A 53,931-nucleotide genomic window follows, 5' to 3' on the forward strand; every position below is an offset into this window, starting at 1 on the left:
CTTCGTGTAATGCCTGATGACCGACATCATGCCGGAACCACACGCGAATCGGGTGAGACCATTTAGCCAGACGCGGTGCTGTGGTCGATGTAAATTCGTATTCGAGTGCGACATGGAAGAAAGCATTCTCAATAAATGCCGGGCGTTCCCATGTCGGCAAGGCTGCGACCACTGTGTGGCTGAAGAACATTATTGTCATCATCAACCCGTACAGTAATCGCCATCGCATATTACTCTTCCGTCCCAAACTCTGGGATGCGACTGAAATGACTTTCGATCATCCGTTGTGTGACGATATGTTGCGGATTCGAAAGGACATTTTCGGTATAGCCGGATTCAACCACTTTCCCCTCATGCATGACGATGACTTTATCGGTGATATGTTTAATCACACCAAGGTGCTGGGAAACATAGACAAAAGAAACCCCCATTTCGTCCTGCAGTTCCATCAGGAGGTTAATGATCTGCGACCGCATCGCCATATCGAGACCATTTAATGCTTCATCGGCCACAATAATAGATGGCTGCAAAATGAGTGCTCTGGCGAGACACACCCGTTGTTTTTGCCCTGTAGCCAGCATCTGAGGATAGAAATAGGCATGTTCGGGGAGCAAGCCAACCCGTAACAAGGTATCTTTCACCCGCTTCTGGCGAGCGTCGGCTAACATTTCGGTATTCCGCTTCAGTGGCCCTTCCAAAATGCGTCCGATCTGAATTTTAGGATTCAGTGATGTATTCGGATCCTGAAAAATCATGCGGATGAGCTTACATCGGGTCGCGTAATCTTTATGCGCCAGACGTTCGCCATTGACTCTGATTTCTCCCGTTGTCGGTTCGACCATTCCCGATAACATGCGGGCAAGCGTTGACTTGCCCGAACCGTTTTGTCCGATAAATCCAATGGTTTGACCGGCTTCCAGTGTGAAATCAACCGACTCGACAGCATGATGAATCTTTTTCTTAAACAAGCTGGGACGAGTGATAAAAGTCTTGGATAAATCAGAAACTTCTAACAGCGGAATCGTCATTGTGTCTCCTCCATATTCAGCGGGTAGTGGCAGGAGTATTTATGATTCTTAATCCAGCGACTTTTCGGCATCTCAACACACTGGCGTTGCGCATAAGGGCATCTTGGACCCAGTCGGCAACCAATTGGCAGATGTTGCAGTGGTGGAATTGATCCCGGCAGTGAGTTCAATTTCTGCTTATGCGGGATGGATGAACTGAAATCCGGCATGGCCGTCAGTAGGGCGACCGTATATGGGTGTTTCGGCGTTGCCAGAATATTATTCGTCATTGCAGACTCGATTGACTGACCACAGTACATTACGGTAATCCGATGCGCCCATTGTGTAATGGTGGTCAGGTCGTGTCCGATTAACAAAATTGTTGTGTTATTGACCTGATTCATCCGACTTAACAAGCGCAAAATCTGCGACTGTGTGATTGGATCGAGGTCGTTGGTCGGTTCATCTGCTATCAACAATTTGGGTTGGGTCGCAATCGCCATTGCGATCATAACTTTCTGACATTCACCGTCAGTAATTTCATAAGGATAGCTTTTTAAAATACGATGGTGATCTTTAATCCCGACTTTATGCAGTAAAGCAATGGCTTGCTTTTTACGCCATGAAAACCGTTGCCACCATGAGCCTTTAAATGTGTGAGACGGGATGGATTCGATCAACTGTTTGCCGACTTCATCTGAAGGGTCAAGACATGTTGAAGGTTCCTGAAAGATCATGGCAATATCCCGGGCGATCACTCGTCGTCGTTCCCGCGGCGTCAGTTGCAGCAAATCGATATTGCCCAGCCTCATCCGGTCAGCGGTAATTCGCCAGTTTTCTTTACATACACCGACAATAGCTTTGGCTACAAGGCTTTTACCTGAACCTGATTCACCGACCAAACCACGAATTTCACCTTCACTCATGGTCAGACTGATGCGATCAACCGCTTTGACAAGCCCCTGCGGTGTATCGATTTCAATCGTCAGATGACGAATATCCAGTATTGGCATTATTCGACCCCCTCATTGAGTGATTGACGAGCACCTTCACCCACAAGATTGACAATAATCACCGTAAACATGATTGTCAAACCGGGGAGTACCACCGTCCAAGGTGCGAGATAAAGCAGTTCTACGGAGTCCCCGAGAATCGCGCCCCACTCAGAAGTGGACGATTGTGCCCCTAATCCCAGAAAGCCCAGAGAGGTGATATCCAAGATAGCAACCGTCATGGCGAAGTTAATCTCTAACACCAGGGTTGATAAGATATTGGGTAAAATAGAATACCAAAGCAGGTAAATATCTTTTGCCCCATCCAGTCTGGCGGCCATAATGTAATCTTTTCCGACTTCATTATGGACAGCGGTATAAGCTGAACGAATAAACCGGGGAATCAGCGCCAGCCCGATTGCCAGCAGAATATTGGATTCACCTACGCCAAGAATCGCGACAAAAATAATCGCGAGCAGCAGTGATGGAATTGACATGATGGTGTCCATCAGGTGATTCAAAATACTCGAAAGCAATCCGGAGGTCATCCCTGCCGAGATACCGATAATCGAACCGACACAGGTAGCGAACAGAGTCAGCAGTACCGCATTACCAAAAGAGTGCCGGGCTCCTTCAATTAAACGAGACAAAATATCCCGGCCGAGATCATCGGTACCAAAGAAATATTCGACTGAGCCAGCCGGATCCCAAGAAGGAGGAACGAGCAAATGACTGGTATGTGCTTGAGGATCATGTGGGGTAATCCAAGGCGCGAAAACAGTAATAATGATCAAAGCAAGCAGGCACCATAGCCCGAACATTGCCAGATTGTTGTTACGAAAACTTCGCCAGAACCGCTCGAACTGGGTTGGGATATGCTCTTCCTGATAGATATTATTTGTTAGCATACCAAGCTTTCCTTACGAACGGATTAATCAGGGCACCGAGCAAATCAGATAAAATGTTGGCGGTAAGCACAAGGGTTGAAACTGAAATTACACCGGCTTGAATCGAAACTAAGTCTTCATTGGCTAAAGCATCCAGCAGCCATCTGCCAATCCCCGGCCAGTTAAAGATAGATTCGGTGATAATCGCAAATGTCAGCATAGTTGAAAGCTGGACACCAAACTTAGGAATAATCGGCGGAATTGCATTACGTAGTACATGTTCTCTGATTATTTGATATTGCGAGAGGCCGCGGATTCTTGCGACCCGGATATAGTTCTGATTCATGACCTCTGCGACAGATGTCCGCATTAAGCGGATGACCTGAGTCGTCGGTGCCAACGCCAGTACGGTACAGGGGAGTATCAGGTGAGAAATGACACTTTGCAGAATCTGAGGGCGGTAGACACTTTCGGACATAAAAGCATCAATTAATGCAAATCCTGTTACATGCTTAATATTATACAGCAGGTCATAACGGCCGGAGACCGGAAAAATTTCGTAATTCAGCGAGAACACCAGCAGCAACATCAGTGCAATCCAATAGATCGGTGCAGAGTAGCCACACATGGATACAAAAGAAATGACAGTGTCGATCCATTTTCCCTGTTTCATACCGGCAATTGTCCCGATTGGGATGCCGATCATTAATGAAATCATAAAGGCAAACAGACAAAGTTCCAGCGTGGCCGGAAAGACAATAGCTAATTCATCAATGACGGGTATTCCTGAGCGGTTGACGCCAAAGTTGAGTTGGCTGATTTCAGACACATAAGTGAACCAACCTTGCCAGAAACTCTCTAGTGCCCAGTGAGAATAAGGGTCGAATCTAAGAATACTGTATCCGACCAGCGTCAGAATCAACAGCGTAATGACAAAGAGGTTAAATTTACGGATTGAGTAGAGAAGCATTATTTTATCCTCTCAACCATATTAAAAGGCTGTACATTGAATGGACTGAGCTGAAAACCAGTCAATGAGTCATTATATGCCTTAAATTGCATTCCGTGGGCGATCGGAATGACCGGGAACTCTTGGTTAATAATATTTTGGGCCTGTTTGTAAAGGTTGAGGCGGTAACGATGACGGTCAACCTCTAAGGCAAGATTCAGGAGAAAATCAAAGTCTTCATTGCACCATTTAGAGAGATTGATACCTTCTTGTCTCGCATCACAAGAGAGAATTGGACGCAGAAAACTATCCGGATCTCCGGTTCGTCCTGACCAGCCGGTCAGATATAAATCCACATCAGCGTAATCGGAGCGATTTTGTCGGTCAATCCGCTCTTCGGGGACAAGGTGAAGCGTTATGCCAATATCTTTCAGGTTTGCCTGAATGAGCTCCGCCGTTTTACGTGGGCTCGGATTGTAAGCGGTCGGTTCGAGTGGCACCAACATGGAAAGTTCCAATCCGTTACTGAACCCGGCATCACGAAGCAATCCTACAGAATAACTACGATCATAACGCACCTGAACCGCATCTTTTTGATAGGCCCAAGATGTCGGGGGAAGAATGTTATAGGCAATTCTGCCGGTGCCATAATAAACCGAGTCCAAAATGTTCTGTCGGTTAATGGCAAAACTCAGCGCTTTACGAACGCGGGGATCACTGATCGCCGGGTGAGTGGTATTTACCGCAATAAACGAGACATTCATGGCGGGGGTAGAGCTGAGCGAAATATGCTTTTGCTGTTCGATGATCGGAATTTGGCTTGAGATCGGTGTGCTGAGGACATCGCACTCATTACGCAGTAATTTTGCCAGTGTTCCTGTACCACGCTGGGCAATATCAAACACAACCTGTTGCATTTTTGGCAGCCCTTTCCAGTAGAGTGGATGTCTTTTTAGCCTGATGAAGTCGCTTACCTGCATCTCATCAAGATAGAAAGGACCGGTACCGACAGGATGGGTGTCGATCATCGCTTTCTCATCTGCGTAAACCAGTTGATCGGCATACTCTTTCGAGAGAATAACAGCATGAGTCGTGGCGATATTTGCCAGAAAACTATTGTCAGGTCGTCGTAAGGTGAATTGCACGGTATAGGGATCCAGTGCATCAACACTTTTAACCAGATGTTTGAAATTAATACCGGCAAACCACGGATAACTACTGTTTCCGACATTATGAAATGGATTGTATGAACTCAGGATGCGATCAAAGCTAAATACAACATCTTCAGCATTCAGATTACGGGATGGGCTAAACCACTTCGTCTGTTGAAAAGACACATGATGACGGAGGTAGAATGTATACACTGTGCCTTGTTCATTCACCGTCCAACGTTCAGCCAGATTGGGTGAAGGACGTTGCGTTTGGGGATCAAGAACGAGCAGCGTGTCATAAATTTGGGGGCCGAGGGATTCAGCAGTAATGCCACTATCAACCAATTGAGGGTTAAGTGTATCCGGCGTACCTTGCCCACAATAGACGAAGCCTGTCTGTCTGATTTCGCTATGATCGGTATTCTGGTCATTACAGCCTGTTAAGAGTCCCAGACCGCAGAAACTCAAGGTGAGTTTTATCAGTATTTTCATTTTAAAAGCGAATATATAAAGCGGGGCTTATTAAGCCACGGTAATCTGCCTCAAACAAGCGGCTAATTTACCACTTTTATATAGGGGAACCAATGAAAAACACAGTGAATTGATTCATAACTTACTCATTTTTGGTTGTGAGTTGATGTTTTCGGATGAGACCTCTTAGTTGATGATAGCTTAATCCTAGCAGCTGAGCGGCATTTTTTTGATTATATTTAGCTTCTATCAGTGCCTGTGTAATTACGTGACACTCTTGTGTGTCTACCCATGATCTGAAATTAAGGGGAAATACGATATCATTTGTGTGCTGGGTATCTTGACGGGTTGGCGGAGTCTGCACCGTGTGAATATCCGTTTCCTCAGTGGCTCTGACAGCGCTGTTGTTGTCGCAAGATGCCGGCCACTGGTGTTGAAATGGATTCAGTACCAACTCGTCAATAGGATGCTCGACTGAACGATGTTGGTAGACTGCGCGTTCAACCACATTTTTTAACTCCCGGATATTGCCGGGCCAGCGATAGCTGAGTAATTTGTCACAGGCTTGCTGACTAAATCCCGGAAAGTAGGGGAGTTCGATTTCATGACACATCCGTATGGCATAGTGTTCGGCAAGCAGGAGAATATCTTCGGGTCTTTCCCGGAGTGGTGGCAGATGAATAATATCAAAAGCTAACCGATCCAATAAATCGGCGCGGAATTCGTTGCGTTCAGCCATGGAGAGTAAGTCACCATTGGTTGCACAAATCAGGCGCACATCGGTTTTGAGCGTTTTTGAACCGCCGACCCGCTCATACTCCCCGTATTCAATCACCCGCAACAGTTTCTCTTGAACATTCAGGGGGGCGGCTGCGAGTTCGTCAAGAAAGAGGCTACCATGTTCTGCCCGTTCAAAGCGGCCTTGGTGACGTCCTTTTGAGCCGGTAAAAGAGCCTGCTTCATGGCCGAACAGTTCAGAGTCAATGACACCTTCGGCGAGTGCGGCACAGTTGAGCGAAATCATCGGATGTTCCCATCGCCGGGATAAATAATGGATACGCTGAGCAATGAGTTCTTTACCGGTGCCCCGTTCTCCTAAAATCAAAACCGGTCGGTTGATTTGCGCCAGATGAGATGCTTTTTCCAGCACAGCCAGAAAATGAGGGGATTCACCAATCAGATTAATTTCCATGAGTTGTTCCAATATGCAAACAGTGGTCAGATTAACCAAAAAGTGGTCATAAATACAAATATCATTGAAGATGATGACGGGGGTTGTTATCAATTGTTTGATTTTTATGGATTTTTAAATATGGCACAGGTTTTGAATAGTCTGAACAGGTATATCACATAAACCAATTCACATGAACCAATATAGCGTGTAAGCAAAAGGAGCATCATATGGGCATTTTTTCCCGATTCGCAGATATTGTAAATTCGAATATCAGTGCATTACTTGATAAAGCCGAAGACCCTGAAAAAATGATTCGTCTGATTATTCAGGAGATGGAAGACACCTTAGTGGAAGTCCGTAGCCATTCGGCAAAAGTGCTGGCCGACAAAAAAGAGCTGCTGAGAAAAATAGAGTCACTTGAAAGCCAGATTGAAGAGTGGACGCAAAAAGCTTCTCTGGCGTTGACCAAAGAGAGAGAAGATCTCGCTCGCGCTGCATTAATTGAAAAACAGAAGTTGCAGGAGATGGTCAAAGGGTTAAAAACCGAGTTTACATTGGTTGAAGAAACACTTGATAAACTGGCGGATGAGATCACGAAGCTAGAAACTAAAATTACCGAAACCAGAGCCAAGCAGAAGGCGATGATGATTCGTGCGCAAACTGCGGGAAAGCGGCGTGATGTCCAAAAGCATCTGCAACAGAACCGAACCGATGAAACGATGGCAAAGTTTGATCAGTTTTCAAGACGGGTCGATGAACTTGAAGCTGAAGCCGATCTTTACGCGCAAACCGGGCAGGGAAAGAATTTGGATCAAGAGTTTGCCGAACTTCAGGCACAAGATGAAATTGACAGTGAGCTGGCGAAGTTGAAACAGGCGCTGAAAAAAAATGAATCAGAATAATAAGGAATAACCATGTTAGTGATGCTTGTTTCTGTGCCACTGATCGTCTTTATGGTGGTGGTGGCACCTCTGTGGCTTATCCTTCACTATCGGAGTAAAAAACGCTCGGAAGGTGGTTTGAGTCAGGAAGACTACGAACAGTTGGCGGCTTTGTCGGCAAAAGCTGACTCGCTGCAACAGCGTGTTCATACGTTAGAAAAAATTCTCGATGATGAGACGCCAAACTGGAGGTCACATTATGAAGAAACATAAATCTCTGTACCGGGATCCACGCCATGGCAAAATTTCAGGGGTTTGTGCCGGTCTCGCCAATTACTTTGAGCTGGAAGCATGGCTAGTCAGAATCATCGTATTGTCAGCCACGTTATTGGGCGGTGGATTCTTGGTGATTCTGGCTTATATTGCGCTCAGCTTAATGTTAGAAAAACAGCCGGAAGATTATGAGCAGACGGTTCAGATGCAACGTGATCACAAGCTGAAAAGTCGGCCATGGAAGCAGGGGGCTTCCGCACATCAGCTGATCAATAATTTAACGCAGGAACTTGATAAAGTTGAAATGAAAGTCTGTCGGATTGAGGCTTACGTAACATCAGATGCGTTCAAAGTTAATAAGGCATTTCGGGATTTATAAGCTATCGTCAGGGGCGGGTTACCAACCGGTTTCAGAGCCTCCGGTGTTGTATTCAACACCGGAGAACGCCTGGTCAAAAAATCGTTTTACTCATCAGAAAGCGAGTCGAGCACGGCTTGATAGCGCTGGAAACCTGCTTCCAGATCGGCAATTAAATCATCAGTATCTTCGAGGCCGATGTGAATCCGAATCAGTGTTCCGGTGAAATGCGGGTGAGCGACCGTCCGTAATGCATCAAAACTTTTCGGTTCATTGGCAAGGATGAGACTTTCAAACCCACCCCATGAATACCCCATGCTAAAATGTTGCATATGATCGAGCAAAGCGGTTGTTGCCCGGGGATGACTGGTTTTCAATACAAATGAGAATAAGCCGTTTCCGCCGGTAAAATCCCGTTGAAAATAGGTATGTCCCGGGCAGGTTTCCAGTGCCGGGTGGCGCACGTGATCAACTTCCGGACGTTCAGCCAGCCAGCGGGCAATTTTTAAACTGCTCTGTGCATGTTGTCTGAGCCGCACATCGAGGGTACGGATACCGCGCAAACCTAAATAGGCGTCGTCAGGTGAGACACACTGTCCCATCAGATAACTTTGTTCACGCAGTTGATCCCAGCATTTTTCATTGGCGACGGCAGTACCCAGCATCACATCGGAATGACCGACAATATATTTCGTTGCAGCCTGCACAGAGATATCCACCCCATGCTCGAAGGGGGAGAAATTTACGCCAGCGGCCCAAGTATTATCGAGAATTACGATGATATCATGTGCGTGAGCAATCCGTGACAGCGTCGGAATGTCCTGAACTTCCATGGTGATCGAGCCCGGTGATTCAGTAAATAAAATCTTCGTATTAGGCTGAATCAGGGATTCAATCTCTTTACCGATCATTGGATCGTAATAGGTTGTTTCAACCCCCATTTTTTTCATGATTTTTTCGCAAAAATCCCGGGTCGGCTCATAACAAGTGTCTACCATCAGGATGTGATCACCGCTTGATACAAATGAGAGAATCGCATTGGTAATCGCGGCTGTACCACAAGGGTACAGTGCACATCCGGCTCCGCCTTCAATATCAGTCATGGCCTCTTGGAATGCAAAATGCGTATTGGTGCCGCGGCGACCATAGAACAGCGTTTTCCCGGCTCGGTTGATCGTCGCGTGATTTTTGGCTGAGACGGAATCGAAAATAATTGAGGAGGCACGTTGAACCGGTGGATTCACCGCACCTTGTGTCCATTCTTTATTGCGTCCAGTGGTCACAAATTTGGTTTTTTTTCCTTCTGACATGCAAAGTCCTTTGAGGCAGAATCAGTGATTGTTTATTTAAAACATGGGAGAGATGTGTATTTCAACCCCGAGACGAAAAAAATCATCATAATAATGGGTTGAAAAGGTAGTAAATCCGCTCCAAAAGTCGGTTGTAATGGGGGCGTTTTTGCCATTCCTCATCGGTGACGGGGTAGGATTGCTCAATATATTCATCCTGTAACCGGGATAGTTTTTGGGTAAATTCAATATCATCAACAGCCAGTGTGACTTCAAAATTTAACCAGAGGCTACGCATATCCATATTCACGGTGCCGACCAGACAAAATTGTTGGTCGATAACAACGGATTTAGTGTGGAGCAGGCCGCCATAAAACTCATAGATGGCGATCCCGATATCGAGTAATTCCCCGTAATAAGAGCGAGAAGCCCATTTGACCATCGTTGAATCATTCTTATGAGGAATAATCAGTTCAATGCGGATACCGCGCTGGGCTGCGGTTTTCAGTGCCGAAAGCAGTTCAGAACTGGGCACAAAATAAGGGGTGGTGATTCTGATGGATTGATTGGATTGGTGAATCGCGAGTATCAGTGCCTGAGAAATCAAGTATTCGGGCATTCCCGGCCCGGAGGGTACCACCTGAATCGGATGGCGTGGTAAACCGTCATCGATGCGGCACTGTGGAATTTGCGGAAATTCTCTGACACCGGTTTCAAACTCCCAGTCCCAGCAATGAATCGCTGCCAGCACATTCACGGTCGGCCCGGTGAGGCGTACCATAATATCAACCCACTGCCCGACACCGGAATCCTGTTTGAAAAATGCCGGATCAACCAGATTCATTGAACCTGTATAAGCCACCGTATCATCGATAACAATAATTTTTCGGTGCTGGCGGAGATCAAGGCGATGGAGAAAAATCCGCCACGGACGCACTTCCAGTGCCTGAACAATCTGGATGCCGGCATCTTTCATCATCTGATACCAGTGGCTTTTGATAAAGCGGTGACTCCCGGCTGAATCCAGCAGGACTTTGACATTGACCCCTCGTTTCACCGCCTGAATGAGACTTGAGGCGACGGCATCTGCTAATCCGCCGACATGCCAGATATAAAAGACCATCCGGATAGAACGCTGCGCCTGCTCAATATCAGTAATAATTGAATTCAGTATCACTTTTGGATCGCGCTGGAGGGCAAGGGTGTTTCCGCTCAGTGCCGGAATCCCCATCCGGTGATTACAGAGTTCATCGATTTTATAGATGTGCGCCCCCATATTCTCTGTAATATGAGCCTGACAGTGATTCAGTTGCGTAAACCACTCTCCGAAAGAAGGCGACATTGCTTTGGCGCGCTCAGCCCTTTTTCTGCCCAGATTCAGTTCCCCGAACAGGAAATAGCAGAATACGCCGAGAATCGGCAGAATATAGATCACCATCAGCCAAGCCAAAGAGACACTGACCGCTCTCTTTTTAAACACGATTCGAAATGTTACAAGTGCGACAAGTAACCAATAGATACCAATACTGACTAAAGTGAGGATGTGATAAATTTTATCCATATACCGTTGTATATCTGTCTTATTTCTTCAGGGATATTAAAGTGAAAGTCCCGTTTAGGGAAGCAAGATTCACAGGCTACCATCAATTGTTACAATTGATGGTAGCACTCTGTGTCGTATGAGGATTTTTATTTTCCCATTATGGGATTAGTTTCTGAGTTTAAACTGTTGAATTAAAGCATTGAGCTGTTCTGATTGCTCGGTGAGTTCTTGAGCGGAATGAGCACACTGTTCTGAATTGGTGGTGTTTTGGTGTGTCACTTCATCAATTTGGTGGATGCCTAAATTGATCTGTTCTGCTCCGGTTGCCTGTTCCGTTGCTGCCTGAGCTATCTCATTCACTAACATTGAGGCTTCACTGATACTCTGGACGATCTGATCTAAAGCAGTTGCGGTTTGTTCAGAGAGCTGAATTCCTCGTTTTGTTCTTTGCGCTGAGGTTTCAATAAGCGATGCCGTTTGTTGTACGGCTTTCGCACTGCGGGCTGCCAGTTGGCGCACTTCATCAGCGACCACAGCAAAACCACGTCCTTGCTCTCCGGCCCGGGCGGCTTCGATAGCTGCATTCAGTGCCAGTAAATTGGTCTGTTCTGCGATTTCCTCGATCGATTGAATGATATGGTTGATATCGTTGCCTGATGACTCGATTTCTTGCATTGCACTTCTGAGTTCACTCATCAGTTCATTGCCATTCTCTGCTGATTGCAGGGATTGCTGTGAAAGGTTGCTGGCTTGCTCGGCACGAGCTGAGCTGTCTTTGATTTGTGCGGCAATCTGGGCGATCGTGGCACTGATTTCTGTGATTGACGAGGATGAATTGGTGGCACCGTTGGCTAAATCCTGGCTCAGTCCGGCAATGGTATCGGCATTTTCCGTGATCACACCTGAACGGTGACTGATTTGACTGACTAATGTATTCAGATCATTGACCATCTGTGCCAGAGCATGGCCAAGTTGATCCTGTTCGGATGCAAGTTCAACGGTGAGGTTGAGATCTCCGCGGGAAATCTGCTCAGCGACTGAAACTTGTTTTTGTAAGCTATCCGCCATATTGTCCAGTGCATTGGATAACTGACCGACTTCATCAGCAGCGTGATAATTGAGGCGGCTGTGGAACTGTCCGCTGGAGATCGACTGCGCCATATTGACTGCGGCCAAAATCGGGCGTGCTAAAGATCTGGCCATCAGGAACAAGGCACCAATTGCAAGCACTGTAATTCCCAGACCGATGATAATTTGCCAGGTCATATCTTTTTGATTGTTTTCGGCAAGTTCTTGGGACAATTGATTCACATTTTCCAGCACCAGATCTTGATCGACACGAATCAGAATAAACCAGGTCACTTCGCTATTGCCCAATGAAATGGGCACATATATTTCGATGAGATTATCTTGATTATCGATATTGGTTAACGGCTGTTTTTTCTGGATCACGGACATAACGTTATCACTTTTATCTCCGAACAAGCCGTCGATTGATTTGCCAATGAACTCTGGTTTTTTACTGTCCGCGATGACCAATCCTGAACCTGTCAGAATCGAGATTTGAGAATGACCATCATAAAGTTTAGAAGAAATTTGCTTGCTGAGTTGTTGGACAAAATCAAGATTGTAGTCAGTACCGACAACACCTTTGAACTCTCCGTTGACAATCACAGGAGCCGATAATGTTGCCAGCCAGACATTCTTGCCTTGGACGATATAAGGCAGTGGTGCGGTGACGGCTTCACGCAATGTTTTTTCAGGAACCTGATACCAGGCGCCTTTAATGACGCCATTCGGATGAGCTTCAGTTGAGTCATATTCAACTAATGGCTGAACATCAATTTTACCGGACTGATCGCGCGTCCAGTATGGGGTATAACGTCCGGTTTCTCCATTATTACCGTTCAGGCCGTTTGCATTGAGATAGTCTTGATTGTCAAAAGCATTGGGAGCCCAGCAACTATATGAGCCATTAAGATCCGGGTTATTTTTCAGAATCCCCAACAACATATCATTGAATGATTGTCGATTGAGTAATGTGGTTCGGTGAGATTCTTCATAGCCTTTTGAAGCTGAAGCGGCCTCTGCTAATGTCCGAGCTGCGTTGAGACCTTTTTCAAGGCGGCGGCTAATCGATTGAGCATAGTCAGAAGCTGTGGCTTCGAGTTTATTAATGGTGATGGTTTTGACAATAGTCGATACTTGTTTAGAAACCAGTTGTTGTGTGGCTGAAGTTGAATAAATCCCATATCCGACAAGGATACCGGAAGTAATAAATAAACAGATCCCGGCAGCGAGCGCTATCTTGGTTTGAATCGATTTTAATGTCATAAACGGCTTCCCTGAATTATTATCCCAATTCTATTCGTGGCGCATCTACACTCCGTGTGAACTGGTAAATCAGGCTTTTACAGAACGAAATCTGCGATGAAAACTCATACTTATAGCCACAGTTCACTCAAATGGAGGCGAACCTTTCAAATTGAGTAAATATAGATAATTAAATATAGCCTGATGGATACTAAACTGATTGCATTTTTGTATGAATTGTAAATCGATCCGTGGCCTAGCCAGCAGCCTTGTTGGTTTAAGCATAGGTGAATGTCTTCATGATTCATAATATTTTGTTAGTTATTAAGTGTGAGTGATATCTATTTTTTATAATATTAAATTATAAGAGAGGGAGATGTTTCAGCTCGTTACCCTGTCACTGAAGACATATTCATACGGAAGAGGGCGTATTGTAGGTTGGCTATTTTGGGGTTCTACCAAGATAGATAGTCAGTAATTTGGTTAAAAAAACGGCATATAACTCGATAAAATAGGACACTATCAATAAATAAAACCGCTCAGCCTTCCAATTTTAAGGACAAACTGTTTTACTTGCCACGCTTTGTGAATCTGTAGAATTTTTACTGAGTGTACATTTTTTTTTACACTCGCCAGATTCCATTCAGTGTAAACACAACATTGGTATAAAAAAACATTGGTATAAAAATATGGCAAGTAATGCAAGAGGTCATTTTTCTTCGAAAATTGGCTTTATTATGGCCGCCGCGGGCTCTGCGGTCGGTCTGGGTAATGTCTGGGGATTCCCCACCAAAGCAGCAAGTAACGGGGGCGCTGCTTTTTTAGTGATCTATCTTGTGATGGTCTTTTTGCTGGCATTCCCCATGCTTGTGGCTGAATTGACTATCGGGCGGCATGGGCAGGCAAATCCGATTTCATCGTTAAAATCGATCTGGACCAAAAATCGTACGCTGGCCGGTGGATTCGGCCTGATTGCGATCGTAACTGCATCATTTATCCTGAGCTTCTATTCAATTCTGGCGGGTTGGCTGGTCAGCTATGCGATTGCTCCGACAATTGATTTGGCTGGTTTTCATCAAGCCTCAAACTGGTTAGTCGATTTCGGGGTTTCACGTAATCTAATCTTTACAGTTATTTTCTCTCTATTAACGATTTTGGTGGTGCTGAGAGGCGTTGCTGATGGGATAGAGCGCTGGTCGACGCGATTGATGCCGCTATTATTCGTCTTGTTTGTGGTGATGATTCTGTATATTTGCACTCAAGATGGTGCGATGGAAGGACTGAAAATGTATTTAGTTCCCGACCTGTCGCAACTCCATGGTGGATTATTTGTTGACGCGATGGGACAGGCATTTTTCTCCTTGTCACTGGGATGCGGCTCAATGATGGTTTACGGTTCATATCTGAAAAAAGATGTCAATCTTCCCAAGATTGCAGCGCAAGTTGCCTCGATTGATACCGGTGTTGCTTTTTCTGCCGGGCTGTTGATTCTGCCTGCCATGTATGTCGCGAAAAACAACGGTGTTGATATTTTCACTGAAAGTGGTGCGCTGAAAAGCTCCGGGGATTTAGTCTTTAAAGTGTTGCCCGCGATGTTTGAAACCATGGGGAATATCGGGGTGTTACTCGGGTTCGGTTTTTTTGTGTTAATGGTTATTGCGGCACTGACATCTTCAATTTCTATGCTTGAAGTGCCGGTATCTTGTGCTCAGGATGAGCTTGGATGGAACCGCGCGAAAGCAACTTGGCTGATTGGTGGTTTGATTCTGTTGATTAGTATCGTGATTTGCCTCAATTTTGGCCGGCTTTTTGGTCTGGTTGCTGATGTGACGACCGTTTATATGCAGCCATTGCTCGGTGTGGCCTGGGCGATTCTGGTCGGATGGATTTGGAACCGTAATAAACTGCTCAATGAAATTAAGCAAGGCTATCCGGAGATTGAACAAGGATTTTTCTGGAAGATCTGGCCGTGGTATGTCCGCTTTATTTGTCCGGTTGCGATCATTATGGTGTTTGCTTATCCGTTAATCTGATTTGAACGGTTGAGATTTTGCGCTAAAACACCTTCCTTCGGGAAGGTGTTTTTATGAGTGGCGGTTTTGTTTTTCGGGCTTTCCCTCTATACTCCACCGCCTGATGTGGAGGATACCGTGTTTCGTATATTATTTGTGCATTCAGACTTTGTGTTAATCGACAAGTATCCCGGTGTTTCGGTGCATAAAGATGATGGCGACACCATGCTGGTACATGAGGTAAGCCGTCAATTGGGAGGCGAGCCGCTTTATCTGGTACACCGACTGGACAAGATGACATCAGGGCTGCTGCTGTTGGCTCGTTCTGCTGATGCTGCCCGGGCATTATCGGCCTGCTTTGCCGAGCGGATGGTTGAGAAATACTATCTGGCGATTGGAAGTAAAAAGCCGAAAAAGAAGCAGGGGATGATTTGTGGTGATATGGTTCGTTCTCGCCGTTCCGGATGGATGCTGACGACTACGCAGACTAATCCGGCAATAACGCAGTTTTTTTCAACGGCTGCAGAGCAAGGGGAGCGCTTGTTTATTTGTCGCCCCTTGACAGGGAAAACCCACCAAATCCGAGTTGCATTGAAATCAATTGGTTCTGCGATTGTTGGTGATCCCATTTATCACAATAGCCATGATGCTGATCGGGGTTATTTACATGCTTATGCTTTAGCATTTCCGTATGCCGGTGAGTGGCATCGGTTTATCTGTGATCCGAGACATGATGTCATCGGTGAGAAATGGCATGAGTCTGCCATTGTCCACGGTATCGAAATGTGGTCTGAACCGTGGTCACTCGACTGGCCTAACATTAAAAGAAAGCCTTGAATTTATGATGGATAGCAATCAATTAACGGTCTTTTTTCAACACCTTGAGCAACAGCTTCAGCCTGGCTACTCTGAAATCAGACGGTTATTTCATGGCCGGGGGCGATGCTGGCCGGGGCTGGAGCAACTTACGGCAGACTGGCTGGCGCAGCAACTGGTAATCAGCCTTTTTAAAGCCCCGGATGAACATTTTATGCATCAGTTACGCCAAGGGCTACAGGATCTGACCCAACATCATTGTTGGCAACAGTGTGGCGGAAAAAGTATTGTGCTCCAGCATCGTTATGCGCAAGGTGCACCCGCTGAAGTGCTGTGGGGAACGCTGATATCGCATCCGGTTGCGAGCGAGGATGGCTTGAAATATCAACTGGACATCGGCCGCAATCAGAATTGTGGTCTGTTCCTCGATATGCGCTACGGGCGACGTTGGGTGAGAGAGCAGGCAGCCGGTAAGAAAGTTTTGAACCTGTTTGCTTATACTTGTGGGTTTTCTGTCGCTGCCGTTGCCGGTGGTGCCACTCAGGTTGTGAATCTTGATATGGCAAAATCTTCACTGGCAAAAGGACGGGATAATCATCTGCTCAATCAACATGATGTCAGTTCTGTCTATTTTCTGGCTCATGATTTATTGAAGTCATGGGGGAAAATTAAAAAGTATGGCCCGTATGATTTGATTGTGATTGATCCGCCGACTTTTCAGAAAGGCAGTTTCGCGCTAACCAAAGACTACCGCAAAATTTTAAGGCGTTTGAATGATTGGTTAGCAGAAGGGGGACAGGTACTCGCTTGCGTCAATGCACCGATGGTTCCCAGTGATTTTCTGATTCAGAGTATGCGAGAGGAAGCGCCGGCACTGACCTTAAGCCATCGTTTAGAGAATCCGCCTGAATTTGCTGATGTTGATCCCGAGTCAGGCTTGAAGGCTCTGGTATTCCATTAAGCAGAATATGCCCGGTGGACGGCCACCGGGCATGTGCTGTTATTGATTCTGAGCCTGAAAAACCAGAGTATGTTTTTCACCTTTTAAGGTCAGTTTGTTCTTGTCAATGTCAATGCGATTCCATTCGGAGAGCGCAGATATAATGGTGTTATTGAGAGCCATTTCATTTTTCAGACATAACTTCATGGTTGAGTTCACATGAGTGAGCCTGAATTCATGGTCATCCACATCGATTTCGACTTCACCCACATAATCATTACAACCAGCCAGACCGGTTGCTGTCAGTTTTTCATCTACATTTAGAGATGGCGTTTTTTTCCCTTTCTGTTCCAAAGCTTTGCCATCCAGTTCAATCAGGTGCCACTGAGGCGTTTGCAGTTCAGACAACTGAATTGGCTTATCTTTACTCGCGCATCCTGCCAAACCAGCCAAGAAAGCTGCGAATGTTACTGTTGTGGCAATAGCCTTTGAACTAAGCTTCATATAACCAACCTTTGATTGTTAAAATTGTGACGTTGTTATGCTTTTTGCATATCGATCTACACCCAATCTGGATACACAGAGAATATATCCGTTAACCTTTGTCTGAGTCGATGTGACTGATTGTGATGCAAATAGAGTGTGGCGAAGTAAACCAACTCCCAACAGGATTGTAAAGAAGGATTTTGATATTTCAATCATCGCAGAGCAATAACGGAACGAAAATACGTTCCAGACAAATGCTATATTGAATGAAACAATCGATATCACACCAGATTTTGGATTATAAGACATGGAACAACTCGAGTTTTTTGATATTCCCAGCCCTTGTATCCGTGTGTGTGAAGTGGATGAGAAAGGCTATTGTCGGGGCTGCATGAGAAATCGGGATGAGCGTTTCCGTTGGTTGGAAATGGCCCCGGCAGAGAAGCTCCATGTGATTCAATTGTGCAAAATGCGTTATCGGCGAAAAATGGCTAAAAAACAAACAGCTGGTGACAAAGATAAGCACAGCCCGGATACGCCGCAGCGAGATCTATTTTAACGCATGTCTTTAGATGGATATGGTGCATGATATGAGCAGCTTTTAATCACTTTTTGCTGTGCCAGCGATCACTGACCCAGCCACCGACCTGCTCATCAAAATGGTTGCCCGTAAAATGACGGTTACCATCTGCTTTTTTTTCATTGTGAGGTTGTTCATGGAGTAGATGATGGATGTAGTTTGCCATCGGATCACCAGATGGGCTGTGTTGCTGTTTTAGGGCGACCTCCTTAATCATGTTGAGTCGATAGGTTGAACTTGAGTGTTTCATGTGACCTCCTGTGAATGAATGTTGTACAAAAAATAGCCATTTTGGGTTGCTTCGTCAACATGCATTGATTCAGTTCTCTAGCATTTTTGATCTTGGGCAAGAAATACTTGCTGCGGGATTGAATATCCGCGCTCCCTGAGTGATGGAAGTAAAAAAAAGAGATAGTCGCAGGACTATCTCTCCGGGCAGTCGTGATGATTTGTCGTATCAGATCAAATTAGCGTGTTGCTGACTGAATCTTTTCAGAAGCCTCGCGGTAGCTTTTCTCTGCGTGACGTAGGTGTTTGCTGGCTTTCAGAAAATTATCTCCGATAGCTTTCAGGCTAGCGATAATTTGTTTTTGCGCTTGTGCTTCAGTATTCATCTGCAAATCCCCTTAAGGTAAAAAATAAAAAGGCTAACGAGAGCATTGCTCATACGTTAGCCAAACTTACCGTTGTTAGAGACCTGAAGCAGAATGAACCGGAGCTATTATCTGTTTTAGCGATTCACCGCTTGGTTATTATTTTATTTTTGTGTTTGTTATACCTGTGGACGTTATGTTGTGTTTGATGACTAGCTGCGAGTATAAGAGAAGTGTGGTGGGTCTCCGAATCATTTCGAACAAAATATATCCGGTCTGGGAAGTGAGTTGCAATTTTTTGTACATTTTTTTAACGTTTCATAACAAGTTGCTTACTTATTATCATTGCTTAAGGTGGCGGGGATGAACAAAAAAGCGAAACCCCGATGTTTGGTAGCCATCGGGGTTTCTGAATTGTAGATATTACGGTTGGTAAGGCCGATTAATCTGTTATGCAAAAGGTGCTGGATTACTCCGGCTAACTCTCAAGAGAATTAGATACGGATAAAGTCCATGTGTGTTACTTTTGGCTTAAACACGTGACGTTGTACATCTTGTGGTTTTACCTTGACTTCTGCGCCGTCAATCACAAGAGTGATTGCTTCGTAGAATTCAGGCTTGTCCATTTGGTTGATGACATCATCATGGTTTAGTGCGATAGATACAGGGGCTGCATCACCACCGTAAACGATAGCCGGGAATTCACCAGCATGACGTAGGCGGCGGCTCGCACCTTTACCTAGTTCAGTACGTACGACTGCTTCAAATTTCATATTATTTACTCTCAAAATTAGTAAATGGTTTCGTAAAGTCCGGCAATGCGACCTTGCCAGACAAATTCCGTTTCACATAGATAGCGAAACGAGCGCGGATACTACCATTCTCTGCCTTCGTGGGCAATAAGTATCTTGTGGTCTAAGGTTTTTGGCTCAGTTCATCGGCAAAAATCTTGTCTCTCAGTTTCCAGAAACGCCCCGATTTTCTGGCAATCACAAATTGCGGCAACCGAAAACGATGTTGGTGGGCGACCACACGACTAGGCGATGATTCGTGAAATGGCCGGTGTTTATCGGCCAGATGCGGTCTGACGAAGCGTTGTTGAAACAGCCGTTTCTGTTTTGGGGTGGTTAAAGGCCAAAATTCATGAACCTGAGCCTGATTTTCGCCGTGATAAGTGATTTTAAGCTGGTTCTTCCCCTGAGTGTCTTTATGGAGGTTGATCTCCATATTCAGGCATTCGAAGACTAAGGCATCTTTCAAATTGAGTGCTTCTTTCAGTTTCTTATCCGGATCGACCAGTATGGTCTGGCACTCATGACAGAGGCGGGCGGCAATATCATTGTCGGCTCCGCATTCATGACAATATTTTGCCCGGAAACGATAACCACAATGATGACGCTCTTGCGTGTCTTCATCCGTAAAGTAACCCTGACAACGTCGCCCGTAATGTTCGATCAGAAATCCGCCGCCATCTAACTTGCCCCAAAAGTTATTGTTAAAACCACATGCGGGGCAGGGAACGGTAACAATCTCACTTTGACTGTCGGGCTTGGGCTCACCAATCTCAGGTTGTTCGAGATCGTATTGATTTCCGGCATAGTCGAGGATCAGACAATCTTGCTTGTTGGATGAAAGACGCAACCCCCGGCCGATAATTTGCTGATACAGACTGACTGATTCGGTCGGGCGCAGAATGGCGATCAGATCCACATGAGGGGCATCAAATCCCGTAGTGAGAACGGAGACGTTGACCATATATTTCAACTGGCGTTGTTTAAATTGCCGGATGAGCTGATCTCGCTCCTGGGACGGTGTTTCCCCGGTGATAATCGCTGTCTCTGATTCGGGCAGCAGTGCATAGATTTCTCGGGCATGATGAACGGTTGCAGCAAAGATCATCACGCCCTGACGGTGTGCGGCTTGCTGAATGACCTGTGCAATAATCTGTGGAGTAGCGCGTTTGGCCTGAGAAATGACCTTGTCCAGCTCCGAGGTTTTATACACCCCGGTTGACATCGGCTTGACCTGCGAAAAGTCATAACTGAGTATGGGGGCATCAATCAATTTTGCAGGCGTTAAAAATCCTTCATCTAATAAGTAATGGATCGGCAACTCAAAAATACAATCCCGGAAGAAACGGGGTTGTTCACTGCGTACCTGTCCACGGGTATGGTATTGATAGATCCAGCCCATGCCGAGCCGGTAAGGGGTTGCGGTTAAGCCCAGAATTTTAATTCCGGGATTATTGGCCTGAAGATGTGCAATGACTTTCTGATAGCTACTGTCTTGATTATCCGGGACGCGATGGCATTCATCGATGACGAGCAACGAAAACTGATGACTAAATGCCGCTAGGTGACGAGATACGGATTGCACCGAGGCAAACACAACTTGTTGATCGGTCTCTTTTCTGCCCAGTCCGGCAGAAAAGATCGCGCCGTTGAGTCCGTACCCTTCATATTTTTCGTGATTTTGCTCGACTAACTCTTTGACATGTGCCAGCACCAGCACCCGTCCTTTCGCCAGCCGGGCCAGTTCGGCAATGACAAGGCTTTTTCCTGCGCCGGTCGGCAGAACAATCACCGCCGGGGTATGGTGATGACGAAAGTAATGGATGACTGCTTTGACAGCATCACTTTGATAAGGACGAAGTGTATACATAGATTTAATTATTTAAGAAAAATGTGAAACTGCTCAACTAATGGCTGATTGGTGGCTATAATAGCGCACTTCAATATCATGAGGTACGCATGCGTCTGGATAAATTTTTATGTGATGCTTTGGGCATCACGCGTAAAGAAGCCACAAAAGTCATCAAACAGGGTGACATTTGTGTCAATGAACAGGTTCAAAAAAGTGGCGCGCTGAAACTGACCGCAGCAGATGAGGTGACTTGGCAGGACCAACTGATACAGTTGCACGGGCCAAAATATATCATGCTGTATAAGCCTGAAGGTTATGTGTGTTCTCACGAAGATGGTTTTAATGAAACGGCTTTTATGTTGCTTGATGAGCCTCATTTGAAGCATTTGCATTTTGCCGGTCGGTTGGATGTCGATACCACCGGACTGGTATTGATTACTGATGATGGTCAGTGGTCTCATCGTATTACTTCCCCCAAGCATCAATGTGCCAAAATCTATCGCGTGTGGCTGGCTGACCCGATTGCTGAAGATGCCGTTGCCCAATTTGCACAGGGCATTCAACTTCGCAACGAGCGGGAACTGACATTACCGGCACAACTTGAAATTCTCGGTGAAAAGGAAGCGCGCCTGAAAATCTATGAAGGCAAATATCATCAGGTGAAACGTATGTTTGCTGCAACCGGTAACAAAGTCATCGGGCTTCACCGGGAGCAAGTCGGACAAATCCGTCTTGATGAGACGCTGGCACCGGGTGAGTCGCGTTATCTGACTGAGGCTGAAGTGCAGTCTGTCTGGGAAAATCACTCTGCCGATGATTAGTTGGTGTATGTATATGTTGATGAATACGATCTGTTCATCTGAACAGTGGCAATAACCGAAACAGGAGATTTATGAGTACCGGACACGCATTAAGCCATGACAGTTCTCCGCGGATGGACTTATTACTTTTTATTATTTTAGGTGCAATTGGTGCGATTACACCATTAGCGATTGATATGTACCTGCCGGCGATGCCTGTGATTGCCCGGGATTTAGGTGTGAGTGCCGGTTCTGTCCAGATGACCTTAACGGCCTACACGATCGGATTTACCGTGGGACAACTGATTCAAGGCCCGTTCTCAGATAGCTATGGTCGTCGTCCGGTTATGTTACTTGGTATTGTCTTATTCGGTCTGTGCTCGGTGGTCTGCGCCAGTGTCAACGATATTGAAGCGCTGACTTATATCCGTGCCGCTCAGGGATTCGCCGGGGCTGCCGCTGCGGTGGTGATTCAAGCAGTGGTGCGCGACATGTTTAATCAGGAAAATTTTGCCAAGGCCATGTCCTTTATTACGCTGGTTATCACGCTGGCACCGTTAGTTGCTCCGATGCTGGGCGGACATCTGGCCGTTTTATTTGGCTGGCGCTCGATTTTCTGGGTACTGACCGGTTTTGCGGGGCTCGTTATTTTGATGGTGTTATGGAAGATTCCCGAAACCTTAAAAGAGGAAAATCGGCAGCCATTGAATCTGAAGCAGACGCTGAAAAACTATTGGCAGTTATGTCAGTCAACCCGATCACTTGGCCTGATGCTTTGTGGCGGATTCTCTTTTGCCGGGATGTTCTCTTTCTTGACGGCAGGTTCGTTTGTCTATGTTGATATTTACGGCGTAAGCCCGGACAAATTCGGTTATCTGTTCGGCCTTAATATTCTGGGAATCATGTTGATGACCAGTGTGAACAGTCGCTTTGTCAAAAAGGTTGGCTCGATCACCATGCTCCGTTTCGGGTTATTCATGCAGTTTGTGGCCGGTCTTGGCCTGTTAGTCGGTTGGTTCTGTGACTGGGGATTGTGGGGAACCGTGCCGTTTGTCGTGCTGTTTATCGGAATGATTTCGACTATCGGAAGTAATGCGATGGGGCTGCTGATGAGTGGTTATCCGCATATGGCTGGTACCGTCTCTTCATTGGCTGGTACTTTTCGGTTTGGTGTCGGCTCGGTTGTCGGGATAATAGTTGCGGCAATGCCCGGAGATGCGGTCTGGCCGATGGTGTTCAGTATGGCAGTTTGTTCTGTCTTATCTGGGGTGAGTTACTGGGTGTCTGAAAAAACCTCAAGGAGCGCATAATGACTTATCATGATGAAATTCAGTGTCTGGTGAATACGGCACTGGCAGAATTAGCGCAAGCCCATCAACGCGGTCAACTGGTCAATGCGCCCGTGGCTAATAATCATTTTCTGATTCGCTGGGTAACCAATGCTTTGAAACAGCAACGTTTTCACCGCTGTGTCGGTGATGACCTGACGCGCTGGCAGAAAGCCGGACGTTCTCAGGGAAACGATGCTGCGCTGGAACGGGTATTTCAGCGGATATCCGCGTATTACCGTTTTTTCTTCGCTCCGGATGCGTCAGCCGAGCAGCCAATTACCGACCAACAGATTGAGCTATTTCTGGATACGATGACCGAAGCAGGGTGGGAGATCTCCACTTCAGAGCCGCTGATCGGCTGCGGTAAAGTGCAGCTATTCACGGCAAGCCCCAATTCGTTAGCGCTTTGTGCACAACAGTGTGAAGCTTGTTTTGATGGTTCGCTCCTGACTCAACCGATGAGTTTCTTTGTGCGGGGGAATCATGCTCAGTTTGTTGAGCTGGCATGGCAAGCTGGCTTTATGGTTCATAAACAAACCGATTATAAATCTAATGTAAAGTACCATGGCGAGTATTGGATCTATCCGGGCAATCGCGGAAAACAATTGGCAGAAATCCCCCTCGGATTTCAGGTTGACTGAGTCAATGTGCGCAGGGAAGCAGCATTGTTATGTTTATAATCATCATGGTATTCATGAAGGCATTCGTGCCGTGCGGAATAGAAAATGAACAATATCAACTGGGATGATCTGAAGTATTTTCTGGCACTTTATGAGGCGGGTAAGGTCAATACCGCAGCACATCAGTTAAACGTCAATTATGCGACGGTATCAAGACGTATTGATCGGCTGGAAGACGCTTTAAAGTTGAAACTGTTCAATCGTACCGGTGATGGTTTTTTACCCACCATTGAAGGGAAACTATTATATGAGCGTACCATCAGCCTGAGAGATAATATTAACAACCTGTCTGAATCACTTTCGCCTGATACACTGTTTAACCAAAATATTAAGATCTCAATGGTGCCGTTTTTGGCCGAACAGTTGGTCATCGAAAAACTGCAACATCTGCACACTCGTTTTCCTGAACTGCGCTTTGAAATGGATACGTCCAGTCGAAATGTGAATATTGCCAAACAGGAAGCTGATATTGCATTAAGGATGGAGCTTCCCGAAACAGGAGAATCAATCTGCAAAAAATTGGGTGAAGTCGAGTTTGTATTGTCCGGAACCGATGATTGGATAGAACGACTGCGCAATCATGAGCCTGTCAATATCATCACCTATACGGCTGAGCTTGGTCATCTGCCAGAATGCCAATATCTGATTGACCGATTCGGTACGAAGTCGATCAAGATCCAAACCGATACGGTTGCCGCACAAAGAAAAGCTGCCGAACATGGTTATGGCATTGCTTTACTACCGAAGATAGCATTGCGTTCGAGCCCCTTATCTACAGTCAAACCAGAGATAGCGATTACGCGGGAAGTCTGGCTGTTAACCACTAAAAAAACCATGTCATCAACCGCAAAAAAACTCGTCATGGAAGAACTGGTTAAAATTTTCCACACTGAGCTACAAGGCGAGTCCTGAAATCGAAATCTTATTTGAAGTCCACATTCATTTTTGCACATCTCACCTGCATCAATAGCAATTAACTCACATTGCCGGGTCGGTATAATAGCCATTGTTTTAACAGGAGAAACAAATATGGCTAAACTCAATACACTGCGCAATATTGCCGGACTTCCGGAGCATCAAATTGATTGGAGCAATGCTATTGTTCTTTTCGTCGATTATCAAAATGAGTATGTTGATGGGATCTTGTCTTTAAATGAAGCCGGTGTGACGGCTCTGGGAAAGGCCAAAGCATTGCTTGAGACAGCCCGGACTCAGTCTGCACCGGTTTTCCATATCTTACATAAAGCGAGTGCGGCTTCCCCGGTATTTAACTGTGAGTCTCGTTTGTCTGATGCGATTGATGCAGTCCAACCAACAGCCAATGAAACCGTCATCCATAAAACCCTGCCGAATTCATTCTTTAAGACAGAACTTGAGGCATTATTGGCACAAACTGGCCGTCAACAATTGATCATCGCCGGTTTTATGAGTCATATGTGTGTCACGGCGACAACCATTAAAGCCGTAGAATTAGGTTACGATGTAATTGTTTGTGAAGACGCCTGCGCCTCGCGCCCGTTACCGGATCAGCAAGGTAATCCAATCAATGAGCATCTGGTTCACTCGGTAGCAATGGCCGCGTTGCGCGACCGTTATGCTTCAATTCAGTCTCTGACCAATTTGATCTAAATCGGTTCAGAATGAGTCTGAATTCAAAAGACCTGCATTTTTAATCGGGCAGGTTTTTGTTATTGGCTCTGTAAAAAACGCTATCACTGGCGGGTTTTGTTGTAGGGACTTTAATCTATAATTGGATAAAATGGGATTTGATATTTTACAAGCTTAGAGAGACGCTCTAGTTCAGAGATATTCACATGTTGCTGATTTAATATTTCCAGGCCTCTTTTATCGATGGTATCTTTACCCTTCAAGTTGAGATATCGGTTCAGTTCCTTTTTATCACCGATTGCTGCTAATTTAACTAAAGTCTCTACATATTCACGCTCTTCTTGTCGATAACACAAATTCATTGCGTTCTTATATAATTCACCAATAACGATCCGCTGAACTTGCTTTGTTTGGCTAAGAAGCCACTTATCTGTAATTTGGATCTTGCGTGATTTATATGTATTGCAAACCTCTATTCTCATATTCAAGCTTTCATACTGCTGCTGTAATTGAGATTCAAGACTTTCTTTGGTTTGAATAATATTAGCGCAGGCGGCACCAGAAAAAGCAATTAGTAACAATATCTTAAATGGCATTGTAAATACATTTCCAAAATTCATAATCCTTTCCCATCTGATACATAGTTTCATTCAAAGCTATCTTTTCTAGTGTTTCTCTTTCCAAAGCGGGAATTCCGGCAAGGCCATCTCTCAGATCATCCCAGTTATAATTGTAAAAATTCCAAGCTGTCGATACTGTACCGCCACTGATTGGCCCTCGTCCAACAAGTATTGCAAATACTGGTGTTACAGAAACAACACTAGCTAAATATTTAGACATATTAATCGTGCTATTCATTTCTTTTATAGCATCAATAGTTCTTGTTGAAGGGCGGTAATCACGGATAGTACAAAAATCATATTTCATTTGATAAGTCTATTCAGCCAGCAATGACTTATGCTACCACGTACTAATCAATAGAATCTAATCATCGTTTTTCCTTATTTTTGCAATCGCTATACAATGAGACCTTCCCCTAGAAAAATGCCTATATTGATAGTAAAAACTCCAATACGGGGGGCTTTGTCATTCTGGTATGTCATTTTTTCTTTTGCGACGGACTTTTGAGCCGTGCAACATCCTCATTCCGAGGAGAGCTACCGCCTTTAAATCTTGCTGAAGTAAAAGGATCACAAGAGTCTTAAGTCGGGTGTAGCGAATTCTCAACACCCGATATTGACTACCGCTCCGCCTTCCTGCAAATACGCTTGACCATGCCTTTGAAAATAAACAGGTGCGCCGGCATCATCACGAACCAATAGAGCAGGCCGTAAAATCCTTGTGGGTGCCACCATGCCCGGATGTCTAAGGTGCGGTGGGTGCCTTCATCCGTGATTGAACACTCCAGTCGGCCGAGTCCCGGGGCTTTCATGCCGAATAGCAGCGAGAGAAACTGCCCCGGCTCGCAGCGAATCACCTTCCACGAATCAATATAATCACCGACCTTCAGCTGGTCGCCTTGCGGGGCTTTTCTGACTGGTTTGCCACCGCCGAAAAAAAAGTCGAGCCATTCCCGGGTTCGCCATAAGCTATCGGCGAAAAAATAACCTTCCGGCCGTTGGCCTATGCGCTGAATCACCGCCCAGAGTTGTTCGGTTGTTGCTGTGGTTTGACATGTTGCGCCAGCCTGCTTGGGATAATAGCCATAACCCGGCTGCCAGCGATTGAGTGCATGTGGGTCGAATCCCCAAACCTGACTCCGGACAAAACGTCCTTCCCGGGCAATAGTTTGCTGCACAGCGTCGCTGTAGCTGAGTAACTTTTGGGGGTAAAGCTCGGTGATCGCGCGGTTATCGGCCACATAGTCATGGGTCAGACCGGCCAGTAATGCTTTACCAATACTGCTGGGCACTGAAGTAATCATGCCAAGCCAGTAAGATGCAATTTGGGGCGTCAGTAAACGGGTTGACCAGAGACGGAAAGGTTGGTCGGCCATCTGGCAAATAATTTTGAATTGCTCGCGATAGCTGAGCACTTCCGGGCCACCGATTTCAAATAACTGATGTCCGGTCGGGGAGGACTCTGCAAAACGCAGTAAATAATAATTCAGGTTTTCCAGCGCGATCGGATTGGCTTTTGAATCGACCCATTTTGGGGTAATGAGGATCGGCAGGTTGTAGACAAAGTCACGCATAATTTCAAAGGCAGCGGAGCCGGGACCAATTACGACACCGGCACGTAGTTCAGTGATCGGGATCGAAAGCCGACGCAGGCACTCTCCGGTCATTTTTCTGGCTTTGAGATGTTCAGAGTGCCCCGATTCCGGCTGAATGGCACTGAGATAAATTATGTGCTCAATCTGACTGTGCTCTGCCGCTTGTCTGAAATTCTCTGCTAACTGTAACTCGTAATCGAAGAAATCACCGCCATAAGCCATACCATGAACGAGAAAATAGACCAGATCAAAGTGGGGAATCAGTGCCTGTGTCGCGTCTGAGTCGGCTAAATCAAGATATGCGAGCTTAAGGTTAGAGTGAGGTTCCAGACGGGCCTTTAATGACTCAACATCACGCGTCGCGGCTGTGACGGTGTAACCTTGTGCCAGCAGATGGGGCACAAGTTGTGAGCCGATGTAGCCGGATGCACCGAGGACGAGTACATTTTTCATAAATAATCCATAAGTCGTGGGTGGTGGCAAATGTGATAATTCAGTTTACTGATATGAATCGTGATTAGCATACAGAATCCGTTTTGGGGTGTCACTGGCTCATGATATACTCAAACCGTTTTTCAGTCTTTTTGAGTCTGTAAATTCTCCTGAGTCACCATCGGCTTAGCGAGATGATCCTATCACTGGAGTTAATACGTTTTTGTCTAAGATTATCACGATTCTTTCCTCGATTCGGGGCAATTTTGTGCGTCAGTTGATTGCGATAGCAATCCCTATTGCTGTGCAGAATATTTTATTTTCCAGCCGGGGGTTGGTTGATGTCATTATGCTGGGACAACTGGGCGAAGCGGAGATTGCTGCGGTTGGTGTCGCTGCCAGAGCGACATTTGTCTCGACAATTATGCTGGTTGGTGTAACAACCGGCGGGGCGTTGCTCACGGCTCAATATTGGGGAGCCGTGAATAAGCAGGGGGTTCGCGAAAGTACCGCGTTAACTTGTCTGATCTCAATGTTTTTTGCCACCATCACCGTGTTACTGTTTCTGCTGTTCTCGGAATCGGTGATGGCGGTGGCGACCGATTCGCCAGATGTCATTCGTTTCGGAAGCGAATACCTACAGATTACGTCGGTCAGTATGTATGCTGTGGCGATGGGCAGTAGTATGGCCGTCGGGTTGCGGGCAATGCATAAACCGGGGATCAGCACTTTCTTCAGTGCTATTGGGATCGGTTCGAATGTGGTGTTGAACTGGATTTTGATTTTCGGCCACTTCGGGTTACCGGCGATGGGGATTGTTGGGGCAGCGATTGCGACAGTTCTCAGTGGTGTGATCGAAATTGTAACTTTGTATGGTTACCTTTATCGAAAACAGCATTTGTTGGCGTTTGGGTGGTATGACGTGGTTGCCGCGGTGAATTTGCGCAAAGTGAAGCGCTTTTTACAGCTCTCATTGCCAACCACTTTTAACTTTTTGATCTGGTCGGGCGGGTTGTTTGTTTATCATGCCATTATGGGGTTGAGTGGGGTGCAGGGGCTGGCTGCTTTATCGGTGATGACACCGGTGGAATCGATTTCGCTCAGTTTTATGATCGGTATTTCCAGCGCCGCAGCGGTATTGGTCGGCAATCAACTGGGCGCGAAAGAATATGAGAAAACCTACGAGCAGGCGATTGCATTGACGATTTTGTGTGTCTTTGCCAGTATCGTTATCGCTTTCTTGTTGTATTTGCTGCAAACCCCGATATTGGATGCATTTTCTGCGTTAACCCCGGAGACTCGGGCACTGGCTGAAAAGTTCATTGCGATTCTGAGTATTGGCATTGTGTTACGTTCCTTTCCGATGTCTGCAATTGTCGGTGTGCTGCGTGCCGGCGGGGATGTAAAATTCTGTCTGTATCAGGATATATGTGCCCAGTGGGTGATTGGGATTCCGGTAACGGCCATCGTCGCTGTTATGTTTCATGCACCGCCGGAGTGGGTCTATCTGGCTTTTCTGACGGAGGAATGCGTGAAATGGATTGGCTCGATTCCACGGATACGGAGTAAGAAATGGATGAGAAATCTGATAGATTCGGATATGTGAATGAGACTGCAAACTACTTTCTCCGTTATGGTTTTTAGTGTAGATTCACACCCCGAGATGTGTGAGAGTGGATCCGTAAGATGTTAGAACTGACAGACCTGTGTAAAGGCTATTTAGATGGGGAGGAGTTTCACCCTATTTTACAAGGTGCAGATCTGAAACTGACATCCGGTGAGCAGGTTGCGTTAATGGGAGAAAGTGGTTCTGGTAAGAGTACGCTTTTGAACCTGATCGCAGGGATTGATAAAGTCGATTCCGGTGACATTTGGTTTCCCAATTTTCCGATGCACAGCGCTTCAGAACATCATCGTGCTGCTTATCGTCGCCATCATATCGGTCATGTTTTCCAACAGTTTAATCTTCTGCCGACCCTTAATATTGCCGATAATATTCGCTTCTGTCGTCAGTTACGCCGACTCCCGGAAGATCAAGGATTGTGGCGTCAGATTTTATCCGCACTTGATTTAATGCCGCTGCTCGGGCGCTATCCGGAAGAAGTGTCCGGTGGTCAGCAGCAACGTGCTGCAATTGCCAGAGCGCTCTACATGGAGCCAAAACTGTTATTGGCTGATGAGCCGACAGGGAGTCTGGATGAAAAAAATGCAGAAGCGGTACTCCGGCTCCTGACATCTTTGTCCCGTAGACTTGAATATACACTGTTGCTTGTCACCCATAGTGAAAAAGTGGCCAGTCATATGGAACGGTGTGTTCGTCTACAGGGAGGGCAGTTACATGTTGTGTCCCGTAGTTAAAGGACTGCTGGGGCACTATCGTCGGTCACCATTACAGATTTTACTGGTCTGGCTGGGGCTGACATTAGGGGTCTCGATTCTTATCGGTGTGACTGCGATTACGGAACATGCCCGTAAAAGTTATGCCCATGGTGAAAAACTGTTTGCGAACCCACTGCCGTATCATATCCGCCCCCGTTCTCTGGAAAATCAGATTCCATATCAAGTCTATCAACATTTACAGCAGACAGGCTTTCATCAATGTGTCCCTTTCAGCCATTTGAAAGCTGAAACGCTGCGCGGAGAGACGATGACAGTGATTGGTATTGATCCGGTCAGTATGGCGAATGTCGTTTCGTCAAAGCAGTCTCTCTGGCAACAACCGATCCTACCGTTATTGATTGCGCCACATTCGGTAATCATCAGCCGTGAATTTGCCAAACATGAACGATTAAAAAATGGTGACTGGATTACTCTTGCATCCGGCGGGCATATCGGCCCGGTGATTGTAGATCAATATGATTGGGTTTATGGCAACCGGGTCATGACCAATCTGTCGTTGGTGCGGGCTTTAACGGGAAGGAATTCCTTATCTGTCATTGCTTGCCGGGAAATGCCGAACGAAACGTTACAACGATTAAAACAGGTATTGCCGCCAACGTTGTCGATTAATCGCCAGTACCGCTCTGATATCGGTTCGCTGACCAAAGCATTTTTACTCAATTTAGATGTGATTGGGGTGTTGGCTTTCTTAGTCGGGCTGTTTATTTTCTATCAGGCGATATCGCTTTCTTTTATTCAGCGTCAACCGCTGGTGGGGATGATGCGTCAGGCTGGTGTGTCTGGTATCGAACTGACTCAGGCACTGATGATCGAACTTAGTCTGTTGATTCTGATTTCTTGGATTTCCGGTAACGTGTTGGGACTGTTGCTGGCGGATCGTTTGATTCCGTCCGTCTATTCAACCGTGATGAGCGAACCGGAAAGCTTCTTTGTGGACTGGAACTGGCATTGGGGACTGTACAGTTTAGTCATGGCAATACTTGGTGCTTTGGCTGCATGTCTGTGGCCATTGATTCGCCTATTGAAGTCTCCCTCTATCCGTTTAACCGCTAAACTATCTTTGATTCGTTTTGCCGGGATCGAGTTTGCCTGTCAGGCGATTGCGGCGGTTTTATTATTCGCGACCGCCATTCTGATTTATCTGTTTGTGCAACAGTTGTGGATTGGATTTGTCGTACCGGCATTGATCTTGATTAGTGTCGGGTTGATGACCCCGTTTCTGTTCTGGAAAGTCTGTGACTGGCTGTCGTATCGCCTCAAAGATGTCAAACAGCGCTGGTTTTTTGCCGATGCTGCCGCAAGTATGGGGTATCGCGGTATTGCGACTATGGCATTCTTAATTGCGCTGACTGCCAATATCGGTATTGAGACTTTAGTCGGCAGTTTCCGGGGTACCATGGATCATTGGCTCAATGAAAAATTAGCCGCTGATTTGTATATATATGCTTCACCGTCATCTCAAGCAGATATGTCGCGCTGGTTACAGCAGCAGGATGAGGTGGACTTTGTCTGGAAGCGTTGGGAACGTGATATCCCGTCAGAACAAGGGCTTATTCAGGTGGTGAGTACCGGTGCAACGGATATTGAGCTGGGGGCAACAACGATGAAGGTTGCCGTACCGGATTTCTGGGAGTATTTACACCGGAGCAAAAGTGTATTAATCAGTGAGTCTATGGCTTTGAAACTGGACATTCAGCCCGGCGAGCAAATTTCACTGCCTCCTCCGCTGGGAAAAGGCTGGTATGTCGCCGGTATCTATTATGATTATGGTAACCCTTTCTATCAGGTGCTGATTTCTGAACTTGCCTGGCAGCAAATATTTGCCGGACACGGGGATATTATTCTCAATGTCCTGACCAAAACGTCGGATCTCGATGCTGAAAATCGTCTCAAGCAGCGGCTACAGAATACTTTTTATCTGGATAGCGAGCGGGTTTTTAATCACCGGACCGTTCATCAAGCCGTCATGCGGACGTTTGACCGGACTTTTTCAATTGCAGATAAACTCAGTAAAATTACCTTGCTGATTGCCGTGATCGGAATTTTCTTTGCAACCTTCTCCGGAGAGTTGGCAAGGAGAAAACACCTGACGTTGATGCGTTATCTTGGCGTATCCGGCAAAGAACTGATTATTATCGGCAGTTTACAGCTCTCGACTTTCGGGGTTATTTCTTTGTTGATTGCGATTCCGCTCGGCATTAGTTTGTCAGTGTTGGTGATGGATATGGTGATTCGCCAGACGTTTGGTTGGTCTGTACAACTCTATTTTATGTATTCCGGCTATCTGTCTACGGCATTATGGTCAATTGCTGCTCTGGTGATTGCCGGAGCAATTCCCGTCATTAAATTAACGCTACGTTCTCCCATTCAATCTTTTAGAGATTCTCTATAATCTTTAAGTGGTCATCTTTTCCTCTGTTATTTCCTTCGTTTTTTCCGAAGTGAACTATCATTAGAATCGATTTTTATATATTCAAATTGATTGTTAAAATCGTTATATGTATGTTTCAAAAAATAGTTTGAATCAGGAGCCTTCGAATGACGCAAATGATCCGGAAATTCTTTAGCATGGAATCAAGCAGTGGGGTGATGCTGATATTCGCCTCTATTTTAGCAATGTGGGTCGCAAACTCGTCACTACAAGGGTTGTATGAGGAAGTTTTACATATAAAGTTGGTTGGTCTATCACTGCGTCACTGGATAAATGACGGACTTATGGCAGTGTTTTTCCTGCTGATTGGACTGGAAGTTAAACGAGAACTGTTTATCGGTGCTCTGAAGAAAAAAGAAACAGCGATGTTTCCTGCGATCGGTGCTGTCGGTGGTATGCTCGTTCCTGCCTTAATTTATGTTTTCTTTAACCAGGGTGATGCCTTGGCTGTTCAAGGCTGGGCGATTCCTGCTGCGACTGATATTGCGTTTGCTTTAGGGATTATGGCGCTATTGGAAAGCCGGGTACCGGCCAGTTTGAAGGTCTTTTTACTGGCTCTGGCGATTATTGATGATTTGGGCGTCATTGTCATTATTGCACTGTTCTATAATAGTGATCTCTCTGCACTGGCACTCTCTGTCGGCTTAGCGATGACAGCAATTCTGATTCTGATGAGCTATAAACGGGTTACCAGTCTGACACCCTATCTGATTATTGGCGCGATTCTCTGGGTTGCTGTGCTCAAATCCGGTGTTCACGCCACGCTTGCCGGGGTTGTGCTTGGGTTCTCGATTCCTCTGAAAGGAAAAGATGTACACTCATCGCCGTTAAAGCAACTGGAACACTGGTTGCATCCCTATGTCTCTTTCATTATTTTGCCTATCTTTGCGTTTGCCAATGCAGGCATTCCGATGGACGCAATTTCAAACGAGGTACTGAGCAATCCGGTTCCTGTCGGAGTGGCGTTAGGACTCTTGCTTGGTAAACCGCTCGGTGTGTTCAGTTTCTGCTATGGTGCGCTGAAATTAGGCGTGGCAAAATTACCGCGAGGCGTGCAACTGAAACAAATCTTTGCGGTGTCTGTGCTGTGTGGTATTGGTTTTACAATGTCGATCTTTATTTCTTCGCTGGCGTTTGGTGAAATTGCTGAAGCATTAGATACTTATGCAAGGTTAGGAATCCTGATGGGGTCAACGATTGCAGCAATACTCGGATATGTTTTATTGCGACTTGCTTTGCCGGCAGAAAAAAATGCAAAAGCTGCTATCTCCGACGAAATTTAATGAACAAATAGCGGTGAAATACGAGGGCTTTTGTCCTCGTATTTTTTTATGGAATCGTTCAGAGAAAATAATTGCAACCCGTGTCCGTTATATGTTAGATTTCGCGACAATCTCGGAGTGAATATCACTTTCTGGGGGATACGCGTAGTGAACATTCAGGCTGATTGTGTCATTACGTAGGGTAGGTATCAGCAAGTCCTTTTGTTGATAGACGGGATACTCTAGTCGTGGGAGCGGCATCGAAATGGGAAACCCAACATTGAAACCATATATTTTATCTTCATTAATCAGCTTTGTTCTTCCTCAGTGCCCTGTCCAACAAGACAGTAGCATTACTGAACCTTGATACCCAGCAATCGCTGATTTTCCACTTTATTTATTGTGTCTCTAAACGCGTCTGGCGTATATATCCGTTTGTCCAGATGATGTGAGAGGCCGGTTGCTATTACCCATCCTTATTATTGATATTTTTATTCCTTAATGATGGGCGTTTTTCCTGAGGGGGCGCAGATGAGTACTGCCTTTGAAGTCAATCAAAATCTTTCACCAGTTTTTTCATCACAAATACCTGACGTAAAAGGTGTTTATGATTTAACACCGGATCAGGTACTTTTAGATCAAGAAAAGTACGAATCTGAAGTCCGTTCGTATCCCCGTCGTTTGCCAATCGCGATCAAACAAGCTTATGGCCTGCTGGTTGAAGATACACGGGGTCAGGTCTTTCTCGATTGTCTTGCCGGTGCCGGGACTTTAGTGCTTGGATATAATCATCCGGAAATCAATCAGGCGTTAAAAGAGCAGTTAGATTCAGGACTGCCTTACCAGACGCTTGATATGACCACACCAACCAAAGATCATTTCATTAAGCAGGTTCGGGCATTCCTTCCTGAAGAGCTAGCTTCGAACTGTGCGATTCAGTTTTGTGGCCCTTCCGGTGCTGATGCCGTAGAAGCTGCGATTAAGCTTGCCAAACAGACAACAGGTCGTAATACCATGTTTGCATTCCGTGGTGCATACCATGGTATGACGAACGGTACGATGGGGATGATGGGGAACTTAAATACCAAAGCCCGTCGAACCGGTTTGATGTCTGATGTTCATTTTATGCCGTTTCCTTATAACATTCGCTGTCCGTTTGGTTTGGGCGGGGAAGAAGGCGCCCGTGCCAGCATTCGTTACATCGAACGTCTGTTAGGCGACGATGAAGCGGGGATCATGAAGCCGGCCGGGATTATTGTTGAACCGGTTCAAGGGGAAGGCGGCGTTATTCCTGCTCCTGCATTCTGGTTACGTGAACTTCGTCGTATTTGCGATGAGCACGGTATTTTACTGATTTTTGATGAAGTTCAGTGCGGTGTCGGCAAAACTGGTTATAACTTTGCGTTTGAAGAAGCAGGCATTGTCCCGGATATTCTGTGTCTGTCTAAAGCCATTGGTGGTGGATTGCCAATGTCGCTGTTAGTGTTCAAAAAAGAAGTCGATACATGGCGTGCCGGTGAGCATACCGGTACATTCCGTGGTAACCAGTTGGCAATGGTCTCCGGTGCTAAGGCGCTCGAAATCATTCAGCGTGATAACTTAGTCGAGCATGCCAATATTGCCGGCCAATATTTACGGATGGGACTGGAGAAAATCCAAAGCCGGGTCAACTGTATTGCCGAAGTTCGTGGTAAAGGCTTGATGCTGGGCGTTGAGATCAAAGATCCTCAAGGCGGTCTGAATAAATTTGGCGAACCGAAAGCTGATGGCGCATTGACGCTGAGAATCCAGCGCGCGGCTTTGGAAAGAGGCCTGATGGTTGAAAAAGGCGGCCGTGAAGGTTCGGTGATTCGTTTTCTGCCACCGATTATTATCTCTTACGAACAGATTGATTTTGCGCTGCGTGTTTTAGAAGAGGCCATTTTAGTGGCAGGTGGTGGTGAGAAGTCACCTGAAGCACCTTCTCAGGCTGAATGGAAGAAGCATTTTATTCAGACCGGACATCAGGGCAGCGAGCAATTTACCAAAGTCATGAATCACACTACCGCTGCGATGAAATCAATTTTTGAAGCGGTTCAGGCGCCTTATTCCGGTATGGAACCTTCACAGTTGGAACAGGCGATTTATGCGGTCGATTTAGATCATAAAAATGCGTTGCTGACCGATGTGATTTCCGATACGGCACAATTAGTCGGTGCGAACTCGATCATTGTTCAGCACCCGAACTGTATTGCACATTTACATACGCCACCGCTGTTAGCCTCTGTTGCAGCGGAGTCGATGATCGGTGCATTGAATCAGTCAATGGACTCATGGGATCAGTCATCTGCGGCAACTTATGTTGAACAGTGCGTGATCGATTGGATGTGTACTAAGTTCCGCTTAGGTGAGTCATCTGACGGTGTCTTTACCAGTGGCGGTACGCAAAGTAACCAAATGGGCTTGCAATTAGCACGTGACTGGATTGCGGATAAGCTAAGCAGTCACTCGATTCAGAAACTGGGCTTGCCGGGCTATGCCGATAAATTGCGGATTGTCTGTTCTAAGAATGCGCACTTCACGGTGCAAAAGGCTGCATCTTGGATGGGGTTAGGGGAAAAAGCCGTATTGACGGTTGATTCTCTGCCGAACGGAACGATGGATGCCACTCAGCTTGCGGGTGTCGTTGAACAGGCTAAGGCTGAAGGTTTGATTCCGTTTGCGGTGGTCGGTACGGCAGGAACGACTGATCACGGTGCAATTGACGATTTAAATACCATTGCAGACGTCGCTGAGCAGCATGACTTATGGATGCATGTTGATAGTGCCTACGGTGGTGCGCTAATCCTGAGTCGCCATGCGGATCGTTTAAATGGGATTGAACGCGCTCGTTCGATTACAGTCGATTTTCATAAACTGTTTTATCAAACAATCAGTTGTGGTGCATTTCTGGTTAACAATAAGGCCGATTTGAAATATCTGCTGCATCATGCTGATTATTTGAACAGAGAACATGACACATTGCCGAATCTGGTGGATAAGTCACTGTCAACAACCAGACGTTTTGACGCATTGAAAGTCTATATGACGATGCAAAGTGTCGGACCGGTCGCGTTGGGAGAAATGTACGATCACTTAATCCAACAGACACAACAGGTCGCGCAGTTAATTGATAATGCTGCCGGATATGAATTGTTATCTCAGCCATCATTATCTACGGTTTTATTCCGTGCTGTACACCCAGCGGTCACTGATCTCGATAAGTTGAATCAGCAAGTACGTATTGAAGCGTTGACTCGCGGGATTGCCGTACTTGGTGAAACGGTGGTGAATGGCCAAACGGCTTTAAAACTGACCATTTTGAATCCATGTTTAGACATCAGCGATTTTGAATCGTTAATGGAGAAAATTACACAGCTAACTCATGAACTAGTCGGATAATTAAGGTAATAGGACTATGTCAATTTTACAAATTGGAGCAGGAGGTGTTGGTTGGGTTGTCGCACATAAGGCAGCTCAGAACAACGATATTTTAGGTGATATTACGATTGCATCCCGAACACTTGCAAAGTGCGAAAAGATTATTGAATCTGTACGTCGTAAAGGAAACCTGAAGAACTCGCAAAAGAAGTTAGAAGCTCGTGAAGTTAACGCAGATGATATTGATGCTTTAGTCGCGTTAATTCACGAGGTTCAGCCTGATTTAGTGATCAATGTTGGCCCCCCGTGGGTCAACATCCATGTTATGGAAGCCTGTTATCGGGCGAAAGTTTCCTATTTGGATACTTCTGTTGCGGTTGATCTCTGTTCTGAAGGTCAACAGGTACCTGAAGCCTACGATTGGCAATGGGAATATCGTGACAAGTTTAAAGACGCTGGTATCACCGGTATTCTCGGAGCTGGTTTCGATCCCGGTGTGGTCAGTATTTTTGCCGCTTATGCGGTCAAACATCTGTTTGATGAGATTGACAGCATTGACGTCATGGATGTCAATGCCGGCGATCACGGGAAGAAATTTGCGACCAATTTCGATCCTGAAACCAATATGTTAGAAATTCAGGGCGATTCATTTTACTGGGATGACAACGAATGGAAACAGGTCGGTTGTCATACTCGAATGCATGAGTTTGATTTTCCAGTCGTCGGTAAACATAAAGTTTACTCCATGGCTCACGATGAAGTGCGTTCGATGAAAGAATTTATTCCGGCAAAACGAATCGAGTTTTGGATGGGATTCGGCGATCGTTATCTGAATTACTTTAATGTGATGCGAGATATCGGTTTATTAAGTCCTGACCCACTGACATTACCTGATGGCAGGGAAGTCCAGCCACTGCATGTTCTCAAAGCACTGTTACCGGATCCGACATCTTTGGCTCCCGGTTATACGGGGAAAACCTGTATCGGGACTTGGGTTCAAGGGCAAAAAGACGGCAAAGCGCGGAGTGTTTTCCTCTATAACATCGCAGACCATGAAGTTGCTTATCATGATGTTGAGCATCAGGCGATTTCTTATACAACCGGTGTTCCTGCCATTACAGCGGCGATTCAGTTCTTCCGTAAACAGTGGGCTGAGCCCGGTGTTTTCAATATGGAACAGTTGGATCCGGATCCGTTCCTCGAGACTATGCCAAGTATTGGGTTGAATTGGGATATGCAAGAGCTCGAAGTCGGTCAGCCTGATATCCAAATCCTGAAATAATTGATATTTTGTTCGTCGTACTGACGATAATAATCCATATCAAACAGCCGTAGCATGTGATGCTATGGCTGTTTTTTAACCTGTCACCGTACGGGATGTGGTTCTTCATCAATGCTGAGTGGCGCGATGGTGTCGTTGAGCAAGGACCTTCACCTGTGTACATGGTAACCATGAGTAATCGGTAAGTGAGTCATGCAAAAAAGTGAATTAAAAACACCTTATTTTATGATTGATGAGTCTAAATTGATTCACAATCTTGAAATCGCCAAACAGCTTAAAGATATTTCCGGTGTGAAATTAGTGCTTGCCCTCAAGTGTTTTTCCACATGGGGAGTATTTGACATCATCAAACCCTATCTGGATGGTACAACAAGCTCTGGTCCTTATGAAGTGAGGCTGGGTCATGAGACATTCGGTGGTGAGACACATGCTTATAGCGTTGGTTATAGTGAAGATGATGTCAAAGCAGTCGCAGATATCTGCGATAAAATGATTTTTAATTCACAGTCACAATTAGCGGCGTATCGTCATTTGGTAGAAGGAAAGGTATCGTTAGGGCTGCGTTTGAATCCCGGAGTGAGTTATGCCGGTCAGGATTTAGCAAATCCGGCTCGTCAGTTCTCCCGATTGGGCGTTCAGGCGGATCATCTGGATTCGAGTGTGTTTGAGTCTATTGATGGTGTCATGTTCCACATGAACTGTGAAAATAAAGATGTTGATGCATTTATCCGCCTTTTAGAGTCAATTTCAACACAGTTCGGTACTTATCTGGATCAGCTCGATTGGGTCAGTCTTGGCGGTGGCGTATTCTTTACTTGGCCGGGATATGATGTTAAGAAACTGGGGATGGCTTTAAAAGCATTTGCTGAAAAACACAATGTTCATTTATATCTTGAACCGGGTGAAGCCATTATTACTCGTACAACTGATCTGGTCGTGTCTGTTGTCGATATCGTTGAGAATGAGATGAAAACTGCGATTGTGGATTCTGCAACAGAAGCACATCGTTTGGATACCTTAATCTACAATGAGCCGGCTTCAGTCTACGAGAGCAGTCAAAATGGCGAACATGAATATGTCATTGGTTCTTGTTCATGCTTGGCTGGGGATCAATTTTGTATCGCAAAATTCGATCAGCCGCTTGAGATTGGCCAAAAGCTCCACTTAATGGATAGTGCAGGGTATACCATGGTGAAACTCAACTGGTTTAACGGGCTGCGGATGCCTTCTGTCTATTGTGAACGGAGCAATGGTGAAGTACAAAAACTCAATGAGTTTGATTACACTGATTTTAAACGTTCATTATCTCAGTGGTCTGTACAGTAAGACGGACAATTGAAATATCCGATGATATAAAAAATCCCCCAGTGATTGATATAATCGTGGGGGATTTTTTTGTGGCGTTGTGAAAGGGCGCCTACAGTTTAAACATCATCAGTTTGTCATCTAATTGTTGAGACATGCTGGCTAAACGTTCACTTTCTTTGGCGAGTGTCGTTGCTGAGTCTGACATTTCCTGTGCAGCATCGTTGATGCCGGAAATATTACGGTTCATCTCTTCAGCAACAGCACTTTGCTCTTCGGCAGCCGTGGCAATCTGTGCTGATTTATCACTGATATGCTGGATATGAGTAACAATTAATTTTAGGTCGCTACCGGAGCCTTCCGCACACTGGACGCTATTGTAAGCCAGATCCTGACTTTTCTGCATCGCATCAGCCGTGCTGACTGCCAGTTGTTGCAGCCGATTAATGGTGCTCTGAATCTCTTCTGTGGATTGGTTCGTGCGGCTGGCCAAATTACGCACTTCATCGGCAACGACTGCGAACCCACGTCCTTGTTCTCCGGCACGAGCAGCTTCTATCGCAGCGTTTAGCGCCAGTAGATTGGTTTGCTCGGAAATTCCGCTAATCACCGAAGTGACTTCACTGATTTCCATCACGCCTTCTTTAAGTTTATTGACCCGATCAGAAGCAACTTCCAGTTCTTGAGATAATGACTTGATACTCTCAACGCTTGAGGCGACATCCTGATCGCCAAGTCCGGCTTCTTGACTTGCTTCCGCAGTGTCTTTGGCAGTTGATTCTGCATGGTTGGCAACCTCTGCGACAGTTGCACTCATCTCATTCATTGCGGTGGCGATTTGGGTGAGCTGATCTTTCTGAGAACTGACCGCTTGGCTGGTATCTTCAGCAGAGTTGGCAATTCGATTGGCTGCTTCAGACAGTTGTTTTGCTGATTTGACAGACTCATATAAAGCGGTCCGAATCGAACTGATACTCTCATTAATCCGTTGGGCAAGCACACCGATTTCATCTTTGCCCATAATTGGAATTTCAACGGTCATATCGCCATTCACAATATGATGCATTGTATTTTTGATTTGCTCCAACGGAATAATAATTGCCCGGGAAATGACGGTTCCGAGTAAAATCATCCCTGCGACAATCAGGAGTGTGGATAGCCCCATTTTGATTAATAATGCGGATTTTTCATGGTCAATATCAGCAACGAGCATTCCTGAACCGATAATCCATCCCCAAGGCTCATAAATATTCAGGTAGGAAAGTTTATCACTGAATTTTCCATCTTCGCCTTGGAAGCTGTAAAGAACCATGCCGCCGCCTTTTTTCTGGCCGGCCTCAACAAAATCAAACCAGCGTTGATCATCAGGGTTATCGGCTTGTCCCATTTGCTTACCATCCAACTCTGGTTTAATTGGATGAACAATGACATAACGTGACTTATTTAATGTAAATAGATAATTATCTCCGTCAAACCGAGTCGCATTCAGTAATAATTTTGCTTGTTTTTGAGCTTCTTCTTTTGGGAGAGTTTGGTCGAGGTAAGCAATCTGAGAAATAACGGATTCAATGACAGCGGAAAGACGTTGTTTTTTTTCAGTGAGTAAGTTCCTTTCTAATGTTTGATTTGCAATTATGAGTAATATAACAAAACCGACAATAGCGACTAACACGAGACAGGCTAGCTTTCGGCTGACTTTCATATTTCTTAGCATTGACATGACGTTTACCTCGAAGCATCTACAAAAGGTGCTTGTATATTATTATTTCAACAATATTATCCACTATTATATTTCATAATGGTCCATACAAGTATGTCCGCAATAACAAGCAGTTATTTTGCTGATTAGATCATATAAATATGTAACTGACAATATTGTTTTTTGCGACATAGTTGTCATTTCTTAACATAAGAATCAATATTTTTATCCATTTATATATTTATATTGTTGTACCAGATTGACGCATTGATGAACTGTCAATCATGACTTGGGTGTCTTCGCTCAGCGATTCCAGTTCACTAATGATGTCATCAATTAATAATGTCTCTGGCAAGCGGAGGGAAATATGTGCCGTGAATAAGCTGGAATTGACCCCATGACTGTCGGAAATAAATATGCGTTGACAATTCATATCTAATACTCTAATTCGTTGGCTATCAAGCAGGTGAGTGATTTCATTAACGATGCCCGCTCTATCGTTCGCGTCTATTCTCAAATTATATTCTTTTTTCTGCTCCGTATCGTGAGCCTTACTATCGGTAATTATTGTTGATAGGTTTGGCTGTGACAGAAAAGCATCTTTGATATACATTTCGGTCTCTTCAGGGGCTGAAATTTTGATTAATGCTGCGACACGATTTTCTAAATAATTAATTTTACTTGTTATCCATTGCCCTCCGTTTTCATGGGTAATTGCGGCTAGATGATGGATATCCGCTGGTGAAGCATCACCGATGAAGCTGACAATAAATAGGTGGGTCATCCGTTTTCTCCTTACCAAGTTTACTGGCTGATACTATTATTTTAGGCTGAGGTGGTGTGATTAGCTGAATGTTTTACAGTTTTGTTAGTTGGATCTGATCTTTCGTTCGATTGAGAACGAATGGATGGCTAAACTTCTATCAGCTTGAAATCAAAGCAAATGAGACGGAGAATAACAAGTTTTTTCCTCTCGTGTATTGTATGATGTAACAACGTAAGTCTCTGGGGCGGAGAATAAGGTCAAATCCGCTTTCGTGCCTAGGGGTTTTGGACTGAATAAAAGGTTTTGGTTATGCTAAAAGTTGCGATGCTTAGTACCGGTGAAGAAGTGCTTCATGGTGATATTCAAGATACGAATGCAGCATGGTTATCCAGTCTCTTTTTTGAACAAGGCTATCCACTGACAAAGCGTTCAACCGCTGGCGATAACCGTCAGGTGTTGCGTGATGAAATTCTCATGCTCGCTTTAAATTCAGATGTTTTGATCGTCAACGGGGGTTTAGGGCCGACCAGCGACGATCTTTCCGCTGAAGTGGCCGCTGAAGCGGCTGAACAGCAGTTGACGTTGTTTCCCGACTGGCTTGAAAAGATGAAAGCTCGTTTCGCTCAGCGTAATCTGGTGATGTCTGATAGTAATATCAAGCAAGCGATGTTACCGGAACATGCAACCCTGTTAGACAACCCGGTTGGTACTGCTTGTGGGTTTAAAGTTGAAATACATAGTTGCCTTTGTTACTTCACTCCCGGCGTCCCGTCAGAATTTCAAAAAATGATCAGTGAACAAGTGCTGCCGGATTTAAACCGACAGTTTCCGGATGTCTCCGATTTAGCTTGCCATCGTTTATACACTTTGGGGTCGTCTGAGTCTGTTTTAGAAGACTTGCTTCAACAGGTTGAACTGCCTGACGAGTACCAGTTGGGTTTCCGCGCTTACCTGCCTTTTATCGAAGTCAAATTGTTCGGACCTGCGGGGCAGGACAATGAAATGTACCGGTTGATGGAAGAAATTTTTACCCACGTCTCCGAATGGACTGTCAGTATTGATCAGCCGATGCTGGCGCAACTTTCACAAGTGATGCATGAAAGCGGTAAAACACTGGCAATTGCTGAGCAGTCAACCCGAGGTTGGTTGGTGGACTGGTTGTTCAGTGATGATGCGATTTTTGAACAATGTGGAAGTAGCTGGGTACTGAGTCCGAAAGTTTCTGAGAAGATGTCCGCTCAGGATCCGGTTTCTGCTGTATTGGCACTAGCCAGTGCAACGAAAGAGAAGAGTGAAACGGAACTGGCTCTCGTCACGGGAGAGTTTCGCGAGGATGGCTTTACGCTGGCGTTATCTTCTTCTGAAGGGGAGTGGGCACAGCAGCTCAAATTCAAACGGGATTATCGCGCGGATGAGCGGAAAATTTTAATCGGCACGATTGCCGCTGATATGTTATTGCGTTATCTCTCTTCAAAACCCGTTTTTGGTAAGTACTCATCAACGTTGTCGGAGAAACAGATTTATATTCCGGCAACATCCTTATAAATTAATTTCATTATAAATCAATTGATTATATGCCGGAGTGCTGTTTTGCTCCGGTGTGTTTAGTATTACCTCATACTAAATCAGGGAGGGTAATACTTTGAATTGCCACCTTATAATTTCAAAGAAAATCTGATTATTCTTTATGCGTAAATTGTCTAATGTTTAATTCAATGATTTCTTAAGTGTTTCCTTATTCCCTCAAAAATGGCTATACCCAAGAGTGCCTTGTTCACGCTAAACTGAAATCTCGTGGAATTGGATACGGCAGGAGGCTGACATGCAGAGTCATTCAAAGATTCTTGTTTGGTATAAAGTTGCAAGTCAACAAGTTGTTTTGGGGGAAGCATATCAGGATATGAGGGATCAACTGGTTTCACTTTGGTTAGATACACCGACGGAAAACGACCTGATGAGCGATTTGGGCTATCATATCTCATTGTTTGGGGATGATGGACGGAAAATAGCCGATAAAGCAATATCAATGCTGACTGCTGATCAGTTATTGGGTAAAGCACAACGGTTTGGTGCAGCCGGGAAAACAGAGGCACGGCTATAACGACTAAGAATCAGCCATAGCCGTGTGACAAATATCAGATAAGTGTTGATTTGATGGTAACCGGCTAGGCTCGCTTCACTTTATGCGCGTAATGCACATCCTGAAGTTCTATTTGTTGACCACTTGCCCGGCAAATACAAGGTAAGATCTCATCAGATTGTGTATACGCAATCGCAAATCCCACATACTCAACTTCCCCAGCAGATAATTTACATCGACAGGCACCACAGTGCCCGTCTCTGCAATTATATTCAACATTCAGCCCTGCGTTTTCCATCGTTTCCAGTAATGTCTCGGAGCCGTTGGATTCGATTGAGAGCGTCTGATTGATTTTGATGGTCGGCATAATTACAGCTCAAACCCTTCAAAGTCATCAAGGTTGACTTGATTATCAATCTGGCCGACCAGATAGGAGCTGATCTCTGCTTCCTGAGGAGCAACCTGAACATTGTCTGAAGACAACCAGGCATTAATCCAAGGAATCGGGTTATTGACAGCGCTCGGATAAGCCACTTCCAGCCCGACGGCCTGCATACGGATGTTGGTTATATATTCGACATATTGACAGAGAATATCTTTGTTCAGGCCAATCATTGAGCCATCTTTAAACAGATACTCTGCCCATTCTTTTTCTTGCTCGGCTGCGGTTTTAAACAGGTCAAAACATTCTTGCTTGCACTCTTCTGCAATTTGAATGAATGAGAAATCATCCTGGCCATTGCGCAGCAGATTGAGCATATGCTGTGTGCCGGTCAGATGCAGTGCCTCATCACGAGCAATCAGCTTGATAATTTTAGCATTACCTTCCATGAGTTCCCGTTCAGCAAAGGCAAAAGAGCAGGCAAAGCTGACATAGAAACGGATCGCTTCAAGTGCGTTAACTGACATCAGACACAAATAGAGCTTTTTCTTTAACTCATTGAGACTGACAACCACAGTCTGATTATTAATCACGTGTTTGCCTTCGCCATAACGATGATAGTCGTTGGTCAGTTTGATCAGTTCATCATAATAGTGGGCAATATCACCGGCACGTTTGATGATATGTTCATTTTCAACGATATCATCGAAAACGGCTGCCGGGTCATTGACGATATTACGGATAATATGCGTGTATGAGCGGGAGTGAATCGTTTCAGAGAAAGACCACGTTTCAATCCATGTTTCTAATTCAGGGAGTGATACCAAAGGCAGCAGCGCAACGTTTGGACTCCGTCCCTGAATAGAATCAAGCAGGGTTTGATATTTCAGATTGGAGATGAAAATATGTTTTTCATGATCCGGCAGGTTGTTGTAGTTAATGCGATCCGTCGATACATCAACTTCTTCTGGACGCCAGAAGAAAGAGAGCTGTTTCTCGATTAATTTTTCGAAGATCTCATATTTTTGTTGGTCATAACGCGCCACGTTTACAGGCTGACCAAGAAACATCGGTTCTTTGAGCTGGTTATTCTTTTTTTGTGTAAAAGTGCTGTAAGCCATAGTTGCCTCAATCTGTTTCACCCTCTCATTTAAGAGAGGGTGTAAAATTGGTATATGTTGACAGAGAAAAAGTCTGTAAGGTATGCGTTAAATCTTACAAGCGCCACCGGCACAATCATCATCTTCAGCGATTATTGATGAGGTGACATCTTTCTGGTCATCTTTCGCGCCATCTCTCGTATTATGATAATACAGAGTTTTCACACCAAATTTGTAAGCTGTCAGCAGATCTTGAAGCAGTTGCTTCATCGGAACTCTGCCACTGTCGTAACGAGTCGGATCATAGTTTGTATTGGCAGAAATAGATTGGTCGATAAATTTCTGCATGATACTGACAAGATGCAGATAACCTTCATTCGAACCAATATTCCACAGGAGCTCGTAGTTCGATTTCAACTCGATAAACTCAGGAACAACCTGCTTCAAAATACCGTCTTTCGACGCTTTGACTGAAATATAGCCGCGAGGTGGCTCAATCCCATTGGTTGCATTGGAAATCTGAGAGGATGTTTCTGAAGGCATCAGAGCAGTCAGCGTCGAGTTTCTCAAACCATATTCCATAACATCGGCACGAAGTTGATCCCAATCATAATGCAGCGGCTCTGCACACAGTTGATCGATATCCTTTTTGTAAGTATCAATCGGCATCAGGCCTTTCGCATAGTTGGTTTCATTAAAGGCAGGGCAGCGACCTTGCTCTTTTGCCAGATTCATCGATGCTTTTAACAAATAATATTGCATGGCTTCAAAAGTGCGGTGAGTGAGGGCATTGGCACTCCCGTCTGAATATTTGACGCCATGTTTTGCCAGATAGTAAGCATAGTTGATCACACCAACACCCAGTGTCCGACGGTTCATGGTTGCTTTACGTGCGGCAGGGAGTGGATAATCCTGATAGTCAAGCAGGGCATCCAGTGCGCGTACAACAAGGTCTGACAGACCTTCAAAGTCATCCAGAGACTGAATTGCGCCTAAATTGAATGCTGACAGCGTACACAGTGCGATTTCGCCTTCTTCATCTTCAACGTTGTTCAACGGCTTGGTTGGCAGCGCAATTTCAAGACACAGATTCGACTGGCGAACCGGAGCGACACTTGCATCAAACGGGCTATGCGTGTTGCAGTGATCGACGTTTTGGATATAAATCCGTCCGGTGGACGCCCGTTCTTGCATCAACAGTGTGAATAGCTCAACTGCTTTGACGGTTTCTCTCTTAATCGACGTGTCATTTTCGTACTGGGTATACAAACGTTCAAATTCTGCCTGATCTTGGAAGAAGGCATCATAGAGTCCCGGCACATCAGAAGGCGAGAACAGAGAGATGTTGCCGCCCTGAACCAGACGTGTATACATTAATTTGTTGAGCTGTACACCATAGTCCATATGGCGGACTCGGTTTTCTTCTACGCCACGGTTATTTTTGAGCACCAGCAGCGACTGTGCTTCACGATGCCACAGCGGATAAAAGACGGTCGCTGCACCACCGCGAACGCCCCCTTGAGAGCAACATTTGACAGCAGTTTGGAAGTATTTATAAAAAGGGATACAACCGGTGTGAAATGCTTCTCCGCCACGGATTTCAGAACCGAGGGCACGAATACGACCAGCGTTGATACCAATACCTGCACGCTGTGAAACGTAACGGACAATAGAACTTGCTGTTGCATTGATTGAGTCGAGACTGTCACCGCATTCGATCAATACGCAAGAGCTGAACTGGCGCGTCGGTGTACGGACTCCCGACATAATCGGAGTCGGTAAAGAGATCTGAAACTGTGAGGTCGCATCGTAGAAACGTTTGACATAGCTCAGTCGGGTCTCCTGAGGATATTTGGCAAACAGGCAGGCTGCGACCAGAATATACAGAAATTGTGCGCTTTCATAGATTTGTCCGGTAACCCGGTTTTGGACGAAATACTTACCTTCTAACTGCTTGACTGCAGCATAAGAGAAGTTCAGATCGCGGCGATGATCGATATAGTTGCCCAGTTCGATCCACTCGGCTTGTGTATAGTCTTCGATCAGATGACGATCATATTTACCCATCTCAACCAATTTAGTGACATGGTCGAACAGGGTGGGTGGTTCATACTGACCGTATGCTTTTTTTCTCAGATGGAATACCGCCAGTCTGGCAGCAAGATATTGATAATCCGGAGAATCTTCAGAGATTAAGTCAGCTGCGGATTTAATCAGCGTCTCGTGAATGTCGGAAGTGGTAATGCCATCATAAAACTGGATATGGGCTCGGAGTTCAACTTGTGAAACCGATACATTGTGCAGCCCTTCAGCTGCCCATGCGATAACCCGATGGATCTTATCTAGATCGATTTGCTCTTTACGTCCATCGCGCTTCGTAACTGTGAGTTGTTGGTTCATTCTGCTTTATTTCCCTAACAAAACTGATAAGACCGGCTATGAATTATTTTAGATTTAGGGTCTTGCTTATCTGATATAAATAACATTATGCGTCAAACACAATATATAGGGTCTTCGTACCTTGCGGATTACAAGATAGTGCTATTGTGAGCTGATTTCAAGTTTGTCATCAGGGGACATCTTGTGGATAACCACCGCATGAAATTTTTTTGTTAGTAGCTGCTTACTGAGAACCTGTTTTGACAAGAGAATGGCGAAAACAAGTAATATTTATTTGAGTGAAGTTCCACTAAAATGAAAAAAAAACAGCTTGATCTTTAGAGATAAATGATCAGATCAAATATCTGGTGTTAATTTCATCAATATGTGTAAAAGTTGTGCATGGAAAGCCATACACGCACTTGTTATCAGGGATTGAAATGACATCATTCAGGCAATACTGTATGCACAATATAATTGACATCAACCCGATGGCCGAGGCGATAGGTTTGAGTCACGGGGTTGTAGTGTAGTCCGGTGATTCCCCGGCCTTGAAGCTGCGTTTGATCAATCATCCGGAATAATTCGGAAGGGCGGATGAATTTTTCATGGTCATGGGTGCCGTCCGGGACAATCTTCAGCAACTTTTCTGCACCGACAATGGCAAACAGATAGGACTTTAGGTTCCGGTTCAGTGTCGAAAAGAACACATGTCCACCGGGTTTAACCAGCCGGGCACACGACTGAATAATCGATTGAGGCTCAGGGACATGTTCAAGCATCTCCATACATGTGACGACATCATAAGTGGCCGGATGCGATTGTACGTGTTCTTCAATCGTGCGCTGAACATAATCGATTTGTAAGTGGTTTTCCAATGCATGACGCCGCGCGACTTCCAACGGTTCTTTCCCCATATCAAGACCCGTCACTGTTGCGCCCTCACGTGCCATACTTTCAGCGAGAATACCGCCGCCGCATCCGACGTCCAGAACTTGTTTGCCGAATAGTCCGTTTGATTGCTGTAAGACATAATCCAGCCGGAGCGGGTTGATTTGATGCAGGGGTTTAAACTCTCCTTCCAGATCCCACCATCGGGAAGCCATGTGTTCAAACTTTTGAATTTCTTTCGGGTCCACATTCTGTGTTGTCATTTTCAGATCCGTTGTTGATATCTACATTGTCGTAAACGCGATGTACCGTTTCGCTGGTTGTATTATACAGAAATGCAATGCCCCCGAAAGTTTCAGGCTCTGAAACAAGAAATATTTACAATCTATTCACCTAGTCAATTTATTTTGACCCGCGAATACAGTGACGACTATCAAAACTTGATTGTGTGATGCGTCGAAAAAATGCACTGGTGAATCAATGACTCTTGAAGAAATGAGTAAAATATAAGCAGTTAATCTGCGACCAGTGTGACAAGCTGAGAAAAGGAGAGGGAAAGTAATGCCGAAGTAGCAAAACCTGTGTTATATTTTCCGGTCTTATACGTATCGAATATACGATCAAACTATAGAGGGACAATGGCTCTATGAGCGATCTAGCTAAAGAGATCACGCCTGTCAGTATAGAAGATGAGCTGAAAGGTTCATACCTCGACTATGCAATGTCAGTCATTGTAGGTCGGGCACTTCCTGATGCACGTGACGGACTTAAACCTGTGCATCGGCGAGTACTGTACGCAATGAGCGTGTTGGGGAATGATTGGAATAAGCCCTATAAAAAATCGGCTCGTGTTGTCGGAGATGTGATTGGTAAGTATCACCCCCATGGTGATAGTGCGGTCTATGACACGATTGTACGGATGGCACAATCGTTTTCACTTCGTTATATGCTGGTCGATGGTCAGGGAAACTTTGGCTCTATTGATGGTGATTCTGCGGCAGCAATGCGTTATACCGAAGTTCGGATGGCAAAAATTGCCCACGAATTGCTTGCCGATCTGGATAAAGAAACCGTTGATTACGTCTCAAACTACGATGATACCGAGCAAATTCCAGCCGTATTACCAACAAAAGTACCTAATCTGTTGGTCAATGGTTCTTCAGGAATTGCAGTTGGTATGGCGACCAACATCCCGCCCCATAATTTAGGGGAAGTTATCGATGGATGCCTTGCTTTCATTGATAATGAAGATATTACGATTGATGAATTGATCGAGTACATTCCGGGTCCTGATTTTCCTACCGCTGCCATGATTAGCGGACGGAAAGGTATCATTGATGCCTATAAGACCGGACGGGGAAAAATCTATCTGCGTTCAAAAGCCGATATTGAAACTGATAAGAATGGCCGAGAAACCATTGTTGTTACTGAAATTCCTTATCAGGTGAATAAAGCGCGTCTGATCGAGAAGATTGCGGAGCTGGTCAAAGATAAAAAAGTCGAAGGTATCAGTGCACTACGCGATGAGTCTGATAAAGACGGGATGCGGATTGTCATCGAGTGTAAGCGTGATGCTGTCGGAGAAGTTGTACTGAACAATCTGTATTCACAGACTCAGTTGCAAACAACTTTCGGCATTAATATGGTTGCACTTGATAACGGGCAGCCAAAACTGTTTAACCTGAAAGAACTGCTAAAATGTTTTGTTGATCACCGCCGTGAAGTGGTCACCCGTCGTACTATTTTCGAATTACGCAAAGCACGGGATCGTGCCCATATCCTTGAAGGTTTGGCGCTTGCACTGGCGAATATTGATGAGATCATTGAACTGATTCGTCGTGCACCGACACCGGCAGAAGCAAAAGCGGGGCTATTGGCGCGTGGTTGGTCTCTGGGCAATGTTGCAGCGATGCTGGAACGTGCGGGGGTCGATACTGCACGACCTGACTGGCTGGAGCCGCAATATGGTATTCGTGACGGTCAATATTTCCTCACAGAACAGCAGGCACAAGCAATTCTTGAGTTGAGATTACATCGACTCACTGGGCTTGAGCATGAAAAGATTCTGGATGAGTACAAAGCCTTATTGGATGAAATCGCTGAATTAATGTTGATTCTTTCCAGTACAGAACGGCTCATGGAAGTCATCCGGGAAGAGCTGGAAGCTGTCAGAAACGGCTTCGGTGATAAGCGTCTGACTGAAATTACCGCAGCCTCACATGATATTGATCTGGAAGAGCTGATTGCGCGTGAAGATGTTGTCGTAACCTTATCGCATGAAAGATATGTAAAGTATCAGTCACTGAGTGACTATGAGTCACAGCGTCGCGGTGGTAAGGGTAAAAGTGCCACGAAGATGAAAGATGAAGATTATATCGAACGTCTGTTAGTGGCGAATACACACGATAATATTCTGTGCTTCTCAACACGCGGTAAGGCTTATCGTCTGAAGGTGTATCAGTTACCTCATGCGACTCGAACTGCTCGAGGCAAACCAATCAATAACATTCTTCCTCTGGAAGAAAATGAACGGATTACTGCGATTCTTCGGGTTGCTGAGTACGCGGAAGATAAGTTTATCTTTATGGCGACCGGTGACGGTACGGTGAAGAAAACACCGCTTGATCAGTTTGCGAATGTCCGTTCCAACGGTTTGATAGCAGTAAACTTGCGTGATGACGATTCATTGATCGGTGTCGATATTACTGATGGGAACAATGAGATTATGTTGTTCTCTAAATTCGGTAAAGTCGTTCGCTTTAAAGAAGCCGAAGAAATCGCTGTCGTGGATGAAAATGGTCAACCAGTGCTGGATGAAAATGGCCAGCCGGAGATCAAATTCAAAGGCGTAAGACCAATGGGGCGTACTGCATCTGGTGTGCGAGGCATGAAACTGGCTGATGGTGATCAGGTGGTATCGTTAATTGTACCGAAGACCGATGGTAATGTACTCACAGTCACTGAGAATGGTTATGGTAAGCGCACCAGCCTGTCTGAATACCCAACGAAAGGTCGTGGTACTCAGGGGGTTGTTTCAATCAAAGTCTCTGAGCGTAATGGTTGTGTTGTCGGAGCCGTACAGGTAGACAGCGGTGATGAATTTATGATGATCACCAATGCCGGAACATTAGTCCGGACCCGTGTCGGAGAAGTGAGTCAGGTTGGTCGTAATACTCAGGGTGTTACTTTGATTCGTACGTCAGAGGATGAGAAGGTTGTCGGCTTACAACGAATCGAAGAAGTGGAAGACATCGTTATCGAGTCTGAAGATGAACCGACAGACGGTACGGCTGAGGAACAGCCTTCTCCGTCAGATGTATTACCTTCAAATGATGAGGCTTCAAACGATGAGGCTTCAAATGACGAGGATAATAATTCAGATGAACAGGACTCGTCTGATAATGATTAGTTTTCACTAATATCAGCGATAGTTCTCATCAAACCGGGCGATTTGCCCGGTTTTTTTATCTGATTGACAAGTTTGTGATTGGATTTTGTGTGGGGTTGACATCGTAATTAACAATGAAATTAACAAGTTACTCAATTGCTCCTAGCAAAAAAAAGTAACATTAAGTGTGATAATGATTCCATTAATTGAACTTTCATAGGACAATAAATGAGAAAATGATAAAATTTTTTCACTTGTTACCGATAATGGATAGATGCAGTGGACTCTCAAGTAACTCAGTTGAAGAAAGATTTCTACCAGCAGATTATGGCGCAGCACGCGTATGCATTTCCAAATACGTCTTCGACATTATCACTTTTGACTGATGAGGAGCTGGAGCAGATTGAAAGAGTTTGGATCGAGCTGATCATGTGGAAAAAATCGCAGACGCATTAACAGGTAGCGGCTCATAGATATAAAGAAACCCGATGAATCAACAGATTATCGGGTTTTTTGTATAGAGAAAACCCCCAGCTAGGCTGGGGGTTCCGTAAAGCTTACAGCTATAAGTCAGTTATATAACCCCTTTCAATTTGATAAAAACGTCTTGTGGTCTGGCAACTACAAGAGTTAATTAAGAATTGAAAGGGGGTCCCAATGGGGGACGAAAAGAGCTTAGCGCACACGCGCTGGAACTGTAAATACCACATAGTCTTTGCACCGAAATATAGAAGGCAAGTGTT

47 protein-coding genes and 1 pseudogene (1 of these 48 cut by a window edge) are annotated in these 53,931 nt (G+C 45.3%); 24 read left to right on the forward strand and 24 right to left on the reverse strand.

All coding sequences use genetic code 11. The annotated features are described in order from the left end of the window. The 7 genes from VR7878_RS09775 to pspF all read right to left on the reverse strand — a co-directional run. On the reverse strand, positions 1-229 hold the 5' portion of the coding sequence (locus tag VR7878_RS09775; RefSeq protein ID WP_077335696.1) for a DUF2927 domain-containing protein. It extends 560 nt beyond the left edge of the window; 229 of the gene's 789 nt are visible here — the first part of the coding sequence; its start codon is at positions 227-229; its stop codon lies beyond the left edge, outside the window. A 1-nt stretch (position 230) separates the two neighbouring features. After that, entirely contained in the window at positions 231-1,028 is a 798-nt protein-coding gene (locus VR7878_RS09780) for a peptide ABC transporter ATP-binding protein (RefSeq protein ID WP_077335699.1), read from the reverse strand. Next, on the reverse strand, positions 1,025-2,020 hold the full coding sequence (locus VR7878_RS09785) for a peptide ABC transporter ATP-binding protein (protein ID WP_077335701.1): 996 nt from the start codon (positions 2,018-2,020) through the stop codon (positions 1,025-1,027). Before VR7878_RS09785 ends, VR7878_RS09780 begins: the two co-directional genes overlap by 4 nt. Beyond that, on the reverse strand, positions 2,020-2,907 hold the full coding sequence (locus VR7878_RS09790) for an ABC transporter permease subunit (protein ID WP_077335703.1): 888 nt from the start codon (positions 2,905-2,907) through the stop codon (positions 2,020-2,022). Before VR7878_RS09790 ends, VR7878_RS09785 begins: the two co-directional genes overlap by 1 nt. Beyond that, positions 2,894-3,856: an ABC transporter permease gene (locus VR7878_RS09795; RefSeq protein ID WP_077335705.1), complete on the reverse strand. Its 963-nt coding sequence runs from the start codon at positions 3,854-3,856 to the stop codon at positions 2,894-2,896. The genes VR7878_RS09790 and VR7878_RS09795 overlap by 14 nt, the downstream gene beginning before the upstream one ends. After that, on the reverse strand, positions 3,856-5,478 hold the full coding sequence (gene sapA, locus VR7878_RS09800; protein WP_077335707.1) for an ABC transporter substrate-binding protein SapA: 1,623 nt from the start codon (positions 5,476-5,478) through the stop codon (positions 3,856-3,858). The genes VR7878_RS09795 and sapA overlap by 1 nt, the downstream gene beginning before the upstream one ends. A gap of 121 nt (positions 5,479-5,599) precedes the next feature. Then, complete coding sequence (gene pspF / locus VR7878_RS09805) at positions 5,600-6,649, reverse strand: phage shock protein operon transcriptional activator (protein WP_077335709.1); 1,050 nt, start codon at positions 6,647-6,649, stop codon at positions 5,600-5,602. 209 nt (positions 6,650-6,858) lie between these two features. Here pspF and pspA point away from each other — a divergent pair, with 209 nt between their 5' ends. The 3 genes from pspA to pspC are packed head-to-tail and all read left to right on the forward strand — an operon-like array spanning position 6,859 to position 8,164. Further along, entirely contained in the window at positions 6,859-7,533 is a 675-nt protein-coding gene (pspA, locus tag VR7878_RS09810) for a phage shock protein PspA (protein ID WP_077335711.1), read from the forward strand. A 12-nt stretch (positions 7,534-7,545) separates the two neighbouring features. Then, a complete protein-coding gene (gene pspB, locus VR7878_RS09815; RefSeq protein ID WP_077335713.1) occupies positions 7,546-7,785 on the forward strand; it encodes an envelope stress response membrane protein PspB in 240 nt (79 codons plus the stop codon). Beyond that, complete coding sequence (gene pspC, locus VR7878_RS09820; RefSeq protein WP_370737079.1) at positions 7,745-8,164, forward strand: envelope stress response membrane protein PspC; 420 nt, start codon at positions 7,745-7,747, stop codon at positions 8,162-8,164. The genes pspB and pspC overlap by 41 nt, the downstream gene beginning before the upstream one ends. 86 nt (positions 8,165-8,250) lie before the next feature. Here the strand turns inward: pspC and VR7878_RS09825 are convergent, their stop codons facing one another. The 3 genes from VR7878_RS09825 to VR7878_RS09835 all read right to left on the reverse strand — a co-directional run bounded on the left by VR7878_RS09825 (position 8,251) and on the right by VR7878_RS09835 (position 13,309). Then, the gene (locus VR7878_RS09825; protein ID WP_077335717.1) at positions 8,251-9,453 is read right to left on the reverse strand and encodes a cystathionine beta-lyase; all 1,203 of its coding nucleotides are present in this window, start codon (positions 9,451-9,453) and stop codon (positions 8,251-8,253) included. A gap of 85 nt (positions 9,454-9,538) precedes the next feature. Continuing rightward, the gene (gene cls, locus VR7878_RS09830; protein ID WP_077335719.1) at positions 9,539-10,993 is read right to left on the reverse strand and encodes a cardiolipin synthase; all 1,455 of its coding nucleotides are present in this window, start codon (positions 10,991-10,993) and stop codon (positions 9,539-9,541) included. A gap of 147 nt (positions 10,994-11,140) precedes the next feature. Next, on the reverse strand, positions 11,141-13,309 hold the full coding sequence (locus VR7878_RS09835) for a methyl-accepting chemotaxis protein (RefSeq protein ID WP_077335721.1): 2,169 nt from the start codon (positions 13,307-13,309) through the stop codon (positions 11,141-11,143). Between the two features lie 668 nt (positions 13,310-13,977). Between VR7878_RS09835 and VR7878_RS09840 the strand changes: the two genes are divergently transcribed. The 3 genes from VR7878_RS09840 (at position 13,978) to VR7878_RS09850 (ending at position 17,077) form a co-directional block, all read left to right on the forward strand. After that, positions 13,978-15,321 carry a sodium-dependent transporter gene (locus VR7878_RS09840; protein WP_077335723.1) on the forward strand — a complete coding sequence of 448 codons (1,344 nt, stop codon included), beginning with the start codon at positions 13,978-13,980 and terminating at the stop codon, positions 15,319-15,321. 117 nt (positions 15,322-15,438) lie between these two features. After that, a complete protein-coding gene (locus tag VR7878_RS09845; RefSeq protein WP_077335794.1) occupies positions 15,439-16,137 on the forward strand; it encodes a TIGR01621 family pseudouridine synthase in 699 nt (232 codons plus the stop codon). 7 nt (positions 16,138-16,144) lie between these two features. Continuing rightward, a complete protein-coding gene (locus tag VR7878_RS09850) occupies positions 16,145-17,077 on the forward strand; it encodes a class I SAM-dependent methyltransferase (protein ID WP_077335725.1) in 933 nt (310 codons plus the stop codon). Between the two features lie 39 nt (positions 17,078-17,116). Here VR7878_RS09850 and VR7878_RS09855 read toward each other — a convergent pair whose 3' ends face one another. Beyond that, on the reverse strand, positions 17,117-17,560 hold the full coding sequence (locus VR7878_RS09855) for an META domain-containing protein (protein ID WP_077335727.1): 444 nt from the start codon (positions 17,558-17,560) through the stop codon (positions 17,117-17,119). Between the two features lie 289 nt (positions 17,561-17,849). On the opposite strand from VR7878_RS09855, the gene VR7878_RS09860 reads away from it, so the two are divergent. Further along, positions 17,850-18,101, forward strand: coding sequence for a DUF1289 domain-containing protein (locus VR7878_RS09860; RefSeq protein ID WP_077335729.1), 252 nt, complete (start codon positions 17,850-17,852; stop codon positions 18,099-18,101). Positions 18,102-18,147: 46 nt separating this feature from the next. Here the strand turns inward: VR7878_RS09860 and VR7878_RS09865 are convergent, their stop codons facing one another. The 4 genes from VR7878_RS09865 to radD all read right to left on the reverse strand — a co-directional run bounded on the left by VR7878_RS09865 (position 18,148) and on the right by radD (position 21,376). Next, complete coding sequence (locus VR7878_RS09865) at positions 18,148-18,372, reverse strand: hypothetical protein (RefSeq protein ID WP_077335731.1); 225 nt, start codon at positions 18,370-18,372, stop codon at positions 18,148-18,150. 217 nt (positions 18,373-18,589) lie between these two features. Further along, positions 18,590-18,736 carry a hypothetical protein gene (locus VR7878_RS21080; RefSeq protein ID WP_159440450.1) on the reverse strand — a complete coding sequence of 49 codons (147 nt, stop codon included), beginning with the start codon at positions 18,734-18,736 and terminating at the stop codon, positions 18,590-18,592. A gap of 473 nt (positions 18,737-19,209) precedes the next feature. After that, a complete protein-coding gene (gene rplY, locus VR7878_RS09870) occupies positions 19,210-19,488 on the reverse strand; it encodes a 50S ribosomal protein L25 (protein ID WP_077335733.1) in 279 nt (92 codons plus the stop codon). 142 nt (positions 19,489-19,630) lie between these two features. Then, on the reverse strand, positions 19,631-21,376 hold the full coding sequence (radD, locus tag VR7878_RS09875) for a DNA repair helicase RadD (protein ID WP_077335734.1): 1,746 nt from the start codon (positions 21,374-21,376) through the stop codon (positions 19,631-19,633). An 89-nt stretch (positions 21,377-21,465) separates the two neighbouring features. Between radD and rsuA the strand changes: the two genes are divergently transcribed. The 5 genes from rsuA to VR7878_RS09900 all read left to right on the forward strand — a co-directional run bounded on the left by rsuA (position 21,466) and on the right by VR7878_RS09900 (position 25,798). After that, positions 21,466-22,179: a 16S rRNA pseudouridine(516) synthase RsuA gene (gene rsuA, locus VR7878_RS09880; RefSeq protein WP_077335736.1), complete on the forward strand. Its 714-nt coding sequence runs from the start codon at positions 21,466-21,468 to the stop codon at positions 22,177-22,179. Between the two features lie 71 nt (positions 22,180-22,250). After that, positions 22,251-23,468, forward strand: a complete 1,218-nt coding sequence (locus tag VR7878_RS09885; RefSeq protein ID WP_077335738.1) for a Bcr/CflA family multidrug efflux MFS transporter — start codon at positions 22,251-22,253, stop codon at positions 23,466-23,468. Further along, complete coding sequence (locus VR7878_RS09890; RefSeq protein WP_205409446.1) at positions 23,465-24,130, forward strand: DUF2913 family protein; 666 nt, start codon at positions 23,465-23,467, stop codon at positions 24,128-24,130. The genes VR7878_RS09885 and VR7878_RS09890 overlap by 4 nt, the downstream gene beginning before the upstream one ends. Before the next feature lie 84 nt (positions 24,131-24,214). Continuing rightward, the gene (locus VR7878_RS09895) at positions 24,215-25,081 is read left to right on the forward strand and encodes a LysR family transcriptional regulator (RefSeq protein WP_077335742.1); all 867 of its coding nucleotides are present in this window, start codon (positions 24,215-24,217) and stop codon (positions 25,079-25,081) included. A 117-nt stretch (positions 25,082-25,198) separates the two neighbouring features. After that, positions 25,199-25,798 (forward strand): isochorismatase family protein, encoded by a 600-nt coding sequence (locus VR7878_RS09900; RefSeq protein WP_077335744.1) that lies wholly within the window; start codon positions 25,199-25,201, stop codon positions 25,796-25,798. Positions 25,799-25,908: 110 nt separating this feature from the next. Here the strand turns inward: VR7878_RS09900 and VR7878_RS09905 are convergent, their stop codons facing one another. The 3 genes from VR7878_RS09905 to VR7878_RS09915 form a co-directional block, all read right to left on the reverse strand. After that, a complete protein-coding gene (locus VR7878_RS09905) occupies positions 25,909-26,397 on the reverse strand; it encodes a hypothetical protein (RefSeq protein ID WP_139344068.1) in 489 nt (162 codons plus the stop codon). Beyond that, positions 26,363-26,704, reverse strand: coding sequence for a hypothetical protein (locus VR7878_RS09910; RefSeq protein WP_139344069.1), 342 nt, complete (start codon positions 26,702-26,704; stop codon positions 26,363-26,365). Before VR7878_RS09910 ends, VR7878_RS09905 begins: the two co-directional genes overlap by 35 nt. A gap of 313 nt (positions 26,705-27,017) precedes the next feature. Next, a complete protein-coding gene (locus VR7878_RS09915; RefSeq protein WP_077335750.1) occupies positions 27,018-28,445 on the reverse strand; it encodes a DUF2867 domain-containing protein in 1,428 nt (475 codons plus the stop codon). 211 nt (positions 28,446-28,656) lie between these two features. Here VR7878_RS09915 and VR7878_RS09920 point away from each other — a divergent pair, with 211 nt between their 5' ends. From VR7878_RS09920 to nspC, 7 genes are all read left to right on the forward strand, one after another. Continuing rightward, a complete protein-coding gene (locus VR7878_RS09920; RefSeq protein WP_496477893.1) occupies positions 28,657-30,030 on the forward strand; it encodes an MATE family efflux transporter in 1,374 nt (457 codons plus the stop codon). Positions 30,031-30,110: 80 nt separating this feature from the next. Next, positions 30,111-30,782: an ABC transporter ATP-binding protein gene (locus tag VR7878_RS09925; RefSeq protein WP_077335754.1), complete on the forward strand. Its 672-nt coding sequence runs from the start codon at positions 30,111-30,113 to the stop codon at positions 30,780-30,782. Continuing rightward, on the forward strand, positions 30,763-33,216 hold the full coding sequence (locus tag VR7878_RS09930) for an ABC transporter permease (protein WP_077335756.1): 2,454 nt from the start codon (positions 30,763-30,765) through the stop codon (positions 33,214-33,216). The genes VR7878_RS09925 and VR7878_RS09930 overlap by 20 nt, the downstream gene beginning before the upstream one ends. A 146-nt stretch (positions 33,217-33,362) precedes the next feature. Continuing rightward, positions 33,363-34,538 (forward strand): Na+/H+ antiporter NhaA, encoded by a 1,176-nt coding sequence (nhaA, locus tag VR7878_RS09935; RefSeq protein WP_077335758.1) that lies wholly within the window; start codon positions 33,363-33,365, stop codon positions 34,536-34,538. 510 nt (positions 34,539-35,048) lie between these two features. Beyond that, positions 35,049-37,937 (forward strand): pyridoxal phosphate-dependent class III aminotransferase, encoded by a 2,889-nt coding sequence (locus VR7878_RS09945; RefSeq protein ID WP_077335796.1) that lies wholly within the window; start codon positions 35,049-35,051, stop codon positions 37,935-37,937. Between the two features lie 16 nt (positions 37,938-37,953). Continuing rightward, positions 37,954-39,198, forward strand: coding sequence for a carboxynorspermidine synthase (locus tag VR7878_RS09950; protein ID WP_077335762.1), 1,245 nt, complete (start codon positions 37,954-37,956; stop codon positions 39,196-39,198). Positions 39,199-39,390: 192 nt separating this feature from the next. After that, the gene (gene nspC, locus VR7878_RS09955) at positions 39,391-40,524 is read left to right on the forward strand and encodes a carboxynorspermidine decarboxylase (RefSeq protein WP_077335764.1); all 1,134 of its coding nucleotides are present in this window, start codon (positions 39,391-39,393) and stop codon (positions 40,522-40,524) included. A 91-nt stretch (positions 40,525-40,615) separates the two neighbouring features. On the opposite strand, the gene VR7878_RS09960 is transcribed toward nspC, so the two are convergent. Next, positions 40,616-42,223: a methyl-accepting chemotaxis protein gene (locus VR7878_RS09960; protein ID WP_077335766.1), complete on the reverse strand. Its 1,608-nt coding sequence runs from the start codon at positions 42,221-42,223 to the stop codon at positions 40,616-40,618. A 220-nt stretch (positions 42,224-42,443) separates the two neighbouring features. Continuing rightward, complete coding sequence (locus tag VR7878_RS09965) at positions 42,444-42,986, reverse strand: glycine cleavage system transcriptional repressor (protein ID WP_077335768.1); 543 nt, start codon at positions 42,984-42,986, stop codon at positions 42,444-42,446. Positions 42,987-43,277: 291 nt separating this feature from the next. Here VR7878_RS09965 and VR7878_RS09970 point away from each other — a divergent pair, with 291 nt between their 5' ends. Both VR7878_RS09970 and VR7878_RS09975 read left to right on the forward strand, forming a co-directional pair. Beyond that, complete coding sequence (locus VR7878_RS09970) at positions 43,278-44,513, forward strand: CinA family nicotinamide mononucleotide deamidase-related protein (protein WP_077335770.1); 1,236 nt, start codon at positions 43,278-43,280, stop codon at positions 44,511-44,513. A 277-nt stretch (positions 44,514-44,790) separates the two neighbouring features. Continuing rightward, a complete protein-coding gene (locus VR7878_RS09975) occupies positions 44,791-45,069 on the forward strand; it encodes a 30S ribosomal protein S6 modification protein (RefSeq protein WP_077335772.1) in 279 nt (92 codons plus the stop codon). A 64-nt stretch (positions 45,070-45,133) separates the two neighbouring features. Here VR7878_RS09975 and yfaE read toward each other — a convergent pair whose 3' ends face one another. The 4 genes from yfaE to ubiG form a co-directional block, all read right to left on the reverse strand. Next, positions 45,134-45,415 (reverse strand): class I ribonucleotide reductase maintenance protein YfaE, encoded by a 282-nt coding sequence (yfaE, locus tag VR7878_RS09980; protein WP_077335774.1) that lies wholly within the window; start codon positions 45,413-45,415, stop codon positions 45,134-45,136. Between the two features lie 2 nt (positions 45,416-45,417). Further along, on the reverse strand, positions 45,418-46,551 hold the full coding sequence (gene nrdB / locus VR7878_RS09985; RefSeq protein ID WP_077335776.1) for a class Ia ribonucleoside-diphosphate reductase subunit beta: 1,134 nt from the start codon (positions 46,549-46,551) through the stop codon (positions 45,418-45,420). A gap of 87 nt (positions 46,552-46,638) precedes the next feature. Then, positions 46,639-48,930, reverse strand: a complete 2,292-nt coding sequence (gene nrdA / locus VR7878_RS09990) for a class 1a ribonucleoside-diphosphate reductase subunit alpha (RefSeq protein ID WP_077335778.1) — start codon at positions 48,928-48,930, stop codon at positions 46,639-46,641. 425 nt (positions 48,931-49,355) lie between these two features. Next, positions 49,356-50,063 carry a bifunctional 2-polyprenyl-6-hydroxyphenol methylase/3-demethylubiquinol 3-O-methyltransferase UbiG gene (gene ubiG, locus VR7878_RS09995; RefSeq protein WP_077335780.1) on the reverse strand — a complete coding sequence of 236 codons (708 nt, stop codon included), beginning with the start codon at positions 50,061-50,063 and terminating at the stop codon, positions 49,356-49,358. Between the two features lie 383 nt (positions 50,064-50,446). On the opposite strand from ubiG, the gene gyrA reads away from it, so the two are divergent. The 3 genes and pseudogenes from gyrA to VR7878_RS10005 all read left to right on the forward strand — a co-directional run. Then, positions 50,447-53,209: a DNA topoisomerase (ATP-hydrolyzing) subunit A gene (gene gyrA, locus VR7878_RS10000; RefSeq protein WP_077335782.1), complete on the forward strand. Its 2,763-nt coding sequence runs from the start codon at positions 50,447-50,449 to the stop codon at positions 53,207-53,209. A 306-nt stretch (positions 53,210-53,515) separates the two neighbouring features. Then, the gene (locus VR7878_RS21240; protein ID WP_205409447.1) at positions 53,516-53,644 is read left to right on the forward strand and encodes a 3-demethylubiquinone-9 3-methyltransferase; all 129 of its coding nucleotides are present in this window, start codon (positions 53,516-53,518) and stop codon (positions 53,642-53,644) included. Between the two features lie 201 nt (positions 53,645-53,845). Next, positions 53,846-53,931: pseudogene (locus VR7878_RS10005) on the forward strand (IS200/IS605 family transposase); the annotation flags it as partial.

Origin of the sequence: Vibrio ruber DSM 16370 (assembly GCF_900163965.1) — a bacterium.
Lineage (GTDB): Bacteria > Pseudomonadota > Gammaproteobacteria > Enterobacterales > Vibrionaceae > Vibrio > Vibrio ruber.

Coding starts and splice junctions, on each gene's coding strand:
- VR7878_RS09945 (WP_077335796.1), top strand. CDS start 35,049: ATGAGTACTGCCTTTGAAGTCAATCAAAATCTTTCACCAGTTTTTTCA.
- nhaA (WP_077335758.1), top strand. CDS start 33,363: ATGACGCAAATGATCCGGAAATTCTTTAGCATGGAATCAAGCAGTGGG.
- VR7878_RS09835 (WP_077335721.1), bottom strand. CDS start 13,309: ATGACATTAAAATCGATTCAAACCAAGATAGCGCTCGCTGCCGGGATC.
- VR7878_RS09930 (WP_077335756.1), top strand. CDS start 30,763: ATGTTGTGTCCCGTAGTTAAAGGACTGCTGGGGCACTATCGTCGGTCA.
- gyrA (WP_077335782.1), top strand. CDS start 50,447: ATGAGCGATCTAGCTAAAGAGATCACGCCTGTCAGTATAGAAGATGAG.
- ubiG (WP_077335780.1), bottom strand. CDS start 50,063: ATGACAACACAGAATGTGGACCCGAAAGAAATTCAAAAGTTTGAACAC.
- pspB (WP_077335713.1), top strand. CDS start 7,546: ATGTTAGTGATGCTTGTTTCTGTGCCACTGATCGTCTTTATGGTGGTG.
- VR7878_RS09850 (WP_077335725.1), top strand. CDS start 16,145: ATGGATAGCAATCAATTAACGGTCTTTTTTCAACACCTTGAGCAACAG.
- VR7878_RS09960 (WP_077335766.1), bottom strand. CDS start 42,223: ATGTCAATGCTAAGAAATATGAAAGTCAGCCGAAAGCTAGCCTGTCTC.
- radD (WP_077335734.1), bottom strand. CDS start 21,376: ATGTATACACTTCGTCCTTATCAAAGTGATGCTGTCAAAGCAGTCATC.
- VR7878_RS09915 (WP_077335750.1), bottom strand. CDS start 28,445: ATGAAAAATGTACTCGTCCTCGGTGCATCCGGCTACATCGGCTCACAA.
- VR7878_RS09795 (WP_077335705.1), bottom strand. CDS start 3,856: ATGCTTCTCTACTCAATCCGTAAATTTAACCTCTTTGTCATTACGCTG.
- rplY (WP_077335733.1), bottom strand. CDS start 19,488: ATGAAATTTGAAGCAGTCGTACGTACTGAACTAGGTAAAGGTGCGAGC.
- VR7878_RS09825 (WP_077335717.1), bottom strand. CDS start 9,453: ATGTCAGAAGGAAAAAAAACCAAATTTGTGACCACTGGACGCAATAAA.
- rsuA (WP_077335736.1), top strand. CDS start 21,466: ATGCGTCTGGATAAATTTTTATGTGATGCTTTGGGCATCACGCGTAAA.
- pspC (WP_370737079.1), top strand. CDS start 7,745: ATGAGACGCCAAACTGGAGGTCACATTATGAAGAAACATAAATCTCTG.
- pspF (WP_077335709.1), bottom strand. CDS start 6,649: ATGGAAATTAATCTGATTGGTGAATCCCCTCATTTTCTGGCTGTGCTG.
- sapA (WP_077335707.1), bottom strand. CDS start 5,478: ATGAAAATACTGATAAAACTCACCTTGAGTTTCTGCGGTCTGGGACTC.
- VR7878_RS09790 (WP_077335703.1), bottom strand. CDS start 2,907: ATGCTAACAAATAATATCTATCAGGAAGAGCATATCCCAACCCAGTTC.
- nrdB (WP_077335776.1), bottom strand. CDS start 46,551: ATGGCTTACAGCACTTTTACACAAAAAAAGAATAACCAGCTCAAAGAA.
- VR7878_RS09885 (WP_077335738.1), top strand. CDS start 22,251: ATGAGTACCGGACACGCATTAAGCCATGACAGTTCTCCGCGGATGGAC.
- VR7878_RS09905 (WP_139344068.1), bottom strand. CDS start 26,397: ATGAATTTTGGAAATGTATTTACAATGCCATTTAAGATATTGTTACTA.
- VR7878_RS09855 (WP_077335727.1), bottom strand. CDS start 17,560: ATGAAGCTTAGTTCAAAGGCTATTGCCACAACAGTAACATTCGCAGCT.
- VR7878_RS09975 (WP_077335772.1), top strand. CDS start 44,791: ATGCAGAGTCATTCAAAGATTCTTGTTTGGTATAAAGTTGCAAGTCAA.
- VR7878_RS09970 (WP_077335770.1), top strand. CDS start 43,278: ATGCTAAAAGTTGCGATGCTTAGTACCGGTGAAGAAGTGCTTCATGGT.
- VR7878_RS09965 (WP_077335768.1), bottom strand. CDS start 42,986: ATGACCCACCTATTTATTGTCAGCTTCATCGGTGATGCTTCACCAGCG.
- VR7878_RS09840 (WP_077335723.1), top strand. CDS start 13,978: ATGGCAAGTAATGCAAGAGGTCATTTTTCTTCGAAAATTGGCTTTATT.
- VR7878_RS09900 (WP_077335744.1), top strand. CDS start 25,199: ATGGCTAAACTCAATACACTGCGCAATATTGCCGGACTTCCGGAGCAT.
- VR7878_RS09860 (WP_077335729.1), top strand. CDS start 17,850: ATGGAACAACTCGAGTTTTTTGATATTCCCAGCCCTTGTATCCGTGTG.
- VR7878_RS09950 (WP_077335762.1), top strand. CDS start 37,954: ATGTCAATTTTACAAATTGGAGCAGGAGGTGTTGGTTGGGTTGTCGCA.
- VR7878_RS21080 (WP_159440450.1), bottom strand. CDS start 18,736: ATGAATACTGAAGCACAAGCGCAAAAACAAATTATCGCTAGCCTGAAA.
- yfaE (WP_077335774.1), bottom strand. CDS start 45,415: ATGCCGACCATCAAAATCAATCAGACGCTCTCAATCGAATCCAACGGC.
- nspC (WP_077335764.1), top strand. CDS start 39,391: ATGCAAAAAAGTGAATTAAAAACACCTTATTTTATGATTGATGAGTCT.
- VR7878_RS09865 (WP_077335731.1), bottom strand. CDS start 18,372: ATGAAACACTCAAGTTCAACCTATCGACTCAACATGATTAAGGAGGTC.
- VR7878_RS09910 (WP_139344069.1), bottom strand. CDS start 26,704: ATGAAATATGATTTTTGTACTATCCGTGATTACCGCCCTTCAACAAGA.
- nrdA (WP_077335778.1), bottom strand. CDS start 48,930: ATGAACCAACAACTCACAGTTACGAAGCGCGATGGACGTAAAGAGCAA.
- VR7878_RS09925 (WP_077335754.1), top strand. CDS start 30,111: ATGTTAGAACTGACAGACCTGTGTAAAGGCTATTTAGATGGGGAGGAG.
- VR7878_RS09785 (WP_077335701.1), bottom strand. CDS start 2,020: ATGCCAATACTGGATATTCGTCATCTGACGATTGAAATCGATACACCG.
- VR7878_RS09895 (WP_077335742.1), top strand. CDS start 24,215: ATGAACAATATCAACTGGGATGATCTGAAGTATTTTCTGGCACTTTAT.
- pspA (WP_077335711.1), top strand. CDS start 6,859: ATGGGCATTTTTTCCCGATTCGCAGATATTGTAAATTCGAATATCAGT.
- cls (WP_077335719.1), bottom strand. CDS start 10,993: ATGGATAAAATTTATCACATCCTCACTTTAGTCAGTATTGGTATCTAT.
- VR7878_RS21240 (WP_205409447.1), top strand. CDS start 53,516: ATGGCGCAGCACGCGTATGCATTTCCAAATACGTCTTCGACATTATCA.
- VR7878_RS09780 (WP_077335699.1), bottom strand. CDS start 1,028: ATGACGATTCCGCTGTTAGAAGTTTCTGATTTATCCAAGACTTTTATC.